The sequence below is a fragment of the Streptomyces sp. NPDC097595 genome, assembly GCF_044761525.1.
Classification (GTDB): domain Bacteria; phylum Actinomycetota; class Actinomycetes; order Streptomycetales; family Streptomycetaceae; genus Streptomyces; species Streptomyces drozdowiczii_A.
Map to the genome: position 1 here is coordinate 1 of NZ_JBIWCN010000017.1, position 55,007 is coordinate 55,007.

At 71.1% G+C, this 55,007-nt stretch carries 53 protein-coding genes and 1 pseudogene; 30 read left to right on the forward strand and 24 right to left on the reverse strand.

The window, feature by feature from the left end:
• Positions 1 to 126: 126 nt before the first annotated feature.
• From ACIQZN_RS24385 to ACIQZN_RS24420, 8 genes are all read left to right on the forward strand, one after another.
• A complete protein-coding gene (locus ACIQZN_RS24385) occupies positions 127 to 771 on the forward strand; it encodes an HAD family hydrolase (RefSeq protein WP_403997625.1) in 645 nt (214 codons plus the stop codon).
• Between the two features lie 42 nt (positions 772 to 813).
• Positions 814 to 2,013 carry an MFS transporter gene (locus ACIQZN_RS24390; protein WP_403997628.1) on the forward strand — a complete coding sequence of 400 codons (1,200 nt, stop codon included), beginning with the start codon at positions 814 to 816 and terminating at the stop codon, positions 2,011 to 2,013.
• Entirely contained in the window at positions 1,982 to 3,154 is a 1,173-nt protein-coding gene (locus ACIQZN_RS24395) for an acetoin utilization protein AcuC (protein ID WP_403997630.1), read from the forward strand. The genes ACIQZN_RS24390 and ACIQZN_RS24395 overlap by 32 nt, the downstream gene beginning before the upstream one ends.
• A gap of 151 nt (positions 3,155 to 3,305) precedes the next feature.
• Complete coding sequence (locus ACIQZN_RS24400) at positions 3,306 to 4,121, forward strand: phosphatase (RefSeq protein WP_403997633.1); 816 nt, start codon at positions 3,306 to 3,308, stop codon at positions 4,119 to 4,121.
• Positions 4,122 to 4,248: 127 nt separating this feature from the next.
• Positions 4,249 to 4,461, forward strand: a complete 213-nt coding sequence (locus tag ACIQZN_RS24405) for a helix-turn-helix domain-containing protein (RefSeq protein WP_018104376.1) — start codon at positions 4,249 to 4,251, stop codon at positions 4,459 to 4,461.
• Between the two features lie 110 nt (positions 4,462 to 4,571).
• The gene (locus ACIQZN_RS24410) at positions 4,572 to 4,670 is read left to right on the forward strand and encodes a 30S ribosomal protein bS22 (protein ID WP_003948845.1); all 99 of its coding nucleotides are present in this window, start codon (positions 4,572 to 4,574) and stop codon (positions 4,668 to 4,670) included.
• 135 nt (positions 4,671 to 4,805) lie between these two features.
• Positions 4,806 to 5,897, forward strand: coding sequence for an NAD-dependent epimerase/dehydratase family protein (locus ACIQZN_RS24415; RefSeq protein ID WP_403997637.1), 1,092 nt, complete (start codon positions 4,806 to 4,808; stop codon positions 5,895 to 5,897).
• A 15-nt stretch (positions 5,898 to 5,912) separates the two neighbouring features.
• Positions 5,913 to 6,941: a lysophospholipid acyltransferase family protein gene (locus ACIQZN_RS24420; RefSeq protein WP_403997640.1), complete on the forward strand. Its 1,029-nt coding sequence runs from the start codon at positions 5,913 to 5,915 to the stop codon at positions 6,939 to 6,941.
• Positions 6,942 to 6,968: 27 nt separating this feature from the next.
• Here ACIQZN_RS24420 and ACIQZN_RS24425 read toward each other — a convergent pair whose 3' ends face one another.
• The 3 genes from ACIQZN_RS24425 to ACIQZN_RS24435 form a co-directional block, all read right to left on the reverse strand.
• Entirely contained in the window at positions 6,969 to 8,177 is a 1,209-nt protein-coding gene (locus tag ACIQZN_RS24425) for a DUF5667 domain-containing protein (protein ID WP_403997643.1), read from the reverse strand.
• Positions 8,178 to 8,402: 225 nt separating this feature from the next.
• A complete protein-coding gene (locus ACIQZN_RS24430) occupies positions 8,403 to 9,182 on the reverse strand; it encodes an ECF subfamily RNA polymerase sigma factor, BldN family (protein WP_403997646.1) in 780 nt (259 codons plus the stop codon).
• 307 nt (positions 9,183 to 9,489) lie between these two features.
• Positions 9,490 to 10,422 carry an HAD family hydrolase gene (locus ACIQZN_RS24435; protein ID WP_403997649.1) on the reverse strand — a complete coding sequence of 311 codons (933 nt, stop codon included), beginning with the start codon at positions 10,420 to 10,422 and terminating at the stop codon, positions 9,490 to 9,492.
• 106 nt (positions 10,423 to 10,528) lie between these two features.
• On the opposite strand from ACIQZN_RS24435, the gene ACIQZN_RS24440 reads away from it, so the two are divergent.
• The 12 genes from ACIQZN_RS24440 to ACIQZN_RS24495 all read left to right on the forward strand — a co-directional run bounded on the left by ACIQZN_RS24440 (position 10,529) and on the right by ACIQZN_RS24495 (position 27,518).
• Entirely contained in the window at positions 10,529 to 10,804 is a 276-nt protein-coding gene (locus tag ACIQZN_RS24440) for a glutaredoxin family protein (protein WP_073968766.1), read from the forward strand.
• Positions 10,805 to 11,076: 272 nt separating this feature from the next.
• A complete protein-coding gene (locus tag ACIQZN_RS24445) occupies positions 11,077 to 11,844 on the forward strand; it encodes a redox-sensing transcriptional repressor Rex (protein WP_391265321.1) in 768 nt (255 codons plus the stop codon).
• A complete protein-coding gene (locus tag ACIQZN_RS24450) occupies positions 11,841 to 13,235 on the forward strand; it encodes a glutamyl-tRNA reductase (protein ID WP_403997653.1) in 1,395 nt (464 codons plus the stop codon). The genes ACIQZN_RS24445 and ACIQZN_RS24450 overlap by 4 nt, the downstream gene beginning before the upstream one ends.
• Complete coding sequence (gene hemC / locus ACIQZN_RS24455) at positions 13,232 to 14,194, forward strand: hydroxymethylbilane synthase (RefSeq protein WP_403997656.1); 963 nt, start codon at positions 13,232 to 13,234, stop codon at positions 14,192 to 14,194. Before ACIQZN_RS24450 ends, hemC begins: the two co-directional genes overlap by 4 nt.
• The gene (locus tag ACIQZN_RS24460; protein WP_403997659.1) at positions 14,191 to 15,858 is read left to right on the forward strand and encodes a uroporphyrinogen-III synthase; all 1,668 of its coding nucleotides are present in this window, start codon (positions 14,191 to 14,193) and stop codon (positions 15,856 to 15,858) included. The genes hemC and ACIQZN_RS24460 overlap by 4 nt, the downstream gene beginning before the upstream one ends.
• Before the next feature lie 112 nt (positions 15,859 to 15,970).
• Positions 15,971 to 16,966 carry a porphobilinogen synthase gene (gene hemB, locus ACIQZN_RS24465; RefSeq protein WP_403997662.1) on the forward strand — a complete coding sequence of 332 codons (996 nt, stop codon included), beginning with the start codon at positions 15,971 to 15,973 and terminating at the stop codon, positions 16,964 to 16,966.
• 351 nt (positions 16,967 to 17,317) lie between these two features.
• Positions 17,318 to 17,989 carry an Abi family protein gene (locus ACIQZN_RS24470; protein ID WP_403997664.1) on the forward strand — a complete coding sequence of 224 codons (672 nt, stop codon included), beginning with the start codon at positions 17,318 to 17,320 and terminating at the stop codon, positions 17,987 to 17,989.
• The gene (locus ACIQZN_RS24475) at positions 17,986 to 20,070 is read left to right on the forward strand and encodes an N-6 DNA methylase (protein WP_403997667.1); all 2,085 of its coding nucleotides are present in this window, start codon (positions 17,986 to 17,988) and stop codon (positions 20,068 to 20,070) included. Before ACIQZN_RS24470 ends, ACIQZN_RS24475 begins: the two co-directional genes overlap by 4 nt.
• Before the next feature lie 38 nt (positions 20,071 to 20,108).
• The gene (locus ACIQZN_RS24480) at positions 20,109 to 21,713 is read left to right on the forward strand and encodes a type I restriction-modification system subunit M (RefSeq protein ID WP_403997670.1); all 1,605 of its coding nucleotides are present in this window, start codon (positions 20,109 to 20,111) and stop codon (positions 21,711 to 21,713) included.
• Positions 21,713 to 22,909, forward strand: a complete 1,197-nt coding sequence (locus ACIQZN_RS24485; RefSeq protein WP_403997673.1) for a restriction endonuclease subunit S — start codon at positions 21,713 to 21,715, stop codon at positions 22,907 to 22,909. Before ACIQZN_RS24480 ends, ACIQZN_RS24485 begins: the two co-directional genes overlap by 1 nt.
• Positions 22,906 to 26,139 carry a type I restriction endonuclease subunit R gene (locus ACIQZN_RS24490; protein ID WP_403997676.1) on the forward strand — a complete coding sequence of 1,078 codons (3,234 nt, stop codon included), beginning with the start codon at positions 22,906 to 22,908 and terminating at the stop codon, positions 26,137 to 26,139. The genes ACIQZN_RS24485 and ACIQZN_RS24490 overlap by 4 nt, the downstream gene beginning before the upstream one ends.
• Positions 26,140 to 26,537: 398 nt before the next feature.
• Positions 26,538 to 27,518 (forward strand): MarR family transcriptional regulator, encoded by a 981-nt coding sequence (locus ACIQZN_RS24495; protein WP_403997679.1) that lies wholly within the window; start codon positions 26,538 to 26,540, stop codon positions 27,516 to 27,518.
• A gap of 29 nt (positions 27,519 to 27,547) precedes the next feature.
• On the opposite strand, the gene ACIQZN_RS24500 is transcribed toward ACIQZN_RS24495, so the two are convergent.
• On the reverse strand, positions 27,548 to 27,922 hold the full coding sequence (locus ACIQZN_RS24500; RefSeq protein ID WP_403997682.1) for a DUF983 domain-containing protein: 375 nt from the start codon (positions 27,920 to 27,922) through the stop codon (positions 27,548 to 27,550).
• Between the two features lie 89 nt (positions 27,923 to 28,011).
• Here ACIQZN_RS24500 and ACIQZN_RS24505 point away from each other — a divergent pair, with 89 nt between their 5' ends.
• Positions 28,012 to 28,425 (forward strand): DUF3224 domain-containing protein, encoded by a 414-nt coding sequence (locus ACIQZN_RS24505; protein WP_403997685.1) that lies wholly within the window; start codon positions 28,012 to 28,014, stop codon positions 28,423 to 28,425.
• Here ACIQZN_RS24505 and ACIQZN_RS24510 read toward each other — a convergent pair.
• Positions 28,419 to 29,141 (reverse strand): DUF4232 domain-containing protein, encoded by a 723-nt coding sequence (locus tag ACIQZN_RS24510; RefSeq protein ID WP_403997688.1) that lies wholly within the window; start codon positions 29,139 to 29,141, stop codon positions 28,419 to 28,421. The two genes, ACIQZN_RS24505 and ACIQZN_RS24510, sit on opposite strands and share 7 nt — an antisense overlap.
• Positions 29,142 to 29,476: 335 nt before the next feature.
• On the opposite strand from ACIQZN_RS24510, the gene ACIQZN_RS24515 reads away from it, so the two are divergent.
• On the forward strand, positions 29,477 to 30,835 hold the full coding sequence (locus tag ACIQZN_RS24515) for a helix-turn-helix domain-containing protein (protein ID WP_403997691.1): 1,359 nt from the start codon (positions 29,477 to 29,479) through the stop codon (positions 30,833 to 30,835).
• 51 nt (positions 30,836 to 30,886) lie between these two features.
• On the opposite strand, the gene ACIQZN_RS24520 is transcribed toward ACIQZN_RS24515, so the two are convergent.
• The 3 genes from ACIQZN_RS24520 to ACIQZN_RS24530 form a co-directional block, all read right to left on the reverse strand.
• On the reverse strand, positions 30,887 to 32,143 hold the full coding sequence (locus tag ACIQZN_RS24520) for a choice-of-anchor A family protein (protein ID WP_403997694.1): 1,257 nt from the start codon (positions 32,141 to 32,143) through the stop codon (positions 30,887 to 30,889).
• Between the two features lie 120 nt (positions 32,144 to 32,263).
• Positions 32,264 to 32,503, reverse strand: coding sequence for a DUF397 domain-containing protein (locus ACIQZN_RS24525; protein ID WP_403997697.1), 240 nt, complete (start codon positions 32,501 to 32,503; stop codon positions 32,264 to 32,266).
• A complete protein-coding gene (locus ACIQZN_RS24530; protein WP_403998110.1) occupies positions 32,500 to 33,285 on the reverse strand; it encodes a Scr1 family TA system antitoxin-like transcriptional regulator in 786 nt (261 codons plus the stop codon). Before ACIQZN_RS24530 ends, ACIQZN_RS24525 begins: the two co-directional genes overlap by 4 nt.
• Before the next feature lie 189 nt (positions 33,286 to 33,474).
• On the opposite strand from ACIQZN_RS24530, the gene ACIQZN_RS24535 reads away from it, so the two are divergent.
• On the forward strand, positions 33,475 to 34,695 hold the full coding sequence (locus ACIQZN_RS24535; protein ID WP_403997700.1) for a phosphatidylserine/phosphatidylglycerophosphate/cardiolipin synthase family protein: 1,221 nt from the start codon (positions 33,475 to 33,477) through the stop codon (positions 34,693 to 34,695).
• 13 nt (positions 34,696 to 34,708) lie between these two features.
• On the opposite strand, the gene ACIQZN_RS24540 is transcribed toward ACIQZN_RS24535, so the two are convergent.
• Entirely contained in the window at positions 34,709 to 35,125 is a 417-nt protein-coding gene (locus ACIQZN_RS24540) for an ATP-binding protein (RefSeq protein WP_403997703.1), read from the reverse strand.
• A 182-nt stretch (positions 35,126 to 35,307) separates the two neighbouring features.
• Between ACIQZN_RS24540 and ACIQZN_RS24545 the strand changes: the two genes are divergently transcribed.
• On the forward strand, positions 35,308 to 35,733 hold the full coding sequence (locus ACIQZN_RS24545; RefSeq protein ID WP_403997706.1) for a hypothetical protein: 426 nt from the start codon (positions 35,308 to 35,310) through the stop codon (positions 35,731 to 35,733).
• A gap of 43 nt (positions 35,734 to 35,776) precedes the next feature.
• On the opposite strand, the gene argS is transcribed toward ACIQZN_RS24545, so the two are convergent.
• Complete coding sequence (argS, locus tag ACIQZN_RS24550) at positions 35,777 to 37,546, reverse strand: arginine--tRNA ligase (RefSeq protein ID WP_403997709.1); 1,770 nt, start codon at positions 37,544 to 37,546, stop codon at positions 35,777 to 35,779.
• A 133-nt stretch (positions 37,547 to 37,679) separates the two neighbouring features.
• On the opposite strand from argS, the gene lysS reads away from it, so the two are divergent.
• The gene (gene lysS / locus ACIQZN_RS24555) at positions 37,680 to 39,440 is read left to right on the forward strand and encodes a lysine--tRNA ligase (RefSeq protein WP_403997712.1); all 1,761 of its coding nucleotides are present in this window, start codon (positions 37,680 to 37,682) and stop codon (positions 39,438 to 39,440) included.
• Between the two features lie 59 nt (positions 39,441 to 39,499).
• Here the strand turns inward: lysS and ACIQZN_RS24560 are convergent, their stop codons facing one another.
• The 3 genes from ACIQZN_RS24560 to ACIQZN_RS24570 all read right to left on the reverse strand — a co-directional run bounded on the left by ACIQZN_RS24560 (position 39,500) and on the right by ACIQZN_RS24570 (position 42,838).
• A complete protein-coding gene (locus ACIQZN_RS24560) occupies positions 39,500 to 40,810 on the reverse strand; it encodes a DUF2637 domain-containing protein (RefSeq protein WP_403997714.1) in 1,311 nt (436 codons plus the stop codon).
• 143 nt (positions 40,811 to 40,953) lie between these two features.
• Positions 40,954 to 41,787 carry a DUF3558 domain-containing protein gene (locus ACIQZN_RS24565; RefSeq protein WP_403997716.1) on the reverse strand — a complete coding sequence of 278 codons (834 nt, stop codon included), beginning with the start codon at positions 41,785 to 41,787 and terminating at the stop codon, positions 40,954 to 40,956.
• A gap of 190 nt (positions 41,788 to 41,977) precedes the next feature.
• Positions 41,978 to 42,838, reverse strand: coding sequence for a DUF3558 domain-containing protein (locus ACIQZN_RS24570; protein ID WP_403997719.1), 861 nt, complete (start codon positions 42,836 to 42,838; stop codon positions 41,978 to 41,980).
• 171 nt (positions 42,839 to 43,009) lie between these two features.
• On the opposite strand from ACIQZN_RS24570, the gene ACIQZN_RS24575 reads away from it, so the two are divergent.
• On the forward strand, positions 43,010 to 44,203 hold the full coding sequence (locus ACIQZN_RS24575) for an RtcB family protein (protein ID WP_403997722.1): 1,194 nt from the start codon (positions 43,010 to 43,012) through the stop codon (positions 44,201 to 44,203).
• A 40-nt stretch (positions 44,204 to 44,243) separates the two neighbouring features.
• On the opposite strand, the gene ACIQZN_RS24580 is transcribed toward ACIQZN_RS24575, so the two are convergent.
• The 3 genes from ACIQZN_RS24580 to ACIQZN_RS24590 all read right to left on the reverse strand — a co-directional run bounded on the left by ACIQZN_RS24580 (position 44,244) and on the right by ACIQZN_RS24590 (position 46,428).
• Positions 44,244 to 45,104 (reverse strand): hypothetical protein, encoded by an 861-nt coding sequence (locus tag ACIQZN_RS24580; RefSeq protein ID WP_403997725.1) that lies wholly within the window; start codon positions 45,102 to 45,104, stop codon positions 44,244 to 44,246.
• A gap of 160 nt (positions 45,105 to 45,264) precedes the next feature.
• The gene (locus tag ACIQZN_RS24585) at positions 45,265 to 46,023 is read right to left on the reverse strand and encodes an SDR family NAD(P)-dependent oxidoreductase (protein WP_403997728.1); all 759 of its coding nucleotides are present in this window, start codon (positions 46,021 to 46,023) and stop codon (positions 45,265 to 45,267) included.
• 69 nt (positions 46,024 to 46,092) lie between these two features.
• Positions 46,093 to 46,428 carry a YnfA family protein gene (locus ACIQZN_RS24590; RefSeq protein WP_403997731.1) on the reverse strand — a complete coding sequence of 112 codons (336 nt, stop codon included), beginning with the start codon at positions 46,426 to 46,428 and terminating at the stop codon, positions 46,093 to 46,095.
• A gap of 90 nt (positions 46,429 to 46,518) precedes the next feature.
• Here ACIQZN_RS24590 and ACIQZN_RS24595 point away from each other — a divergent pair, with 90 nt between their 5' ends.
• On the forward strand, positions 46,519 to 47,028 hold the full coding sequence (locus tag ACIQZN_RS24595; RefSeq protein ID WP_403997734.1) for a hypothetical protein: 510 nt from the start codon (positions 46,519 to 46,521) through the stop codon (positions 47,026 to 47,028).
• A 31-nt stretch (positions 47,029 to 47,059) separates the two neighbouring features.
• On the forward strand, positions 47,060 to 47,542 hold the full coding sequence (locus tag ACIQZN_RS24600; protein WP_403997737.1) for a MarR family winged helix-turn-helix transcriptional regulator: 483 nt from the start codon (positions 47,060 to 47,062) through the stop codon (positions 47,540 to 47,542).
• A gap of 10 nt (positions 47,543 to 47,552) precedes the next feature.
• Here the strand turns inward: ACIQZN_RS24600 and ACIQZN_RS24605 are convergent, their stop codons facing one another.
• The 6 genes from ACIQZN_RS24605 to ACIQZN_RS24630 form a co-directional block, all read right to left on the reverse strand.
• Positions 47,553 to 48,287 carry a Mut7-C RNAse domain-containing protein gene (locus ACIQZN_RS24605; protein WP_403997740.1) on the reverse strand — a complete coding sequence of 245 codons (735 nt, stop codon included), beginning with the start codon at positions 48,285 to 48,287 and terminating at the stop codon, positions 47,553 to 47,555.
• Between the two features lie 83 nt (positions 48,288 to 48,370).
• On the reverse strand, positions 48,371 to 49,210 hold the full coding sequence (locus ACIQZN_RS24610; protein WP_403997743.1) for an NAD(P)H-binding protein: 840 nt from the start codon (positions 49,208 to 49,210) through the stop codon (positions 48,371 to 48,373).
• A 104-nt stretch (positions 49,211 to 49,314) separates the two neighbouring features.
• Complete coding sequence (locus ACIQZN_RS24615; protein WP_403997746.1) at positions 49,315 to 49,854, reverse strand: GNAT family N-acetyltransferase; 540 nt, start codon at positions 49,852 to 49,854, stop codon at positions 49,315 to 49,317.
• 37 nt (positions 49,855 to 49,891) lie between these two features.
• Positions 49,892 to 50,731, reverse strand: coding sequence for a DUF6597 domain-containing transcriptional factor (locus ACIQZN_RS24620; RefSeq protein WP_403997750.1), 840 nt, complete (start codon positions 50,729 to 50,731; stop codon positions 49,892 to 49,894).
• A gap of 11 nt (positions 50,732 to 50,742) precedes the next feature.
• Positions 50,743 to 50,901 carry a hypothetical protein gene (locus tag ACIQZN_RS24625; RefSeq protein WP_403997753.1) on the reverse strand — a complete coding sequence of 53 codons (159 nt, stop codon included), beginning with the start codon at positions 50,899 to 50,901 and terminating at the stop codon, positions 50,743 to 50,745.
• 151 nt (positions 50,902 to 51,052) lie between these two features.
• Positions 51,053 to 51,427, reverse strand: coding sequence for a MerR family transcriptional regulator (locus ACIQZN_RS24630; protein WP_403997755.1), 375 nt, complete (start codon positions 51,425 to 51,427; stop codon positions 51,053 to 51,055).
• Between the two features lie 68 nt (positions 51,428 to 51,495).
• On the opposite strand from ACIQZN_RS24630, the gene ACIQZN_RS24635 reads away from it, so the two are divergent.
• Entirely contained in the window at positions 51,496 to 52,707 is a 1,212-nt protein-coding gene (locus ACIQZN_RS24635) for an MFS transporter (RefSeq protein ID WP_403997759.1), read from the forward strand.
• 54 nt (positions 52,708 to 52,761) lie between these two features.
• Here ACIQZN_RS24635 and ACIQZN_RS24640 read toward each other — a convergent pair whose 3' ends face one another.
• Entirely contained in the window at positions 52,762 to 53,631 is an 870-nt protein-coding gene (locus ACIQZN_RS24640) for a LysR family transcriptional regulator (RefSeq protein WP_403997762.1), read from the reverse strand.
• A gap of 119 nt (positions 53,632 to 53,750) precedes the next feature.
• Between ACIQZN_RS24640 and ACIQZN_RS24645 the strand changes: the two are divergent.
• Positions 53,751 to 54,350, forward strand: a pseudogene (locus tag ACIQZN_RS24645) (short chain dehydrogenase).
• A 25-nt stretch (positions 54,351 to 54,375) separates the two neighbouring features.
• On the opposite strand, the gene ACIQZN_RS24650 reads toward ACIQZN_RS24645, so the two are convergent.
• Entirely contained in the window at positions 54,376 to 54,972 is a 597-nt protein-coding gene (locus ACIQZN_RS24650; RefSeq protein ID WP_403997765.1) for a hypothetical protein, read from the reverse strand.
• Positions 54,973 to 55,007 lie beyond the last annotated feature (35 nt).

A 55,007-nucleotide genomic window follows, 5' to 3' on the forward strand; every position in this document is an offset into this window, starting at 1 on the left:
CAGCGCCGATGGTACTGCAGGGGGGACCCTGTGGGAGAGTAGGACGCCGCCGAACTCCTTTTAGGAAGAGCCCCGTGCCCTTGTGGCACGGGGCTTTTTCGCGTTCCGACCCTTTAAAGTCGTGCCATGCGCTACGAACTTGTCATCTTCGACAACGACGGTGTGCTCGTGGACAGCGAGCCGATCTCCAACACCATCCTGGCCGGCTACCTCACGGAGCTGGGCCACCCGACTTCGTACGAGGAGTCCCTGCGGGACTACATGGGGTCCGCCGTGCACCGCGTCCACGACCTCGTCCAGGAGCGGACCGGGACCAAGCTGCCCGAGGACTTCGACGTCACCCTCCACTCGCGGATCTTCGCCGCGTTCGAAGCGGAGCTGGAGCCCGTCCCCGGCGTCGACGACCTCCTGGGCAAGCTGGTCGCCGACGGCGTCCCGTACTGCGTCGCCTCCTCCAGCAGCCACCAGCGCATCCGGGTCAGCCACCGGAAGACCGGGCTCGACCAGTGGTTCGAGGAGGAGTGGATCTTCAGCGCCGAGGACGTCGGCCGGGGCAAGCCGGCGCCCGACCTCTTCCTCCTCGCCGCCGAGCGCATGGGCGTCGCGCCCGAGCGGTGCGTCGTCATCGAGGACAGCCCGCTCGGGGTCGAGGCGGCCCGGGCGGCGGGCATGGACGTCTACGGGTTCACGTCGATGATGCCGGCGGACCGGCTGGCCGATGCGACCAGGTGTTTCTCCGACATGAGCCAGCTGCCGGAATTGCTTGCCTGACGCGTCTACCCACGGGTAGAAACTGGCTCTACGCTCGCCGCCATGACAGATGCACGGTTGCGGCACGGCAGGGCGTCCCTCGCGTTGAGCTTCTTCGTGCAGGGGGCCACCTTCGCCCTTCTGGTGACGCGGATCCCCGCCATCCAGGACCGGTACGGGATATCCGACGGCCTGCTGCCCGTGTTCCTCGCCGCCGTCCCGATCCTGGCCGGGGTGGGCAGCGTGCTCACCGAGAAGGTGGTCGCCCGGGTACGGCCGCGCGTGGTCCTGCGGTGGACGCAGCCCGTCGTCCTCCTCGCGCTCCTCGGCGTCGGCGCCGGCAGCGAGCTCTGGCAGGCCGCCGTCGCGCTCGGGGCGTTCGGTCTCGCCGTCGGCGCGCTGGACGCGTCCATGAACATGATGGGCGTCAGCCTCCAGCGGGCGTACGGGCGTTCCATCATGCTCGGCTTCCACGCCGCGTACAGCCTGGGCGGGATCGCGGGGGCCTCGATGGCCTGGGCCGGGGCGCACTGGGACCTGTCGTTGCTGGTCTCGTACCTTCCGGCGGTCGTGGTGCTGCTGCCCGCGGCGTTCATCGGGAGCCGGTGGTACGTGGAGGGCGCCGAGGAGACACCGGAGAAGGGGACAGCCGGTGCGGCCGGAGCGGTCTCCTTCCGGCTGCTGCTTCCCCTGTGCCTGGTCATGGCGTTCGCGTACATCGGGGACTCGACGGTCTCCAACTGGAGCGCGAAGTACCTCCAGGACGTGCTGGGCAGTTCGGAGCAGCTGTCCACCGTCCCGTACAACGTCTACATGGTGACGACGCTGCTGGGGCGGGCCGTCGGGGACCTCGGGGTGCGGCGGTTCGGGGCGGTGGCCGTGGTGCGGGGCGGGACCGTGCTCGCGGCCGGCGGGTTCGCCGTGGTGGCCGTGGCCGGCGGGGCGTGGACCGGGATGCTCGGGTTCACGCTGCTGGGGCTCGGGCTGTGCGTGATCGTGCCGCAGACCTTCGCGGCGGCCGGGCGGATGTTCCCCGGGGCGAGCGACACCGCGATCGCCCGGCTGAACATCTTCAACTACGTGGGCTTCCTGGTCGGCTCCCCGCTCGTCGGGGCGCTCGGGGACGCCTGGAGCTACCGGGGCGCCATGCTCGTCCCGATGGTGCTGGTGCTGGCCACGCTCCTGTACGCCAAGTCGTTCGGCGCGGAACCCGCCCGATACGGTGGCGGGCATGAGCGGCCGCGCACAGCTGATGTGGGATGACGCAGTAACGGGCTACGACTTCGGGGAGAGCCACCCGATGGACCCGGTCAGGCTCGCCCTGACGATGGGCCTGGTGCGGGCGTTCGGGCTCGACCGGGCGGTCGACGTGGTCGCGGCCAAGCCCGCCGGGGACTCCACGCTGCGGCTCGTGCACCGCCCGGACTATGTGGCGGCGGTGAAGGCCGCCTCCGCCGACCCCCGCGCGGCCGACCAGAAATACGGCATCGGGACCATCGACGACCCCGCGTTCGCCGGGATGCACGAGGTGTCCGCGCTGATCGCCGGGCAGTCCGTGGCCGCCGCCGAGGCGGTCTGGCGCGGCGAGACCCGGCACGCCGTGAACTTCACCGGCGGGCTGCACCACGCGATGCCCGGCGGCGCGGCCGGCTTCTGCGTCTACAACGACCCGGCGCTCGCCATCGCCCGGCTCCTGGAGCTGGGCGCCGAGCGCGTCGCGTACGTCGATGTCGACGTCCACCACGGCGACGGCGTGCAGGCGGCCTTCTGGGAGGACCCCCGCGTCCTGACGATCTCCCTGCACGAGCACCCGCGCACCCTGTTCCCGCAGACCGGCTGGCCGGAGGAGACCGGGGCGGGGAGCGGCGAGGGCGGCGCGGTGAACGTGGCGCTGCCCGCCGGGACCGGGGACGCGGGGTGGCTGCGGGCCTTCCACGCGGTGGTGCCCGAGCTGCTGGCGGACTTCCGGCCGCAGGTGCTGGTGACCCAGCACGGGGCGGACACGCACTTCGAGGACCCCCTGGCGCACCTGGCGGTCTCGCTGGACGCGCAGCGCTCGGTGATGGCCGCGTGCCACGACCTGGCGCACACGTACGCCGACGACGGGCGCTGGGTGGCGCTCGGCGGCGGGGGTTACGCGGTGGTGGACGTGGTGCCCAGGTCCTGGACGCACCTGGTGGGCATCGCCGCGCACGCCCCGGTGGACCCGGAGGCGGTGATCCCGTCGTCGTGGCGGGACGAGGTGTACGCGCGGACGCGGCAGTTGGGGCCCGCGCGGATGACGGACGGGCGGACGCCCTCGTGGTCGGCCTGGGAGGACGGGTACGACCCGGCGGACCGGCTGGACCAGGCGGTGCTGGCCACGCGGCGGGCGGCCTTTCCGCTGCGGGGGCTGCTGACCTGATCCGGGCACGGGGACCCGCATCCGGGCACGGGACCTGTATCCGGGCACGGAAGGCCCCCGGGGTTACGGGGGTGAGTACGGTTTACGCCGACTGTGGGGCGTAATCGGGCTTTTGGCCCCTGGGCAGGCCGGTTCGGGCAGCATCGGTGGGGTGTTGAGCACCGGAGCGCTGCGTGCGCATCTGCTGGCGGCCCGCCTGGCCGGGCCCGTGGCCACCTCGCGTGAGGTGAGCCTGCGGAGTTATCGGCTGTTCGCGGCCAGGGACCCCCGGGTGACGCTCGGCCTCGACCCCGAACGGGGCTGGGGCGCGGGCGAGTTGCTGGAGCTGATGGCGGACAGGTGCGGGGTCTCGGACGATCCCGCGCATGTGTCCGGGCCCGATGTCATCGATCCGGAGCGGACGGTGGCGGGGCTCGACGCGTTCGCCGTACGGCTGGCGGACGCGGCGGCGCGGCGGGTGCCGGTGCTGTTCGGGACCGGACATCCGCACCGGCTGATCGGTTTCTACGCGGCGCTGGCAGACGCTTTGTCGTCGGCGGGCTGCCCTGTCCTCACCCCGGCGCAGGGGCGATGTATCGACATAACGACTCGGTTTGGCGTACGCACGTACAGCCTCGACTACGTACAGGGTGTCGCGCTGGTGCGTGAACCCGGCGCGGGGGCGGCCGGTGGTGGCACCGGCGCACACTCCCATTCGCCGCTGCCCGTACGGGTCGCGCTGGAGGCCGCCGCGGCCGGCCGCGGGCCCGTTCCGGAGCTGGTCGTCGGGGACCACGGATGGGTCTGCGGGGCAGGTCAGCTGGGCATCGAGGCGATGGGTCTCGCCGATACGGACGATCCCGCGCTGTTCGTCGGGGAGGCCGAGGGGCGGGTGGCGGTGGCCGTGCCGCTGGACGACGCGGTGCGGTCCGCGTACTACCTGCCGCTCACGCGCTATGTACTCAATCGCGCCTGTCTGTCACAGTAGCGGCCGATCGTCTCTCCTCTTCCCCACTTGCATCACCCGCCCCTAACCTGGGGAGTGAGCGCACAACGACGAAGAGTCACCGGAGGGGAAGCCGGTGCGCGTCTCGTGCGGAAGGTACAGGTGAGTCATGGCTGCTGACAGCGAGAGTCCTCTGAGCGAGGTCAAGTTTCTGACCGTGGCGGAAGTCGCCTCGGTCATGAGGGTGTCGAAGATGACCGTGTACCGCCTGGTGCACAGCGGTCATCTGCCGGCGATCCGGGTGGGCAGGTCCTTCCGGGTGCCGGAGCAAGCGGTTCACGAGTATCTGCGCGAGTCCTTCGTGGGGGTGGCATCGGCCTGAGATTCCCCTCGGATTACGTCCCTCACGCGGTGGCGGGTAGGCTAGGCCGACGTAGGTCGTGTGGGCCCAGACGCCCCGCACCAGTGAAGAAGAAGTGAGCGAGGGTAGTCGTGGGCTCTGTTATCAAGAAGCGGCGTAAGCGGATGGCCAAGAAGAAGCACCGCAAGCTGCTCAAGCGCACGCGCGTTCAGCGTCGCAACAAGAAGTAAGCGAACGCAGTTCGTGAATCCGCAGCCCTCCCGCCGTTCCGGCGGGAGGGCTGCGGTGCTGTATGCGGGGGTGTCCAGCGGTTACGGTGACGTCCTGACCGACCGAATACGGGAGACCGACGGAAGGCGCTGATCTTGGGGAAGGTCGTGCTCGTCACGGGAGCGGCCCGGCAGCTGGGCGGCCGTTTCGTCCGGCGCGTCCAGCGTGATCCGGACGTGGAGCGGGTGATCGCCCTCGACGCCGTGGAGCCGGAGCACGAGTTGGGCGACGCCGTCTTCGTACGGGAGGACATCCGCGGGCCCGCCGTCGCCAGAGTGCTCGCCGAGCACGACGTGGACACGGTCGTCCACCTGGACGTCAGCGGTTTCGCGCTCGGGGCCCAGGGGCGTACGGCGGTCAAGGAGACCAACGTCATCGGCACCATGCAGCTGCTCGGCGCCTGCCAGAAGGCCCCGGCGGTGCAGCGGCTCGTGGTGAAGTCCAGCACCGGTGTGTACGGCTCGGCGCCCCGCGATCCGGCGGTGTTCCACGAGAACACACCGCCCAAGTCGCTGCCCGGCGGCGGCTTCGCGAAGGACGCGGCCGAGGTCGAGGGGTACGTACGGGGCTTCGCCCGCCGCCGGCCGGACGTGGCCGTGTGCGTGCTGCGGTTCGCGAACATCCTGGGGCCCGACGCGGATTCGCCGCTGGCCGACTATCTGTCGCTGCCGGTGCTGCCGACCGTCTTCGGGTACGACCCCCGGCTCCAGTTCGTGCACGAGGACGATGTGATGGACGTCCTGTCCATCGCGTCGAGCGAGCCCAGGCGCGGGACGCTGAACAGCGGCACGTTCAACATCGCGGGCGACGGGGTGCTGTTGCTCTCCCAGTGCGCGCGACGGCTGGGGCGGCCGACGGTGCCGATGCTGCTGCCCGCCGTCACCTGGGTCGGGCAGGCGCTGCGGACGGTCGGCATGACGGACTTCTCGCCGGAGCAGATCCGGCTGCTCACCCATGGCAGGGTGGTGTCCACGGTCCAGATGCGCGAGACGCTGGGCTTCGCGCCGAAGTACACGACGGGGGAGACGTTCACGGCCTTCGCGCGCAGCCGGGCGCCGGGCCTGCTGCCGCCCCGTGCGGTGGGCAGAGCCGTGGACCGCGTGGCCGAGGCCGTGCCCCGGATCGCCGGGCCGGGCGGCTCAGGCGGCTCCGGAGGCGACACCCACCCGACCCCGAGCGCCAGGTAGAGGAGCGCAGCGACGATGGCGGATGCCAAGGTCATTCCGTTCGACGACGACCGTTCGCGGTCGGGAGGCGTGCCGCGCGCCGCGCGCCGGCGGCCTCCGGCACGCGGCACGGGGTCGGTGAGCTCCCTGCCGGGGCCCTCCGGCTCCCCGGACGCCTCGCCGCAGGGCCCGGAGGTGCCGCGCGACGGCGACGCGTCCGGCCGGGGCGCCTGGGACCGGCGGATCGCGGGCGGGCTCGCCTTCCTGCGGCGGCGGGTCACCGGTGAGTACGACGTGGACGAGTTCGGCTACGACGAGGAGCTGACCGACCAGGTCCTGATGTCGCTGCTGCGGCCGGTGTACGAGAAGTACTTCCGGGTCGAGGTGAAGGGCGTCGAGAACATCCCGGCCGAGGGCGGGGCGCTCATCGTGTCCAACCACTCCGGGACGCTGCCGCTGGACGGGCTGATGCTCCAGGTCGCGGTGCACGACCACCACCCGGCGGACCGGCATCTGCGGCTGCTCGCGGCGGACCTGGTCTTCATGCTGCCCGTGGTCAACGAGCTGGCCCGGAAGGCGGGGCACACCCTGGCGTGCGCGGAGGACGCGGAGCGGCTGCTGCGTCAGGGCGAGGTCGTCGGTGTGATGCCAGAGGGCTTCAAGGGGATCGGCAAGCCGTTCGGCGAGCGGTACAAGCTCCAGCGCTTCGGGCGGGGCGGCTTCGTGTCGACGGCGCTGCGGGCCGGGGTGCCGATCGTGCCGTGCTCGATCGTGGGCGCGGAGGAGATCTACCCGATGATCGGGAACGCGAAGACGCTGGCGCGGCTGCTCGGGTTCCCGTACTTCCCGATCACGCCGACGTTCCCCTGGCTGGGGCCGCTGGGGGCGGTGCCGCTGCCGACGAAGTGGACGATCCAGTTCGGTGAGCCGATCCCGACGGACGGCTATCCGCTGGAGGCGGCGGAGGACCCGATGCTGATGTTCAACCTGACGGACCAGGTGCGGGAGCAGATCCAGCACACGCTGTACAAGCTGCTGGTGCAGCGGCGGTCGGTCTTCTTCTGACGGCCGCCGCCGCACCGTGGGGCCCGGTCAGCCCTTCTCGTTCTCCGCGTCGATGCCGAGACCGCCGATGAGGCCCGGGAGCAGCGGCGGGATGGTGATGTCCGGCGACGGCGTCGAGCTCGGCGCCTGCTTCGACGGGCTGGTCGCGTCCGGGGACGGCGGGTCGAAGAGACCGTCCGTGCCGCCGCCGATCAGGCCGCCGGCCGGGCTGGAGCCCGCGTCCGAGGGGCGCGGCGAGGTGCTGGAGCCCGTACCGCCGTCCTCGTGGCGGCTGCTGGACGACGAGGGCGACGGGGTGGTGCGCGCGTCGGTGGACGGGTCCGCGCCGGTGCCGGTGCCGGTGGAGTCGGAGCGGCGGGACTCGGGGCCCTTCTCCGGGGCGCGCGGGAACAGCGACTGGAGCGGCGCGACCTCTTCGTCTATGGCGTCGAACACCGAACTGACCTGGTTGCCCACGTCGGTCAGCTGGACGGGAAGGCGGTCGCGGAGGCTGCTCCAGGCGTCGCGGTGGGAGCGGGAGAAGGAGTCCAGGGTCTGGATCGGACCGAGGGCGCCGTCCCGTTCGTACGCGGCGTGGAGGAGGCGGTGGCCCTCGCCGGCGTCGTGCGACATGCCGTTGAGCGTGCGCCTGATCTCGGCGAGCTGCTCGTGGTCGAGGTGGCCCGTGCGGGCGCGCTCCATGAGGCGGCGGGCCTCGCCGAGGCGCGTGGACGCCTGGTCGAGGTAGATCTCGCCGCGGTCGGTGTCGTCGCGGGTGAGGCCGAGGTGGAGGTCCTCCATGCCGCGCTTCAGGCCGTAGAGCGAGTCACCGGGGAGGGCGTCGGAGCTGGCCGCGGCCACTCCTCCGAAGGCGCCGGCGGCCACCCCGACGGTGAGCCCGCCGGCAGCGAGGCCCTTGGTCCAGCGGGATCTCGGGCGGAGTTTGCGGAGCGGGGACGCGCGGTGGCTGCCCCTGCTCCGTTGTGAGGGCACCGTAGGGTCCGCGGACGCGCCCCCCTCGGCGAACATGGCTTCCATGGCGGCGACGAGCTGCGCTCGCTGCACCACTTTGACCTCGGGGTCCAATACCGGCTTCGGCAGCTCACCGAGGCCGTTCGCCAGGGCCAACAGCGGTCCTCGGTCGGCCTGTTCGGCCGGGTCCTCGGGCTGTACGGCCGCCGCACCGCGGAGCGACTGCTCCTCCAGGGCCTGGGCGAAGGCGTTCGCCCGCCGGTGTGCCGAAACGTTTGCGATCACTGGCGGCACCTCCTCTCGTCATGACGGTCGACTCCCCTGGGGATCCGGAAGGTTGCACACCTTGAGCGCTTCCACACGAACGAGTGAGCGTCGGCGGACATGGTGTGACGACAGGGGGCCTGCAACCGGCACAACGAGTGGCTCGGCACTTGGGTTACGCACGAAAGATGATCGGACCAGTGCGTGATGCACGCAACGCCGGGACCGGCCCGGCGGGGGGAGCCGTCAGCGGGCATCGTCCGGGAGGAGCCGGGCGAGGGTGCGGACGGCACGATACTGGAGGGTCTTGATCGCGCCCTCGTTCTTGCCCATGACACGGGCGGTCTCGGCGACCGAGAGCCCTTGCAGGAAGCGCAGGGTCACGCACTCCTGCTGCTGGGGGTTGAGGCGGCGCACCGCCTGGAGGAGCGCCTCGTTGGAGAGGGATTCCAGGACGGAGTCCTCGGGGCTGCGGGCGACCTCGTTGGCGTCGAGCATTTCGCCGGTGGTCACTTCCAGCCGGAATCGACTGGATTTGAAGTGGTCGGCGACCAGGTTGCGCGCGATCGTGACCAGCCAGGCGCCGAAGTCGCGGCCCTGCCAGGTGAACGTCGAGATGCGGCGCAGGGCGCGCAGGAAGGTCTCGCTGGTGAGGTCCTCCGCCGTCGCCTTGCTGCCCACGCGGTAGTAGATGTAGCGGTACACCGTGTCGCTGTACTGGTCGTAGAGGCGTCCGAAGGCGTCGGCCTCGCCGGCCTGGGCGCGCTCGACGAGCTCCATCATGCGCGCGCTGTCGCTGTCGGCGGCGGGCCGCCGGACGGGGGCAGCGGTGGTCGCCGTCCCGCGGTTGCCGCGTCTTCCCACCGCCGCGGCGCGTTCGGCCAGGGCGTAGCAGGGGGCGGCAGGTACAGGGGCGGCGAATGCGGGTACGGCGTACGCGGTGGGGACGAAGCCGCGCATGCGTTCGGCTACTGATGCGCGCAGCGTAGCCAGGCCCGAGGCGTCAACCCCGACGTGTGGGTACACGGGACTCCCAGAGGCAGAGCTTCCATCACGAGCAGTGCGAAACCATCACTCGTCGTAGTGAGTGGCGGGTCCGGAATGCGTCTGAGGAGAATAACGCTTCGTACAGGCCGCACTACGCCCAGTTGCACAAATCATCGATTGCGTCGCTTCGGTGCCCACTTTTCAGCACATCAAGTCGCACGCCGTGATCGCTTGTTGATCGATTCGCTTCGGAATCTGTCTGCGGGGGCGACGGGTTGTGGCCGGTGAAAAGGGTGTGCCGTGTTGACGCGCGTGGGCGCGGAGAGTCAGCGGATCCGGCGGAAGTTCAGCGGCGGCGGCGGTGCAGGGCGACGGCCGCTGCGGTGCCGCCCGCGAGGGCGCCGACACCGGCGGCGGCCGGGATGCCGACCTTGGCCGCCTTGCGGCCGGTGCGGTAGTCGCGCAGCCGCCAGTCGCGGGCGCGGGCGTGCTTGCGGAGCTTGGTGTCCGGGTTGATCGCGTAGGGGTGGCCCACCAGCGACAGCATCGGGATGTCGTTGTGCGAGTCGCTGTACGCGGCGCAGCGCGCCAGGTCCAGGCCCTCCGCCGCCGCCAGGGCGCGGACCGCCTCGGCCTTCGCGGGGCCGTGCAGGGGTTCGCCGACCAGGCGTCCGGTGTAGACCCCGTCGACCGATTCGGCGACCGTGCCGAGCGCCCCGGTCAGGCCGAGCCGGCGGGCGATGATCGTGGCGGTCTCCACCGGGGCGGCGGTGACCAGCCAGACCCGCTGGCCGGCGTCCAGGTGGGCCTGGGCCAGGGCGCGGGTGCCGGGCCAGATGCGGTCGGCCATGTACTCGTCGTAGATCTCCTCGCCGATGGACATCAGCTCGGAGACGCGGTGCCCCTTGACGATGGACAGCGCGCTGTCGCGGGCGTCCTGCATGTGCTCCGGGTCCTCGACGCCGGCCAGCCGGAACCACGCCTGCTGCCAGGCGAACCGGGTGAGCTCGCGGCGCTCGAAGAACTTCCGCTTGTACAGGCCGCGGCCGAAGTGGAAGAGGGCGGCGCCCTGCATCACGGTGTTGTCGAGGTCGAAGAAGGCGGCGGCCCGTTCGTCGCCGACGACGGGGAACTCCGGCTCCTCCGGCTCGGCCTCCGCGACCGCGGATTCGGCTTCCAGCGAGGACTTCCGCGCGGCCTCCGCCGCCGCCTCGCCCGCCAGCACACTGCGAGCGGTGGCGGAACGCCTGCGGGGGGTGAGCCATCCAAGAGCGGCCATGCGGTCGAGCATAGCCAGTCGGCCCGGCCGTTCAGGTTCCGCCGTGGTGCCGTGGTGTGAACTCCTGGTGTCCGCGGGCTCCGGGACGGGGCCGAGAATGAGAGGTATGAGTGCCTTGCTGCGTCGTAGGAAGAAGAATCCCGCCGAGCGCGTGGTGACCCTGGTGGGGAAGCCCGGCTGCCACCTCTGTGACGACGCCCGGGAGGTGGTGCGCGCCGTGTGCGAGGAGACCGGCGCCTCCTGGGAGGAGAAGGACATCACCCGGGACGAGGAGCTGTACCGGGAGTACTGGGAGCAGATCCCGGTGGTGCTCGTGGATAACGAACAGCACACGTTCTGGCGGGTCGACCCGGCGAGACTGCGCAGCGCGCTGCTTTCCTGACGGAAACCCGGTTACCATCGTGGGCGTTTTGAGTGGTCTCGGGGGCGTGGCTGTGAGGAGTGTGTGCTGCTTTGCCCCCTTCGGGCCTGCAACGGGCTGATGCGATCCATGGTTCCTGGATCGCGCGACGGATGTGCGTGACCCCGGTCACTTTGACCGGACAAACCGGACACAATCTTTGTGCACGCGTTCACAAAGGCATAGCCTGCAATCGACGGGGCGGTCTTGGGACATACGGCCGCCTAAAGCCCCGCTCATCCCGCAGGAGCACCGTGGCAACTGGCCGAAATCACCGACCGGCGACCCGTAGCCGAGGAATTCCCGAGGCCACCGTCGCCCGACTTCCGCTGTATCTCCGCGCGCTGACCGCGCTCTCCGAGCGCTCGGTCCCCACGGTCTCCTCCGAGGAGCTCGCCGCGGCGGCGGGGGTCAACTCCGCGAAGCTCCGCAAGGACTTCAGCTATCTCGGCTCGTACGGGACGCGCGGCGTCGGCTACGACGTCGAATACCTCGTCTACCAGATCTCGCGCGAGCTCGGCCTCACCCAGGACTGGCCGGTCGCCATCGTCGGCATCGGAAACCTCGGCGCGGCCCTCGCCAACTACGGCGGCTTCGCATCGCGCGGCTTCCGCGTCGCCGCGCTCATCGACGCCGACCCGGCGATGGCCGGTACGCCCGTCGCGGGCATCCCCGTCCAGCACGCCGACGACCTCGACCGCATCATCAGCGAGAACGGCGTCTCCATCGGCGTGATCACCACCCCGCCCGGCGCCGCCCAGCAGGTGTGCGACCGGCTCGTCGCCGCCGGGGTCACCTCGATCCTGAACTTCGCGCCGACCGTCCTCTCCGTGCCCGAGGGCGTCGACGTGCGCAAGGTGGACCTCTCCATCGAGCTCCAGATCCTCGCCTTCCACGAGCAGCGCAAGGCCGGTGAGGAGGGCGTCGACACCGCGCCCGACCCGGCCGCGCCGCCCGTGCGCGCCACCAGCACCGGCCGGAAGGGACCCGACGGGGACATGCCCGCCGTGATGCCGGCATGAGCCTGCTCCTCGTGGGTCTGAGCCACCGCAGCGCCCCCGTCTCCGTACTGGAACGCGCCTCGCTGGCCGCCGACACCCAGGCCAAGCTGCTCCAGGACACCCTGGCGGCCGAGCCCGCCGCCGAGGCCACCGTCCTCGCCACCTGCAACCGCATCGAGCTGTACGCCGACGTGGACAAGTTCCACGCGGGCGTCGCCGAGCTCTCCACGCTCCTCGCCCAGCACAGCGGCGTCGGTCTGGACGAGCTGACTCCGTATCTCTACGTGCACTACGAGGACCGGGCCGTCCACCACCTGTTCTCGGTGGCCTGCGGGCTCGACTCGATGGTCGTCGGCGAGGGCCAGATCCTCGGCCAGATCAAGGACGCGCTCGCCCTCGGCCAGGAGCTGCACACCGCGGGCCGGCTGCTCAACGACCTCTTCCAGCAGGCCCTGCGCGTCGGCAAGCGCGCCCACAGCGAGACCGGGATCGACCGGGCCGGGCAGTCGCTCGTCACCTTCGGCCTGGAACAGCTCGCCGGCGGCCCCGACACCGCCGCCTGGGCCAGGGGCAAGCGCGCCCTGGTCATCGGCGCCGGCTCCATGTCCTCGCTGGCCGCCGCCACGCTGGCCCGCTCCGGCGTCGCCGAGATCGCCGTCGCCAACCGCACCCGGGCCCGCGCCGACCGCCTGGTCGAGATCCTGAACCAGCCCGGCGGTACGGGGGTGCGCGCCCGGGCCGTGGAGATGGCCGAGGTGACCGGCGAACTGACACGTGCCGACATCGCCGTCTCCTGCACCGGCGCCACCGGACTCGTGCTCACCGCCGAGACCGTCGCCGGGGCGATCGGCCAGGACCACGTGCCCGATCCGGCGAGCGGCCTGATCCCGGCGCAGTCCACCGGACCCGAGCGCCTGGCGCTGCTGGACCTCGCCATGCCGCGCGACATCGACGTGGCGGCCGGCCGCCTCGACGGTGTGCGCCTCGTCGACATCGAGTCGCTCGCGGAGGCGTCGGCCGACGCCCCGATGGCCGCCGATGTGGACCAGGTGCGCACCATCGTCGCCGAAGAGGTCGCCGCCTTCGGGGCCGCCCAGCGCGCCGCCCACATCACCCCGACCGTCGTCGCCCTGCGCACGATGGCCGCCGGCGTGGTGGCGGACGAGATCGCCCGCCTGGACGGACGCCTCCCCGACCTGGACGAGAAACAGCGCGCCGAGATCACGCAGACCGTGCGCCGCGTGGTCGACAAGCTCCTGCACGCGCCCACCGTGCGGGTCAAACAGCTCGCCAGCGAGCCCGGCGGCGCCGGGTACGCGGACGCGCTGCGCGAACTCTTCGACCTCGACCCGCAGACGGTCGCCGCCGTCTCCCGGGCAGACCTGAACGACCCGAATCGAGGGCGGTCATGACCGACAACTCACCCCTGCGACTGGGGACCAGGCGCAGCAAGCTCGCCATGGCCCAGTCCGGGCACGTCGCCGACGCGGTCAGCGAGGTGACCGGGCGCGCCGTCGAACTCGTGGAGATCACCACGTACGGGGACACCTCCCGGGAGCACCTGGCGCAGATCGGCGGGACCGGCGTGTTCGTCGCCGCGCTGCGCGACGCGCTGCTGCGCGGCGAGGTGGACTTCGCCGTCCACTCGCTGAAGGACCTGCCGACCGCGCAGCCCGAGGGCCTGGTCCTCGCCGCGGTGCCGGTGCGCGAGGACCCGCGCGACGTGCTGATCGCCCGGGACGGGCTGACCTTCGCGGAGCTGCCGTCCGGCGCCCGCGTCGGCACCGGCTCGCCGCGCCGCATGGCCCAGCTCAACGCGTACGCCCGAAGCCACGGCCTCGACATCGAGACCGTTCCGATCCGCGGCAACGTCGACACCCGGATCGGGTTCGTACGCGACGGCGAGCTGGACGCGGTGGTTCTCGCCGCGGCCGGGCTCAGCCGCCTGGGCCGCAGCGGTGAGGTGACCGACTACCTGTCGGTCGACACCGTGCTGCCCGCTCCCGGCCAGGGAGCACTGGCGATCGAGTGCGCTGCCGGCAGCGCCGACCTCGCCGCCGCGCTCGCCGAGCTCGACGACCCGTACACCCGGGCCGCCGTGACCGCCGAGCGTGCCCTGCTCGCCGCCCTGGAGGCCGGCTGCTCCGCACCCGTGGGTGCGCTGGCCGACCTCCTGGCCGACGGTCAGGCTGTCAACGAACTGCGCCTGCGCGGTGTCGTCGGTTCCACCGACGGTGCCTCGCTGGTGCAGATGTCCACCACCGGTCCCGTTCCCACGTCGCACGACGACGCGGCGGCGATCGGTCGCGAACTCGCGGCCGACATGCTTGCCAAGGGTGCGGCCGGTCTTATGGGGGAGCGAGCACTTTGAGCCCCACCGGCCCCGCCGCATCCGATTTCCCGGTCCACTCCGCAGGGCACGTCACCTTCCTCGGCGCCGGTCCCGGCGACCCGGGACTGCTGACCCTGCGCGCCGTCGAGGCGCTCGCGAGCGCGGACGTCCTTGTCGCCGAACCGGATGTCCTCGGCGTCGTCCGCTGCCATGCGCGGGCAGGGGTAAGCACCCCTGAGCTGGCGGTTGTTGACGCGCAGTCAACAGCCGCCGGGGTACCCGTTCTCAGGGACGCGGCCAATCTTGTCATGGAGGCCGCGAAGGGCGGCAGGCGGGTCGTCCGTGCCGTGGCCGGAGACCCCGGCCTGGACGGGAACGCCGCCGCCGAGATGCTGGCCTGCGCCTCCGCCGGCATCCCCTTCGAGGTCGTCCCGGGCGTCGCGAACGCCGTCGGGGTGCCCGCGTACGCCGGGGTGCCGCTGCGGGACGCGCAGGGCGCGGACGTACGGTTCGTCGACGCCCGTACGGCCACCGACCGCTGCTGGAGCGAGATCGGCACGAGCGACGCCACGTGCGTCATCTCGACGTCGCTCGACGCGGTGGCCTCCGCCGCCGGTGAGCTGGTCGCGGCGGGCCGCAAGCCCGATACCCCGCTGACCGTGACGGCCGGCGGCACGACGACGCGCCAGCGCACCTGGACGGCGACCCTCGGGACGATCGCCCAGGTCTTCAAGCAGGGCAAGGTGCTCCCCTCGCCGGAGGGGCACCAGCCGGTCATAGCCGTGGTCGGGGAGCGCAGCTCCGCCGCCCAGCGCGACCAGCTCGCGTGGTTCGAGTCCAAGCCGATGTTCGGCTGGAAGGTGCTCGTACCGCGTACGAAGGAGCAGGCGGCCTCGCTCTCCGACCAGCTGCGGTCCTACGGCGCCGTGCCGCACGAGGTGCCGACGATCGCCGTCGAGCCGCCGCGTACGCCCCAGCAGATGGAGCGGGCGGTCAAGGGCCTGGTCACCGGCCGGTACGAGTGGATCGCCTTCACCAGCGTCAACGCCGTGAAGGCCGTCCGGGAGAAGTTCGAGGAGTACGGGCTCGACGCCCGGGCCTTCGCGGGGATCAAGGTCGCCGCGGTCGGCGAGCAGACCGCCGCCGCGCTGATCGACTTCGGTGTGAAGCCGGACCTGGTGCCGTCGGGCGAGCAGTCCGCCGCCGGGCTCCTTGAGGACTGGCCGCCGTACGACCCGGTCTTCGACCCGATCGACCGCGTCTTCCTGCCGCGTGCCGACATCGCCACCGAGACCCTGGTGGCCGGGCTGATCGAGCTCGGCTGGGAGGTCGACGACGTCACCGCGTACCGCACGGTCCGCGCCTCGCCGCCGCCGGCCGAGACCCGCGAGGCGATCAAGGGCGGCGGCTTCGACGCGGTGCTCTTCACCTCGTCCTCGACCGTGCGCAACCTGGTCGGCATCGCGGGCAAGCCGCACAACGTGACGGTCATCGCCTGTATCGGCCCCGCCACGGCGAAGACCGCCGAGGAGCATGGGCTGCGCGTGGACGTCCTGTCGCCGGAGCCCTCGGTGCACAAGCTGGCCGAGGCGCTGGCGGAGTTCGGCGCGCGGCGCCGGGACGCGGCGCGGGAGGCCGGTGACCCGGTGACCCGGCCCAGCGAGCGGCGTCCGGGTGCGCGCAGGCGGCGTACGACGACCTGAGCGGCGCTGTGACGCGGGGCCCGGCCACCTCTCCGGAGGGGGGTCGGGCCCCGGTGCTTTCCCGGCGCGGGTGTCGGTAAGAGCGCGGGGCGCGCGGGTCTACGCTCGAAGGATGACTGTGTACGGAAACTTCCCCGGCTCGCGGCCCCGTCGGCTGCGGACGACCCCCGCGATGCGCCGGATGGTCGCCGAGACACGGCTCGATCCGGCCAACCTGATCCTGCCCGCGTTCGTCCGCGAGGGCATCGACGCACCGGTCCCGGTCTCGGCCATGCCCGGCGTGCAGCAGCACACCCTGGACACCCTGCGGAAGGCGGCCGTCGAGGCGGTCTCGGCCGGGGTCTCGGGGATCATGCTGTTCGGCGTCCCGCTGGACGAGAAGAAGGACGGCCGGGGCACGGCGGGCACCGACCCGGACGGCATCCTCCAGGTCGCCCTGCGCGCGGTGCGCGAGGAGGTCGGCGACGATCTCATCGTCATGTCGGACCTGTGCCTGGACGAGTTCACCGACCACGGCCACTGCGGTGTGCTGACCGGGGACGGCCGCGTCGACAACGACGCCACCCTGGAGCGGTACGCGGAGATGGCCCAGGTCCAGGCCGACGCGGGCGCCCATGTGGTCGGCCCCAGCGGGATGATGGACGGCCAGGTCGGCGTCATCCGCGACGCGCTCGACCAGACGGGCCACGAGGACGTCTCGGTCCTCGCGTACACCGTGAAGTACTCCTCGGCGTTCTACGGCCCGTTCCGCGAGGCCGTCGGCTCCTCGCTCCAGGGCGACCGCAAGACGTACCAGCAGGACCCGGCCAACGTCCGCGAGTCGCTGCGCGAGTTGGCGCTCGACCTCGAAGAGGGCGCGGACATGGTCATGGTCAAGCCGGCCGGTCCCTACCTGGACATCCTGGCGAAGGTCGCGGAGGCGTCGGACGTGCCGGTGGCCGCGTACCAGATCAGCGGCGAGTACTCCATGATCGAGGCCGCCGCCGAGAAGGGCTGGATCGACCGCGACGCGGCGATCCTGGAGAGCCTGACCGGCATCCGCCGCGCGGGCGCGCAGCTGATCCTGACGTACTGGGCGACGGAGGTCGCGCAGCGGCTGGGCCGTTGATGGTCGGAAGCTCACGGAAGCGGGTCGCGACTGGTCGCGGCCCGCTTTTCACGTCGAGCGCTAGATGCGCACTACTGGTGAGAACCCGGGTTCTCACCAGTAGTGCGCATCTAGCGCTTCACTTCTGCGGGAAGAAGCGCTAGGTTTGACTCATCGCAGTGAGGGGGCGTCAGCTCGACTCTCACGGCGGCAAACAGTGACGCCCTGCACTGCCTAATTGAGGTGGGCAGTACAGGGCGTAACACCAGGCTCTGCCCTGGGCTGTGTGCTATGCGGCGAAGCAAGCGGTGACAGGACTCCAAGGCGTACTAGGGAACCGTAACACGGTGGCCCGAACGAAGGAAGTGGGCGATGACGGCGAACGGCGAGAAGGAATTAATCGAGGCCATCTCCCAGGAACGGTTCCAGCCGTTCCTGGAGGAGTGCCATGGCGACGTGGCGGTGGCACTGCGGCTGTACGCCTGGGACGCGGAGGCGGCCCGGGCGCTGCACAGCCCCCTGCGTGACCTGGAGGTGAGCCTGCGCAACAGGATCCACCGACAGCTCTCCGGCAAGTTCGGCCAGGCCGACTGGTGGAACCTGCGGCGGGCGGCGCCGAACGACTGGGCGATGAGGGAGATCCGGAATGCTCGGGCGAAGCTGGCCGAGCATGACAAGGGCACTGCTCCGTGCGACATCGTCGCCGCGCTCTCGTTCGGCTTCTGGGTCGGGCTGGTCAGCAAGGGTGGTTCCGGGAACTACGAGATGAAGTACTGGAACCCGGCGCTGCGGCACTGTTTCAAGGGGGTGAGCCGCACGGATCTCCACAGGCAGCTGGGGATCATGCAGACCCTGCGCAACCGCGTCGCTCACCACGAGCGCGTCTACCACCGCCGGCTGGATGAGGACTTCAGGACGGCCGTCGCGCTGACGGCCCTCGTCGCACCCGCGCTGGCGGCCCGCCACGAGAAGTACAGCCAGGTCCCCGCGGTTCTGGCGCGCAGGGCCCGGGTCCTTTCGGGCGAGGAGGAGATTGTGCTGTGACGGAGCGGCGGCAGTACGAGCCGGTGACGCTCGGCGAGATCAAGGAGCTCGCCGAGGTCGGCCGGCCTACGGTCAGCAATTGGCGGCGCCGGCACGCTTCCTTTCCCGAGGCGGTCGGCGGATCCGAGAGCAAGCCGTTGTTCGACGCGGAGGAGATCGCGGGCTGGCTGGACGAGCGGCCCGTGCCCGATGGCGAACGGCATCAGGACGGCACCCTGCCGACGTACGGCGAGCGCTTCCGCGAGGGACTCCGGCTGCGGCGATTGGTGACGCTCGGGCATGGCACGTTGCGCCCGGAGGAACTGATCGTCAGGGCGCTGGCAGTGGCCGCCATGGAGGGAGAAGGCGGAGGCAGCATGGAGGAGGGCCTGCCGTCGACTCTGCTCCGCGACTTCGACTTGGCCGGTGACGAGATCCGCCATACGTTGCGCGAGCTGGTGGAGGAGCTGGGCAGCGCCGGAGCCGCTGCCGAGGGGGTGCTCCGACTGGCCGGGCGTCTGGAGTCCGATCTCATGATGGACGCGACGCCCGGGCCGGTGACCGAGCTGATGGATGCCCTGGCTCGGCCGGTGCTGTCGATCACGGGGGCCGTGACCGTGGTGAACCTGTGCGCCGGTACGGGGGACGTGCTTCTGAAGCTCGCCGCCGACGACGGGGAGAACCGGGTCGCCGCCGTGGAGCCGGACGCCTTGCGGCGCACCGTGCTGCGGTACCGGCTGCTCGCGCACTGGGCGGCCGGGGAGACCCTGGTGTGCTCGGATCCGGCGGAGCTGAATGAACAGGGATTCCCGCTGGCGGATCTGGTCGTGGCCGACCCGCCCTATGCCGCCGGCGAACGGGAGCGGGACGAGGACGGTCCGCTGCGATGGGCGGTCGAGGTGGTCGAGCGTCTGAAGGAGGGGGGGAAGGGGCTGGTGATCGTTCCGTCCTGGACGCTGTCCCGCCCCCACGGCGGAACCGGCACGGCGAACACCCGGATGCGGGAGGACCTGCTCAAGTCCGGTGCGGTGGAGGCGATCGTCCAGCTGCCCCGCCGTATCCACACCTTCCGTACTGGGGCCGAGCACGCCTTGCTGGTGTTGCGGAGCACGCCGTCGGCGCCGACGGACCCCGGTGTGCTGCTGATCGACGCGGATCGGTTGGCGCGCCGGGTGGGCGACGTGTGGCAGCAGAACGTCGAGGCGTTGCTGCGCAGTACGAGTACGCCCGTGCCCGAGGAGGCCCAGCGTGCGCCCGTGGCCAGCACCGGGCCCGGCAGCTCCTATCTGCTCGACGGCCGCTCTCTGTTGCCCGCACACCGGCTCGCGTCCCCAGAAAAGGGCCTCGACCATTTCGCGGCAACGGTGGAGGCCCGGCAGAACGCGTACGTGGCGTTGCCGCACCTGAAGCGGTGGATCGGTGACCTCGGCGTCGGCAAGAGGGAGCATCGTGCCGAGCACTTCAAGGTCGGCGGGCAGCTGAGGGCAGGACAGCTCAAGCTCCTGCCGGGCCACCGCATCAAGGAGAGCGACATAGGCGACGCGGGCGTGCCCGTGATCGGCAGGGAAGAGATGCTGGGAGCCCTGCCGATCGGGGAGCGGCGCATCATGCTGGAGGACCTCGCCGCCTACCCGCAGAGCCTGATGACGGAGCAAGGCGATGTCTTCATGCTCACCGAGCACGGTGTCCGCACACAGGTGGACGACGCCGGCGGTTGCGTCCTGCTGGCGCCGGTGCAAGGGCTGCGGATCGCCGCGTACCGGAAGTACCTGATGGACTTGGCGGCGGGTGAGCCGGTTCGTCCCGAAAGCCTGTGGATGCGCCCGCACGCGCTGGCCCGCCTGCTGGCCGCACCGCGCAATCAGCAGCGGGGCAGTGGATCGCTCGTGCGACGCGTGAGCGTGAAGGACATGGACCTGCCGCAGCTTCCGCCGGAGGAGGTCGCCGACCTCGAAGCGGTGCTGGCCGAGACGGAACGGCACCGCTTCGAGGTACGCAGACAGCTGTCGGCGCTGGACACCCTGTCCGAGCGGCTGGCGGCGGGCGTCGCGGACGGCGACCTGCGCCTGCGTAAGCGGTCCGAGCCAGGCCCCCGGGCCTGACGGCCCCCTCTGTGAACGACGAGAGAAACGAGTGCTTCGTGCCACCCCGTAGCAAGAAGAAGACCGAACCCGCCGACATGAAGCAGATCCTGTGGCAGGCCGCGGACAAGCTGCGCGGCAGCTTGGACGCCGCCGCGTACAAGCACTACGTGCTGGGCCTCGTCTTCCTCAAATACGTCTCCGCAGCGATGAGCGAGAAGCGGGCGCAGCTGGAGGCCGAGCTGCGGGAGGAAGGAGGCTGGAGCGAGGAGGACATCCTCGTCACGTTGGAGGAGCGGCGCGAGTACACGGGCGCGGGCATCTTCTACGTACCTCCGACGGCCCGTTGGGAAGCCGTTCTCGAACGGGCCGGCGCGACCGTGGAGGGGCAGACGGTCGGCGAGGCGATCGATGCGGCGATGCTGGCGATCGAGGCGCAGAACCCGGCGCTGAAGAAGACCCTGCCGAAGATCTACGCCGCCGGCCGGGTCGACGACGAGCGACTCGTCGGACTGATCAGGCTGCTGGACCGGCTCGCCTTCCAGGAGCAGTTGGGCGACGACGGCCGCCGCAAGGGCGCGCGGGACATCATGGGGGAGGTGTACGAGTACTTCCTGGCCGAGTTCGCGCTGAAGGAGGGCCGCAAGGGCGGGGAGTACTTCACCCCCGAGAGCGTGGTCCAGCTGCTGGTGGAGGTGTTGGAGCCGAAGCCGGGGGAGCGGGTGTACGACCCTGCCTGCGGGTCGGGCGGCATGTTCGTGCAGGCGGAGAAGTTCATTGAGTCGCACGGCGGGAATCCGCTGAACGTCGCGGTCTACGGGCAGGAGCTCAACCAGACCACGTGGCAGCTGGCCCACATGAACCTGGCCATCCACGGTGTGGAGGCGAACCTGGGCGACGAGCCGGCCGACACCTTCCGCAACGACCAGCATCCGGAGCTCAAGGCGGATGTGGTGATGGCCAACCCGCCGTTCAACATCTCCGACTGGGGCGGGGAGCAGCTGGGCATGGACAAGCGCTGGGTGTACGGGGCTCCGCCCGTCGGTAACGCGAACTACGCCTGGCTCCAGCACATGATCAGCAAGCTCGCGCCGAGCGGCCGGGCGGGCGTCGTTCTCGCGAACGGCTCGATGAGCAGTAAGCAGTCCGGCGAGGGCGACATCCGCCGGGGCATGGTCGAGGACGACCTGGTGATGTGCATGATCGCGCTCCCCGGGCAGCTGTTCCGGTCGACGCAGATCCCGGCGTGCCTGTGGTTCCTCGCGGAGGGAAAGGGCCGGCACTCGGGGTGGGCGCGGGGGCGCAAGGGTGAGGTTCTGTTCATCGATGCGCGCGAGTTCGGCGTGATGAAGAACCGGACGCTGCGGGAACTGACGCCGGAGGAGATCGTCGGGCGCATCGGTGACACGGTGCGGGCTTGGCGGGGGGCGGGCGCGTACGAGGACGTGCCCGGCTTCTGCGCGAGTGTGGGCGTGGACGCGATCGCGGAGCACGACTTCGTGCTGACGCCGGGGCGGTACGTGGGCACGGCGGAGGTTGAGGTCGACCCGGACGCGGAGCCGGTGGAGGCGAAGATCGCGCGGCTGACTGCGTTGCTGCGGGAGCAGTTCGCGGAGTCGGAGCGGTTGGCGAAGGTTGTGGATGAGCAGTTGGGGAGGGTGTGATGGGGGAGTGGTTGGAGCTGACCATCAATGATGTCGCTCAGGTATTTGACGGTCCGCACGCTACACCGAAGAAGACGGCGGCAGGTCCCTGGTTTTTGAGTATCTCCAGTCTGGTGGGGGGGCGCCTGGTTCTCGAAGAATCGGCCCACCTTTCCGAGGCTGACTATGGGCGATGGACCAGCAGAGTCACCCCCCAAGCAGGGGACGTGCTGTTCTCATACGAGACTCGGCTAGGGGAGGCGGCTCTCATGCCTCCAGGTGTGAGAGCGTGTCTTGGCAGGCGCATGGGGCTGCTACGGCCGAAGCGGAACTTGGTTAGGCCTGATTTTCTTCTTTATGCCTACATGGGGCCCGAGTTCCAGCGGGTCATTGCTGAGCGTGCTGTTTATGGAGCTACCGTCGACCGGATCCCGCTCGTGGAGCTCCCCAAGTGGCCCATCCGCGTTCCCGCGCTAGGCGAACAACAGGCCATCGCCGAGGTGCTCGGTGCGCTGGACGACAAGATCGCGCTCAACGAGCAGACTCGCAGCACTCTCCTGGACCTTGCCAGTGCCCACTTCGCAGCGGTGATTGGAGGGAGCCATCCAGAGACAATTGGCGACCTCGCGGCTCTCTTCGACGGCCCGCACGCAACGCCCCAGAAGACACCAGAGGGCCCCTGGTTCCTCAGCATCAGCAGTCTCAAGAGCGGCTACCTGGACCTGGCGGAGTCGGCCCACCTGTCCGAGGATGACTTTCCTCGTTGGACGCGTCGTGTGCAGCCGCAAGGAGGAGACGTGCTCTTCTCCTACGAAACACGCCTTGGTGACGCGGCCCTTATGCCGGCCGGAGTCCGGGGAAGCCTCGGGCGCCGCATGGCGCTGCTGCGCAGTAAATCTGCCTCAGTCAGCGGCGCACTGCTCCTTCAGGCCTACCTGGCCCCCGCATTCCAGGAGGAGATCAAGCGCCGTACCATCCACGGCGCAACCGTCGACCGGTTGCCGCTCAAGGAAATGCCTGCCTGGCGCATTCACCTTCCTCCGGTCGGCGAGCGTGGACGGCTGTCCGCGAAACTCGACGCGCTGCACAGCACCGTGATGCAGAGGGCCACCGAAAATCGCACCCTAGCCACCCTCCGCGACACCCTCCTCCCCCAGCTCATCACCGGCAAGATCCGCGTCAAGGACGCCACCCGCGTAGTAGAGGAGGCCGTATGAGAAGCACCCACCCCCTCGGTGAGCCCCCCATCGACCGCCTCACCGAGAAGGAGCTGGAGCTGCACGCCCTCGGCATCCTCGGCGAGATCGGGTGGCAGCACGTCCCCGGGGCCGAGTTGGGGCCCGTGTACGGCGTACGAAAGGGGTGGGGGGACCTCGTCCTGTACCCCCACCTCCGCAAGGCGATCCGGCGGCGCTACCCGCAGCTGCCCGAGAGCGTGGCCGACGACGCCATACCGGCGCTCCTCGCCCAGCTCACGCAGTACGACCTCCGCGAGAACCACCGGTTCTACGAGCGGCTGACCGGCGGGGTCTCAGTCCCGTATGACGACCCTGCCACCGGTGACGCGCGCCACGCGGTCATCCGGCCCGTCGACTTCGGCGATCCCCACGCCAACGACCTGATCGCAGCCAGCCAGGTCCGGATCAAGAGCGTCAAGGACCGGACGTTCATATTCGACATCGTCCTGTACGTGAACGGGCTGCCGCTCGCCGTCATCGAGTTGAAGAAGGCGGACAGCAAGGACAGTGCCCGCACCGCCTACGACCAGCTCCAGGGCTATCGGCGCGAGTTGAAGCAGACAGGTACGTTCGCCACGTTCCTCGTCATGCTCGCCTCCGACGGGATCACCGCCCGCATGGGCACGCCGTTCACGCCCTGGCAGCACATGGCCCCGTGGCACGCCGACGACCAGGACCGCATGCTGCGCAAGCACCAGCGTGAGGACGGGCGGGCGCTGGAGCGCATGCTGTACGGGGCGTTCGAGCCGGCCCGGCTCCTGGACCTGATCGGCAACTTCCTCTCGTACTCCGCTGAGAAGTCCGGCGATGTCAACACGGTCAAGCTCGCCAAGGCACACCAGTACATCGCCGTGAACGCCGCCGTCCGTGCCACCGAGGCGGCCCTCGCGACCGACGGCCGGGCGGGAGTCGTCTGGCACACGCAGGGCGCGGGGAAGAGCGAGGAGATGCTCTTCTACGTGGGGAAGGCCGCCTCGACACCCGAGCTGTCGAGTCCGACCTTCGTCATGCTGACGGACCGCATCGACCTCGATGACCAGCTGTTCCGGACGTTCGCCGCCAGCGAGACCCTGCGCAAGCGGATCAAGGAGGAGCCGCAGACCGCCGACGACGCCGGAGAACTGCGCCGACTGCTGAACAGTCCCGAGAGCAATGGCGGGGTCATCTTCGCGACGCTTCAGAAGTTCCGGCTGACCGAGGCCGAGCGCAAAGCCGGTGTCCGGCATCCGCAGATCTCGCCGCGCCGTGACGTGATCGTCGTCGTCGACGAAGCCCACCGCAGCCACTACGACTTCATCGACGGCTACGCCCGCAACCTGCGCGACGCCCTCCCGAACGCCACGTTCATCGCCTTCACCGGCACCCCGATCAACAACAGCACGGGCAGCACGCAAGGCGTCTTCGGCGGGAACATCCACACGTACGACCTCACGCAGGCCGTCGACGACGGGGCCACCGTGCCCGTCTTCTACGAGCCGCACCTCGTCAAGGTCGACATGATCAAGGGTGCCGACCTCGACGATCTCAATGCCCGCGCCGAGGGGCTGATTGAAGGGCTGAGCGACGACGAGAAGCGTGCCGCGCGTCAGCAGTTCGGGCGGTACGAGGAGCTGATCGGTTCTCCCGCCCGCATCCGGGAACTGGCCGGGGGCCTGCTGGAGCACTGGGATGCGCGCAGCACGGAGATGCAGAAGCTGACGGGCTACAAGGGCAAGGGCATGGTCGTATGCGCCTCCCGGGCCATCGCCGCGCGACTGTTCGAGGAGGTGGTCCGTCGTAGGCCGGACTGGAAGGGGGAACGCGATCCGAAGACGGGGCTGTTGACCGACACCACCGGGCGTATCCGAGTCGTCTTCACCGGGAACGCCGCCACCGACACCGCAGAAGTCGCCGACTACATCCGCACGCCCACCCAGCTGAAGAAGATCCAGGCGCGGGTGACCGACGCCGAGGACGAACTGGAGCTGGTGATCGTCCAGTCCCTGTGGCTGACCGGTTTCGACGCGCCACCCCTGCACACGCTCTACCTGGACAAACGCATGCGCGGCGCCGCGCTCATGCAGGCCATCGCCCGCGTCAATCGTACCTGGCCCGGCAAGCCCTCCGGGCTGGTCGTCGACTTTCAGGGCGTCATACGGGAGATCAAGGAAGCCCTCGCCGAGTATTCCGAGCAGGACCAGGCGGACCCCATGCTGGGCGCTGACCTCGCGGGTGCGGTCCAGATCGTCCGGGAGAGCCACCAGCAGATCGTGGACATTCTGCATGGGTGCCGGTGGAGGAAGACGCTCGCAGTAGGCGGTCCCCGTTCATACCGCGAGGCCTTGGTCGAGGTGCTGGAGTTCCTGATCGCGCCCGAGCCGGGTCTGGGACCCGAACAGTCAACGCGCAAGCAGCGTTTTATGTATCACTCCGGGCTGCTCCGGCAGGCTTTCTCGCTCTGCCCGACCGACCAGCGCGTACAGGACCTGCTGCCTGACATCCGTTTCTTCGAATCCGTGCGGAAGTCGCGGGAGAAGTACACGGCCGATGAGCGACAGGAGCAGGGCGCAGCCACGGCGGCGGACACGGAACTGCTCATCGCGCAGCTTCACGCCTCGGTCATCGCAGCCGACGGCGTCGTGGACATCTACGACGCGGCCGGCCTGACCAAACCGGACCTGTCCCATCTGGACGAGTCCCTCCTGCGCAAGCTCCAAGCGTCGAAGCGCCCCAACCTGGCGATCGAGGCACTCCGGCGGGCCCTGCTCAAGGAGATCCGGGACGCCCACCCCCGCAACCTGACCCGACAGGAGAGCTTCACGAGCCGGGTGCGGGCGGCGATGAACCGGTACACGAACGGCCTTCTGACGGCTGCCGAGTTCATGAAGTTCCTCATCGAACTGGCGCAGGAGGTCTCCGCCGACCGGGGACGGGCCGAGGACCTCGGGCTGACCGAGGACGAGCTGGCCTTCTATGACGCGCTGGCCGCCGATCCTTCGGCGGTCGAGCAGATGGAGGACTCGGTCCTCGCGCGGATCGCGCACGAGCTCTACGAGCAGATCCGCAAGGACGTCACCGTCGACTGGAAGCTCAAGGAGCAGGCCAGGGACCGGATCATGGCCCGCGTGCTCCGGCTCCTGCGGAAGTACGGATATCCGCCGGACAAGCAGCCTGCGGCGATCGAGCGGGTGCTGAAGCAGGCGGAGGACCTGGCCGAGGCGATGGCCTGAGCCGGACGGCTGTCGCTGAAGCGCCTGCCCCGGCGCGGATCGCTTCCCGGAGCTCGGGTCTCGGGGTTCGGGATGCGAGCCCCGGATCGGTCCTGTTCCCTCTTTCGTGTGTACGGGGAGTGCGGTCCGCCCGGGTCTCGGGTCTCGGGATCCGAGACCCGAGACCCGGGCCTCAAGAGTCGAGCGCTGTTGTACAACCGGTAGGTAGAAGATGAGGTTGGGGGAAAACCTCCCCACCCTCCCTACCTGTCACGGCGAGCAAGTGTGACTATTCGTGACCGACTTGCGGCGCAGAGTCGCGGCTGCTTACGGTGCCGCCAGACGAAGCGACCCCGACGCGGTGTGTCAGCACCGGCCGGGGTCTCACCTCAAGATCGACCCCATAGAAAGACGATCTCGTGGCTGCCCAAGACCATAGCCCCGCCCTGCCGTCCCCCGCTCGTTCGGCCCCGTATCCGAAGGCGAGTCCCGGCTACGGCAAGCGCGCCGTCCCAGACCAGCGCCCGCCCCAAGCGCACGATTTCGCGGCGCTGCCCGAACGGGAGCGGTACATCGCCGGATATGTGGACCGCCTCCCCGACGGTGCGGCAATGAGCATCAAGTCGCTCGCCAAGTGTCAGCCTTTGTACGGTCAGATGGCCGTCGGCAGTGCGCTGCGGGCCCTGGCCGTGGCCGGTCATCTGCGCCAGGTCCGATGCGCGGCCGGTGACGGCGAATCCATCCGCTGGGTCACCCGCACCTTCTGGTCGCGAACGGCTCGCGACAACGAGTGGTGGACCGCCTTCCTGGCCGCCGAGGAGAGCCGCTGCGCTCCGCAGCCGGTGGTGGCGCCCGCAGGCCCGCCGCCGCCATGGGTGTCGGCCGAACCCGCCGCCACGGAAGCGACGGAGGCCCCGGTCCTGCCGAAGCAGCGCGCCGAGCAGTCGCAGGGCCCGTCACCCGCGTATCTCGCCCTCGCAGAGCTGGGCCGTACGGATCCGCGTCTGGCGCTCTCCGCCGCCGACTGCACGGTCCTGGAGCAGTTGGCCGCCCAGTGGTTCGCACACGGTGTGGACGCGGACTACCTCACCCGCGCCCTCACCGCCGGGCTACCCGAGGCCGTCGACTCACCCGTGGGCTTCGTCCGGCGCCGCCTGCTCGACAAGCTCCCGCCGTACCTTCCCGCCGCGCAGGGCGCGCCCGCTCGCCGCCTGATGATCGAGTGCGCCGAATGCGGTGCGCTCGGGAAGGCCGAGGTGTTCCGTGACGGACTGTGCGGCCCGTGCCTCCGCAGCGCCCAGGGCACGGTCGCCGACCCGGCGCCCGAGGGGAACTCCGGCGCAGGGTGTGACGTCCGAGGCCACGTGCGAAGGCTCCGCGAGCAGCTGAAGGCGGGCTGAGCCCGGCGTCTAGGCCCAGCCAAGGGCACCTACGGCGTGTCCACCAGGCCCATGAAGAGCATCGCGGTGAACAGGACGCTGATGGGGGCGGCCACGGCGAGGAGGACCGAGGTCGCCGGCCGCTTCCGCATGCATATCCAGCTCGCGAGCAGTACACCGAGGCTCAGGACGAGGCCGCAGCAGGAGACCACGAAGGCCGGACCGAAGCTCGCGTCGAAGCGGTGGGCCTCCTCTTCCGTGCACGAGTCGCAGGCCATCGGCATCAGCATGCTGATGAGCAGCGCGTAGAACGCGGCCGGGAGCGTGATGACCGTCGAGGCCAGCGGAGCGATCCAGGGGTTCCGGGGGAACTCGTCCAAGGCGTCGTCGTCCTGGGCGTCGTCCTGCGCGTCGGTCTGTGACATGGGCACGATTGCATCAGGTGTGCGACGGCCGCACATGAGTTGTTCTACCTAGACCCTCAACTGTCGTACCCCGCACCTACGATCGCGGCATGAGAGCTTCCGGCACCTTCACCGTCAACTCCTTCGTTCCCTCCGAGCTGAAGCCCGAGCCCGAGGTGGCCACCGCGTTGCCCGTCGGGGTGGCGACCCTCGTGAAGACCTTCGAGGGGGAGGTGGCGGGGCGGTCCACGACGTTGTTCACCGCCGCCTTCGACCAGGCGTCGGGGGTCGGTACGTACATCGCCATGGAGTCCTTCGAGGGGGCGCTCGCCGGGCACGAGGGGACGTTCAACTTCGTGCACTCGGCCGCCACCAGCGGCAGCGACCGGGCGAATGAGTTCTTCTCGATCGCGCCGGGGAGCGGGACCGCCGCCCTCGCCGGGATCAGCGGGGGCGGCGGTCTCGCCGTCGATGAGGACGGCACGCATCGGATCTGGTTCGACTTCGAGCTCGGCGGTCAGTAGACGAGCGCCTGGTCCATCTCGCTCTGCCAGTACGTGACGAAGCCGTTGTCGTCCCAGTAGGTGCCGGCGGGCAGCGTCAGCTCGGTCGACGCGGAGTTGATGGGCCCGTCGTTGCGGTCGGCGAAGGTGACGCCGAGGTGCTTGCTCGGGTAGGGCTTGTGGCCGTTCGGCTCGCCCGTCAGGCCGATCGCGGCGTAGGCGGACTGTCCCGGGTCCAGCGTCACCACGGCCTGCGGCTTGCTGTCCTGGAGCACCCGGAACACCGCCTGCGCGCCGTCGAAGCGGAGCATCGGCGCGTGGTACGCGTAGCAGGGGCGGTCGCCCGTGTTGGTGACCGTGAGCAGCAGGTGGTTGATCGGGCGGGTCACCTTGGTGACGGTGACCTTCGTGTTCGCGCCGGTGCAGGTGACCGGGGTCTTGGGCTTCGGCGCGGGCTTCGGCTTGGACGCGGGCTTCCCGGCGGACTCGGCGGGCTTCTCGGCCGGCTGCGTTGCGGGCTTCTCGGCGGGCTTGGTGGTGGCGGAGGCCGGTTCGGTGTCCGTGGGGGACGTCGAGTCCTTGTCCGGCGCGGTCGTCGGCGCGTCGTCGGTGGCCTGGACGGACGCCGCCGGCTTCTTCGCGTCGGTGCCGTCGTTCCCGCCGCACGCCGTGAGCGAGAGCGCGGCGAGGACGGCGGTCGCCGCGAGGACGGTGGTGCGGATGCGGTTGCTGCGCATGGTGGTACTCCCCGTGAGTTCGGTGTGTTCGGTCGTGAAGGGTGTTCGGTCGTGCCGGTGTGGTCAGTTCCGGCAGATCAGGAGCAGGACGATCGCGGTCGTCACGATCAAGACCCCGATCGCCAGCGCATCGGTCAGTTCGATGCGGAAGAGGGTTCGCATTGCTTGGCCCCGTGGTCGCTGTGGTGTGGTCCGAGCTTGTGGCACGGCCGATTCCGGCCGCAACGCCCGACACACCATTGGGGATGCTGGAATGCCTGCGCGTACTGTGACCTGGGCAGATTCCACGTCCCTGGAACGGTGATCCGGGACGGACCAGGAGGGGGAACGCCGCAGTGGCGACGCCGGAGGCCGAGGAACTAGCGGGCCTGCTGAAGAAACTGAAGGACCGTTCGGGGCGCAGTTACGGGGTGCTCGCGGGCCGCTTGCACGTCAGTACGTCGACGCTCCACCGGTACTGCAACGGGGACGCGGTCCCGGGCGAGTTCGCGCCCGTGGAGCGGTTCGCGCGCCTCTGCGGGGCGACCGCCGACGAGTTGGTGGAGGTCCACCGGCGGTGGATCCTCGCGGACGCCGCGCGGGGGCGGGGCAAGGCGGAAGCGGCTGTTCCGGCGGCGGTCGTGGAACCTGAGCCGGTGAAGCCGGAGGCCGTGGCGCCTGTGCCGGTGGCGCCCGAGCCCGTCGAGCCGGAGGCCGTAAAGCCTCCGCCCGTGGACCCCGAGCCGGGTGCCCCCGAGCCCCTACGTGAAGACCCCGCTCCCTCCCGCTGGCGCCGGGCCTCCGCCCGTACGCGCGTCCTCCTCGCCGCCGCGGCCGTCGTCGCGCTCACCGTCCCCACCGCCGTCGTCATCGGCCAGCTCAAGCAGACCGGTGCCGACGCGGCCGCGGGCGCCCCGGGCGGGCACGGCACGACAGCCGGAAAGGGAGACGACTTCGTCTCCGCGTCCCCGTACAGCCCCTCGCCCTCGGTCAGCGCATCGAAGCGGCCCAGCGCCTCCGCGACCGCCGGTTCGGCCAGTCCCTCCGTACGGACGTCGCCGTCCGCCTCGCGCACCACCGGCGCGCCCGGGGGCGGGCCGGGGAAGCCGCCCACGGTGACGATCAGCTCGTACAACTGGGAGGAGCCCTGCGGGCAGTACTACCTGCTGGGCCAGGACCCGGCGACCGTGCCGCCCCCGCCGCCGCCCAACAGCACCCGGGGCTGGGCGCGGGCGCTCGGCGGGGTGGACGGGGGTTCCATGAAGCTGGAGCTGACCGTGCAGGGCACCTCCGCGCAGGCCGTCGTGCTGACCGGGCTCCGGGTGAAGGTGCTGAGCCAGCGGGCGCCCGTGCAGCAGCCGGCGTTCTCGATGGGCGAGGGGTGCGGCAGCGGCATCGAGCCCCAGTCCTTCGACGTGGACCTGGACGACAGCCGCCCGGCGCTCAAACCGGTTGCCGGGCAGCAGGGCGACGAGACCGTGCCCGCCAAGAACTTCCCGTTCCGGGTGTCGTCCAGCGATGTGGAGGTCTTCGACCTCGACGCGCACGTGGAGGGCCACGACGTCAGCTGGTACCTGGAGCTGGACTGGTCCAGCGGCGGCCGTACGGGGACCCTGCGCGTGGACGAGGGCGGCGAGCCGTTCCGTACGAGCAGCATCGCGGGGCGCCCGGAGTACTACTACCGCTACGACACCTCGGTCTGGGAAAAGCGCTGAGCGGCACGCGGCCCCCGGGAAGGGTCGCGTGCCGCTCGAACGGGTCAGGCGTCAGGCGCGCTTGCGGCGGCGGGCCATGACCACGAGGCCCGCACCGGCGGCGACGACCACGGCGCCTCCCACGGTGATCGGGACCATGTTGTCGCTACCGGTCGTCGCCAGGTCGCCCTCGGGCTGCGAGGGGCTGGGCGACGGGACCGCGGCGCCCGGGGTCGTCGTGCCCGACGGGGTGGCGGACGGCGTGGCGGTGCCGGACGGGGTGGCCGAGGGCGAAGGGGTGCCGGTCGCCGGGGGCGTCGAGGAGGGCGTGCCGCTCGGGGTCGTGCTCGGCTGCGGGGTGCCGGGCACCTCGGGCAGGCAGCCGGTGAACGGGAAGTGGTGCGTCTCCGCGCCGCCCGAGCCGTGCAGCGAGGCCACCCACACCGAGCCGTTGACCGGGGCGGCCGTGCCCAGCTCCAGGTGCGCGTACGGGGCGAGCACGCTGCCGGGCCAGGCGGCCTGGCTGTTCTTGACGACCTTCGTGGCGTTCGGGAAGTTCCAGAGCAGCTTGGCGCGGACCGCGCCGTCGTCCGCGCTCTGCGTCTTGTCGTCCAGGACGAAGTCCTGACCGCCCGACAGGAAGAAGCCGGTCGTGCCGGCCGCCTGCATGTCGTACGTCTGACCGGTGACGTTGACGATCGTCGTCGCCCCGGCCGGGACCTTGACGAAGACCTCCTTCGCCTTCTCCAGCTGCGACGCCTCGACCGAGAACACGTTCCGGCCGGTGTCCGTGCCGGTCAGCGTCAGCCGGTTGCCGTCGAGGCTCGCGGTGGCGCCGGAGGTCGCCGACTCCTTGGCCAGCGCGTCCGCGTACGACCGGAGCTTCGCGAACTCGCCGTCGAAGTCGATCAGATCGGCCTTCTTGCCGAAGGTGCCGTTGTGCATCTCGACCGCGCGGTCCTTGACCTCGCCGCCGACGACGGCGTTGCCCTTCATGACGACGGTGGCGGAACCGCCGTTGAGCAGGTCGCCGCGCACGACGAGCGAGGCCCGGCCGGGCAGTGCGTCGACCTGGGCGGCCGTCAGCTCGTTGCCGACGCTGAACCCGCCCTTGAAGTCGGCGTTGCCGCCGACCGCCACGGCGCCTTCGGCGTCGGGGGAGTGGACGTCGTCCCCGAGGACGAACTCGCCGTACTTCCCGGCGATTCCGAAGGCGTCGGTCGTGCAGTCCGCCGAGGCGGGGGCGGCCTGGACGGCCGGAGCGACGGTGAGCCCGAGAACGAGGGCACCGCCGAGCGCCGCGAGGGCGGCGGAGGTCGGTATGCGCATGGTGCGTGGGTCTCCTGCGGAGCAGTTATGAAGGTTCTGTGGCGACTCCGGTCATGATTCTCATACTCGGGGAAATTGGTCAAGACCAATGAGGGCATCGGCCCTCATTGGTTATGGAGTTCAGCGCCCCACGTGTCCCGTGAACGCGGCCCAACTGGTCGGCGCGACGGTGAGCACGGGGCCTTCCAGGTTCTTGGAGTCGCGCACGTGCACGGCGGAGGTGTGCGCGGCGACCTCGACGCACTGGCCGCCTTCGTCGCCGCTGTAGCTCGACTTGAACCAGTCGTAGGCGACTTCGAGGCAGGCGCCTCCTTCGCTGCCGCTGTAGCTGGACTTGAACCACGTACGTGCAGTGCTCATTGCTCTCCCAGCAAGATTCTCAGCAGGCGCAAAGATTCCTCTGGCGTCAGCGCCTGGGTTCGCAGCATCGCATATTTCTGGGAGAGGATGCTGACCTCGTCGGGATCGGATACCAGCAGGCTGCCGCGCTGCGTTTCGGAGTACGCGACGCGCTGGTAGTCGGGCGTTTCCAGCAGGGTGAAGGGCCCGTTCAGCCCGGCGTGGACCCGGCTGTCCAGGGGGAGGATCTGGAGGCAGACGCCCGGGAGTTGGGCGACGCGGACCAGATGCCGCAACTGCTCCCGGTGCTCCTCGTCGCCGAGCAGCTGCATCCTGAGTACCGGCTCCCAGATGACGAAGCTGATCGTCGGCGGCGACTTGCGGTGCAGGATCTCCTGGCGCTCGATCCGGCTGGCCGTCTGCTCCTCGATCTCCTCCTCGCTGAAGGCCGGGATGCGGTTGCGGAAGACCGCGCGGGCGTACGCCTCGGTCTGGAGGAGGCCCGGCAGGACCTGGTTGTCGTACCAGGACAGCGCCAGGGCGTGCTTCTCCAGATCCATGTACGCCTCGGCCCAGACCGGGGTGAGGTCCATCTCGGGCAGGTTGTCCAACGCCGTCAGCAGCGCGCCCTTCGTGTCCATGACCCCGTCCAGCGTCCGGGCCAGCGCCGGCACCAGGCTCCGGCGGCCCTGCTCGATCGACGCGATCGTCTCCGGCTGTACGACGGCCGCGTCCGCCAGTTGATGCTGTGTCAGCCCGGCCATGCGGCGGAAATGGGCGACGAGGGCGCCCATCATCTTCATGATCGACGCGTCCTTGCGCCGACGGCTCTTGCTTTGCATACGGTGCCCACTCCCCACCCGGGCCCCCGCTTCACGCCTGCCCGACCCGTACAAGTTATGTGTACGGGTGCTCACTGTGCGCGATGTCCGCCATATCGCCCCCGTCACGGGGAAGGTGCGAGCCACCTACCCCTTTCAAGGAGCGACGACATGACCAGCGGCACCGACGACAGACCGGAACTGCGGACAGACGACCCCGTTGCCGATACCGCCCTCGTGGAGCGCGCCCACCGCCTCAGGCGCCGGCTCGAACGGCTCATCGGGATCGCCGCGACCGAGGGGAACGAACTGGTCCCGCTACGGAACGGGGACGCGATCTTCGCCGCGATGCTGGACAGCATCCGCCGCGCCGAGCACACCGTGGACATGATGACGTTCGTCTACTGGCGCGGCGACATCGCGCGGGAGTTCGCCGCCACCCTGGCGGACCGCGCCCGCGCCGGGGTCCGCGTACGGCTGCTGCTCGACGGGTTCGGGAGCAGGCTCATAGAGAAGGACCAGCTGGCGGCCATGGAGGACGCGGGCGTCCAGGTCGCGTGGTTCCGCAAGCCGCTCTACCTCTCGCCCCTGAAGCAGAACCACCGCTGCCACCGCAAGGTCCTCGTGGTGGACGAGGAGGCCGCGTTCACCGGCGGCGTCGGGATAGCCGAGGAGTGGTGCGGCGACGCGCGGAACGAGAACGAGTGGCGTGACACGCACGTCCGCGTACGGGGCCCGGCCGTCGACGGACTCGCCGCGGCCTTCGCGCAGAACTGGGCCGAGTGCCACGACGAACTCTTCGACGCGCGCGACCGGTTCCGGAACATCCCGCCGCGGGGCGACGCCGTGGTGCAGGTGGTGCGGGGCTCGGCCAGCGTCGGCTGGCAGGACATGCAGACCCTGCTCCGGGTCGTCCTGGAGACCGCCGAGGAACGCGTCAGGATCGCCACGGCCTACTTCGCCCCGGACGCCTTCTTCGTGGAGCTGATGTGCGCGGCGGCGCGGCGCGGGGTCGAGGTGGAGATCCTGCTGCCGGGCCCGCACACGGACAAGCGGGTCTGCCAGCTCGCCGGGCAGCTGTACTACGAGCGGCTCACGGCGTGCGGCGTGAAGATCCACCACTACCAGCCGACGATGATGCACGCCAAGATCATCACCGTCGACCGGGTCGCCGCGCTGATCGGGTCCACGAACATCAACCGCCGTTCCCTGGACCACGACGAGGAGGTCATGCTCGCGGTCCTGGACCGGGAACTCACCGCCACGCTCGACGCCCACTTCGCGGAGGACCTGAAGGCGAGCGAGCTCATCGAGGGCCGGAGGTGGCGGCGCAGGTCCGTCGCGCAGCGGCTCCGCGAGGCGTCGGTGCGGCCGCTGCGCCGCTTCCTCTGAGCGCCCGTCATTTTCAGCGCGCCATGGAAACGAGAACGACTTTTCCGCGGGGGGCGTGGTCGCGAATGTCGGCCTTATCGGCCAGCTTCAGGATCAGGGGCCAGCCGAAGCCCCCCGTACCGCCGCTGAGGTCGGGCTTTCGCTGTCGCGGGCGGTCCCTACTGGGGTCGGCGACCTGTACGTACAGCATGGCTTCGTCCGCCCAGAAGCTCAGCGCGGTCACCGCGCCCGCGTGCCGGATCGCGTTCGTCACCAGTTCGGACACCAGGAGCAGCAGGTCCTGGATGGTCGTCGCCGCCGGTCGTGGGTCGAGTGTCGCCACGAACGCCTTGGCGGCCGCCCGTGCGTCGGCCGCCCTGGACGGCGGAGGCTCGGTCACTGTCGTCGGGTGCGGCGCGGGAGACACCGCCGCGGAGTCGAGGTCAGTCATTTTCTCCCCCGGAGAAATGATCGTCGAACGGTCTGAATTCTTCTTCTTCCCTCGGGTCCCAGGCGTATCCGGCTTTTTTCCCGTACGTGGGGCAAGCGATTGAGCACGTCGACTCGGGGCATACGGGGCAAGTGAATTCCGGCCCGGCGCCGGAAAGAGGCCATGGCCGAAGGGGACACCAGATGACCGACTCAGCCGACTCCGTCCGCGACGCACTCCTGGTCACCCAGCCGGTGCCCGACCTCCAGCTCCAGCTGCTGATCCAGCTGCTCGACCGGGAGACCCGGTCCGGCCTGCCGCTGACGCTCGCCGTTCCCGCCGGAGTGCTGCACGGCGACGTGATCGGTCATGAAGCGTGGAAGGCGGAGTGGGCCCGCAGCCTGCGCCAGGTCGAGGGCGAAGGAGCGAACCTCCTCGCGGAGTTCCCCGAGACGGTGGACCAGGGCCTCAAGGAGATGGGGGCCGAGGAGGACGCCCCGTTCCTGCCCCGGTGGATCCACCTGCGGGACGCGACCCTCGTCTGCGGCGGGGTGGCCCCGCTGCGGCTGCCGCTGTGGCGGGGCAGGCTGTCCGACGTATCGGGATGGACGCTGGGGCGGCCGGAGTAGCGGAGAGGGGCGGGGCCGCGACGGCCCCGCCCCTCCCGGCGCCTCAGAGCCGCTCGGGCGTCCGGATGCCGAGCAGCGCCATGCCCCGGTGCAGGGTGCGGGCGGTGAGGTCGCAGAGGAACAGCCGGTTCTCGACCACCTCGGCCGTGTTGTCCTCGCTCAGCACGTGGCACTGGTCGTAGAACGTCGTGAAGAGCGACGCGAGCTGGTAGAGGTACGCCGCCAGCTTGTGCGGCTCGTAACCGGCGGCCACCTCGGCCAGCACCTCGCCGAACTGGTCCAGATGCAGGCCCAGCGCCCGCTCCGCCGGGGCCAGCTCCAGCTCCGGGTGCGCGACCGGCTTCGCGTCGCCCGCCTTGCGCAGGATCGACTGGATACGCGCGTACGCGTACTGGAGGTACACCGAGGTGTCGCCGTTCAGCGACACCATCTGGTCCAGGTCGAACTTGTAGTCCCGTACGGCGGAGGTCGACAGGTCCGCGTACTTCACGGCGCCCACGCCGACGTACCGGCCGTTCTCCACGATCTCCTGCTCGGTCAGGCCCACCTTCTCGGCCTTCCCCCGGACCACGTCCGTCGCCCGCTCGACGGCCTCGTCCAGCAGGTCCTCCAGCCGGACCGTGACGCCCTCACGGGTCTTGAACGGCTTGCCGTCCTTGCCGAGCACCGTGCCGAACGCGAGCTGGTGCGCCTTCACGTCCTCGTTCAGCCAGCCCGCACGCCGGGCCGTCTCGAAGACCATCTTGAAGTGCAGCGACTGCCGCGCGTCCACCACGTACAGCAGGGTGTCCGCCTCGAGGTTCTGCACCCGGTCGCGGATCGCGGAGAGGTCGGTCGCCGCGTAGCCGTAACCGCCGTTCGTCTTCTTGACGATCAGCGGGACCTTGTTGCCGTCGGGGCCCAGCACGTCGTCGAAGAAGACGCAGAGCGCACCCTCGGAGCGGACGGCGACGCCCGTCTCCTCCAGGATGCGGCAGGTCTCCTCCAGCATGTCGTTGTAGCCGGACTCGCCGACGATGTCGGGGTCGCTGATCTCCATGTCGAGCTTGTCGAAGACCGAGTAGAAGTAGATCTTCGACTCGTCCACGAACCGCTGCCACATGGCCAGCGTCTCCGAGTCGCCCGCCTGGAGCGCGACCACCCGGTCCCGGGACCGGGCCTTGAACTCCTCGTCCGAGTCGAACAGGACCCGCGACGCCTTGTAGAGCCGGTTCAGCGAGGACATCGCGGCCTCGCCGTCCTCCTGGCCGCCCTCGTGGTCCAGCTCGTGCGGGTGCTCCACGAGGTACTGGATGAGCATGCCGAACTGCGTGCCCCAGTCGCCGATGTGGTGGCGCCGGACCACGGACTCGCCGGTGAACTCCAGGATCCGCACCATCGCGTCACCGATGACGGCGGACCGCAGGTGGCCGACGTGCATCTCCTTGGCCACGTTGGGCTGGGCGTAGTCGATGACCGTGGTGCCCGCCGCCTCGTCCGCCGGGACGCCCAGCCGGTCGCCGTCGGCGGCGCGCGCGGCCAGGGTCTCGGTGATCGCCCGGTCGGTCAGCGTGACGTTCAGGAAGCCGGGGCCGGAGACCTCGATGTCCTTGATCAGGTCCGAGGCCGGGAGCGCGTCGGTGACCTGGGCGGCCAGCTCGCGCGGATTGCCCTTGAGCTTCTTGGCGAGCGCCAGGATGCCGTTGGCCTGGAAATCGGCCCGGTCGCTTCGGCGCAGCAGCGGATCGGCGGTGCCCGCATCCGGCAGTGCTGCCGTCAGGGCGTCCGCCAGCTGCTGCTGGAGCGTGGAAGCGAGGGAATTGACCGAGGCCATGAGTCTGGCTGCCGTTTCCGTAGGGGACTGAGGATCGGTCCAGTATCCCACGGGGCGTAAAGCCGTTTTCGTGCTGCGGCCCGCACCTGGGAGAATGGGCGGTGCCCCTACCAGTCCTGGACGAGAGAAGGACGTGCCGACCGTGGCTCAGAGTCAGAGCAGCACCGAGACCGACTGGGTCTCCCGCTTCGCGGACGAGGTCATCGCCGAATCGGAGCGTCGTGCGCCTGGCAAACCGGTCGTCGTCGCCTCCGGCCTCTCCCCGTCGGGCCCGATCCACCTGGGCAACCTCCGCGAGGTCATGACCCCGCACCTGGTCGCCGACGAGATCCGCCGCCGCGGGTACACCGTGCGCCACCTGATCTCCTGGGACGACTACGACCGCTACCGCAAGGTGCCGAACGGCGTCCCCGGCATCGACGCCTCCTGGGCCGAGCACATCGGCAAGCCGCTGACCTCGGTGCCCGCCCCGGCCGGGTCCGCGTACCCGAACTGGGCCGAGCACTTCAAGGCCGCCATGACCGCGTCCCTGGACGAGCTCGGCGTCGAGTACGACGGCATCAGCCAGACGGAGCAGTACCTCGCGGGCACCTACCGCGAGCAGATCCTGCACGCCATGCGCCACCGCGCGGACATCGACGCCATCCTCGACCGCTACCGCACCAAGAAGGACCCGGCGGCCGGCGGCAAGGGCGGCAAGAAGCCGCAGCAGAAGAAGGTGGACGAGGCCGAGCTGGAGGCCGAGGCCGGTTCCGGCGCGGCCGGCGAGGACGACGGCTCCGGCGGCTCCGCCGGCTACTTCCCGTACAAGCCCTACTGCGGCAACTGCGAGAAGGACCTCACCACCGTCACCTCGTACGACGACGACAGCACCGAGCTGAACTACACCTGCACCGCCTGCGGCTTCGCCGAGACCGTGCGGCTCGGCGAGTTCAACCGGGGCAAGCTGGTCTGGAAGGTCGACTGGCCCATGCGCTGGGCCTACGAGGGCGTGATCTTCGAGCCCAGCGGCGTCGACCACTCCTCGCCCGGCTCCTCCTTCGTCGTCGGCGGCCAGATCGTCCGCGAGGTCTTCGACGGCGTCCAGCCGATCGGGCCGATGTACGCCTTCGTCGGGATCTCCGGCATGGCCAAGATGTCCTCCTCCAAGGGCGGCGTGCCCACCCCGGCCGACGCCCTGAAGATCATGGAGGCCCCGCTGCTGCGCTGGCTCTACGCCCGCCGCAGGCCCAACCAGTCCTTCAAGATCGCCTTCGACCAGGAGATCCAGCGGCTCTACGACGAGTGGGACTCGCTGGCCCGCAAGGTCGCCGACGGCACGGTCCTCCCGGCCGACGCCGCCGCGTACAGCCGCGCGATCGGCACGGCCACCGGTGCGCTCCCGAGCACACCGCGCCCGCTGCCGTACCGCACGCTCGCCTCGGTCGCGGACATCACGGCCGGCGCGGAGGACCAGACGCTGCGCATCCTCAGCGAGCTGGACCCGGCGAACCCGCTGACCTCGCTGGACGAGGCCCGCCCGCGCCTCGACCGCGCCGAGAGCTGGATCACCACCCAGGTCCCGGCCGAGGCCCGCACCATCGTGCGCGACGAGCCGGACAAGGAGCTGCTCGGCTCGCTGGACGACCAGGGCCGCGAGTCGCTGCGGCTGCTCCTGGAGGGCCTGGACACGCACTGGTCCCTGGACGGCCTGACCACGCTCGTCTACGGCGTGCCGAAGGTCCTCGCCGGTCTGGAGCCCGACGCCAAGCCGACGCCCGAGCTGAAGACCGCCCAGCGGTCCTTCTTCGCCCTGCTCTACCGGCTGCTCGTCAGCCGCGACACGGGCCCCCGCCTGCCCACGCTGCTGCTCGCGGTGGGGGCGGACCGGGTGCGGACGCTCTTGGGCGCGTAGTACGGATGCGTCGAGGGGCCGTCTCCCGGGTGGGAGGCGGCCCCTCGTGCGTCGTGCGCTTACGCGATGTGATCGGCTTCCAGCTCCGCGTGGAAGCGCCGCTTGAAGTCCGGCATCAGCTGCCGGATCAGCGCCTCGCCGCGCGGGTGGCGGACGTTGTGCCCGTCCGACAGGTGTATGTCCAGCACCGCGACGCTCGGGTAGTCGTTGTTCTCCGCGATGAACGCCGAGAACACCTCGTACGCGATCTCGGCGAACTCCTCGTCCTGCTGCGTCCACTGCTGCGCGGGCTCCTGGACGGGCTCCGGCAGCGGTTCCGGCAGGGGCTCCGGTACGGGGATCTGCTCGGGCTGCCCGCCGGGGACGGTGCTCCCGACCGTGCCCACGTTGCCCAGCGGGCGGGTGCGGCCCGGGCCCGTGGGGACCTGGTGCGGGACCGGGCCCTCGACCTCGAAGTCCGGGTCGTACGTGCCCTCGTACACCTTGGCGGTCGCCTGCGCCGGGAACCAGGGGTTGTCGTTCTCGTCGGTGGTGGGCTGCGCGGGGCCGTGCTGCGGCGCCTCCGGGGTCGCCGTCTGCGGCAGCTCCGGGTGCTGCTGGGCCGTCTCCACGGCGGGGGCGGCGTGGGGCTGCGGCTCCGGCACGGGCAGCGGCATCGCGGCCGGTTCCGGGGCCGGGGGCAGGAGGGCCGGTTCGATGCCGGCGGCGGCCAGGCCGGCGGGGCCGGTGTCGGCGAGCGGGACACCGTACTTCGCGAGGCGCAGGGGCATCAGGGACTCGACCGGTGCCTTGCGGCGCCAGGCGCGGCCGTAGCGGGCCTGGAGGCGGGCCTGGTAGATCAGGCGGTCCTGCTCCAGCTTGATGACCTGCTCGTAGCTGCGGAGCTCCCAGAGCTTCATCCGGCGCCAGAGCCGGAAGGTGGGGACCGGCGAGAGCAGCCACCGGGTGAGGCGGACGCCCTCCATGTGCTTGTCGGCCGTGATGTCCGCGATCCGGCCCACCGCGTGGCGGGCGGCCTCGACGGAGACGACGAAGAGCACCGGGATCACGGCGTGCATGCCGACGCCGAGCGGGTCGGGCCAGGCGGCGGCGCCGTTGAACGCGATCGTCGCGGCCGTCAGCAGCCAGGCCGTCTGGCGCAGCAGCGGGAACGGGATGCGCAGCCAGGTGAGCAGCAGGTCCAGGGCCAGCAGGACGCAGATGCCCGCGTCGATGCCGATCGGGAAGACCAGCGAGAAGTCGCCGAACCCCTTGCTCAGGGCCAGCTCGCGCACCGCGGCGTACGAACCGGCGAAGCCGATCGCGGCGATCAGCACCGCACCGGCCACGACCAGACCGATCAGTATCCGGTGCGTGCGCGTCAGCTGCATCGCAGCCACCCCCCATCCCCTCCCTGTTCCCTTGTCCTCGCCTGTTCCTGTCGCCGGTGGCGTGTCTCCGGCGGGCACAGCCTGGCACATGTGTGCGAGAGGTGTCGCGGGGGGAGGGGCCGGGGCGGCCGCGGCTGTCGCTGTTAGGACGCGGCCTTGGCCGACGAACTGGGCTTCTTCGACGGCTTCTTGGAGGAGTCGTCGGACGCCGTGTCAGTTGCCTTGTCGCTTGCCTTGTCGCTTGCCTTCGGGGACGCGTCGGTCTTCGCGTTCGCGTCGGCGACGGCCGCGACCGCGTCCTTGGCGGCCATCGTGGCGCCCGTCAGGATCGTCTCGGCGTCCGGCGTCTTCGAACCGGCGTAGCCCGCGCCGTTGTAGTTGACGACCACGACGACGTTCCCCGTACGGGCGACGATCGTCGTGAACCGGAAGTCCTCGTCCGTCTTGGACTGGTCGTACGCGATCTTCGTCGCCTGGTCGCCGATGCCGCTGACGGACCCGGTCGCGACGTTCTTCGCGCCGTCGGTCGCCTCGGACTTCTTGACCTGCTTGTCGAACTCCTCGCCCGCGCGGGCGGCCCCGCTGCCCAGGGTCTGGTCCGAGGCGAAGCGGGTGAAGCCGACGTCCAGCCAGCGGTACTGGGAGCCCTTGACGCCCTTGTCGGCCAGCCCGTTCCAGGAGCAGCCGGTGCGGACGGACGCGTCGCTGGACTTGCTGCGCGTGCCGTTCTTGCTCTTGGCGGAGGGGACCAGGGACGTGACGGTCTTCGCCTCGACGGCCGAGCAGGGGTCGGGCAGCTCGGCGAACTTCGCCGCCTCGACGGCCGGTTCCGACTTCGTGGCGTCCGGCGAGGCGGAGGCGGAGGAGTCCGCCTCCTTCTTGTCGCCGGAGTCCGACGAGCAGCCGGCGACGACGAGCATCACCGGGACGGCGGCGCAGGCGAGTATGCGGGTGAGTCGCGGGGCTGATCGGTGCATGGTTCCTTCACTCGGATGGCGCGGCGGTCGGGGGACGGTGGTGCGGCGGTAGCCGTACGGAGACAGGCGGCGGCGCTCGGCCACCGGTGGCTCCGGAGGGCCACGGTACGACGGACGGCGACCGGATGCCGCCTTCGCCGACGGGTGCGGGGAGCGGTGCGCGGGCGGGCCCGGCGGGGCGCGGGCGGCCTCAGTCGTTGAACGAATCGACCAGCTGACGGGCCAGTGCCTGGGCCTTCTCCTGGAGTTCCTGGCTGTCGGGGACCTCGGTGGGCATGGCCGGCTGGGCGGTGTACTCGACGGTCACGATGACGTTGGATGTGCGGAACACCACGCTGACGGTGCGGTGACGGGCGGGGGCGCCGGCCCGGCTGAGCGCGTCGTCCAGGAACGCGCTGTCGCCCAGCTTGTCGAGCAGCCGGGGCTGGAGGCTGTCGGCGGGGCTGCCGGGGGTGGTGCCGCCGGTGTCGCCGGTCGCGCCCTTGTCGTCCGCGCCGTCCGTGCTGCCCGTGCCGTCCGTGCTCGCCGTACCGTCCGCGCTCTCCGTGCCCTCCGTGCCCGCGTCCGGGTCGCCGGAGCCGGACGGGGAGGCGTCGGGGGTCTCCGGCGGCAGGGCGGTGTCGGGCAGGTCGGCGGCGGTCTCCTTCTTCGCGTACACCTCGCGGGCGCGGTCGTCGTCGCTCACGGCGGTGTCGTAGGAGACGACGCGCTCGAAGTCCAGGTGGATGCTGCGGGTGCCCTCGGGGGCGTCGGACTTCCAGCGGCAGCCGACCCGCCGGTCGGTGTCGTACGTGACCGTGGCGGCGCCCTCGAACACCTTGCCCTGCTGGGCCTCCGGCAGGTCGGCGGTCCCGGGCAGGAGGTCCTTGAGGGTGGCCGGCGGGACGGCCCGGCAGGCGTCGGGGAGCGTGAGGTACTTGCCCGGGGGCGCGGCGGAGGTGGTGGGGGTGTTGCCCGGCTTGCCGTCGGGGGCGGATTCGCCGCTTCCGGTGTCGCTGGTGCAGCCGGCGGCGAGTGCCGCGATGAGCACGGCGCCGGTCGCGTACGCCATTCGTCGCACGGTCCTGGGCTCCCTTCGTGCGAAAAACGGTTGCCGCCCGATGGCGGCCGGTGGACACAATGTGTATCGCACGCGCCGCTGTGAACGCCGGTCGGCCGACTCATTTGCCGATCTTGGCGCCGGTTTTGCGCTTTCAGACTTTTACGGGGGAATCGAGGGGTTATGTCGTATGTAGAGGTACCGGGTGCGCAGGTTCCCATCCGGATGTGGACCGACCCGGCGTCGGTCGAGGACGTGGCGATGCAGCAGCTGCGCAACGTCGCCACCCTGCCCTGGATCAAGGGCCTGGCCGTCATGCCCGACGTCCACTTCGGCAAGGGCGCCACGGTCGGCTCGGTGATCGCGATGCACGGCGCGGTCTGCCCGGCGGCGGTGGGCGTGGACATCGGCTGCGGCATGTCCGCGGTGAAGACGTCGCTGACCGCGAACGACCTCCCCGGCGACCTGTCCGGCCTCCGCTCGAAGATCGAGCAGGCGATCCCGGTCGGCCGGGGCATGCACGACGACCCGGTCGACCCGTCCGACCTGTACGGCCTGGCGGCCGGCGGCTGGGACGACTTCTGGTCGCGGTTCGACGGGGTGGCCGAAGCGGTCAAATTCCGTCAGGAACGGGCCACAAAGCAGATGGGAACGCTCGGCGGGGGCAATCACCACATCGAGGTCTCGCTGGACGAGTCGGGTGCGGTGTGGCTCACGCTGCACTCCGGCTCGCGTGCCATCGGCAAGGAGCTGGCCGACTTCCACATCGGCCGGGCGCAGGGGCTGGCGCACAACCAGGGCCTGGTCGACCGTGACCTGGCCGTCTTCCTCGCGGACACCGACCCGATGCGGGAGTACCGCAACGACCTGTTCTGGGCGCAGGAGTACGCGAAGTACAACCGCGCGGCCATGATGGCGCTCCTGAAGAACGTGATCCGCAAGGAGTTCAAGAAGGCGAAGGTGACCTTCGAGCAGGAGGTCAGCTGCCACCACAACTACGTGGCGGAAGAGCGCTACGAGGGCATGGACCTGCTGGTGACCCGCAAGGGCGCCATCCGGGCCGGTGCGGGGGAGCTGGGCATCATCCCGGGGTCCATGGGCACCGCCACGTACATCGTGAAGGGCCTCGGCAACGAGAAGGCGTTCAACTCGGCCTCGCACGGTGCCGGCCGCCGGATGAGCCGGAACGCGGCGAAGAAGCGGTTCTCCCCGAAGGACCTGGCGGCGCAGACGCAGGGCGTGGAGTGCCGCAAGGACTCCGGTGTCGTGGACGAGATCCCCGCCGCGTACAAGCCGATCGAGCAGGTGATGGAGCAGCAGCGCGACCTGGTCGAGGTCGTCGCCAAGGTGAAGCAGGTCATCTGCGTGAAGGGCTGAAGGCGGGCGGGCCGGAGCCCGCCCGCCTTCGCGTACTGGTTCAGCCTTGGACCTGCCCCGATCTCAGCCGCCACAGCCGGACCGAGCAACTGGCCGTGGTGCGGTCGAGTTCCACCGCTGCGGCCGCCGCGTCTCCCGATCGCAGGAGCAGTTCGTCCTCCCAGGGCTTCCAGCGCCGGTTCTTCGCGCGGGGCTTGAGTCCTGGCGGGCGCTCCCATGCGGAGAGAGACGTGGCGGACGCCTGTTTACGAGGCAGCGCGAGGCATCCCGGATAGTAGAAGTGCTCGGCCAGCGTCACAGCGGCCTCCATCGTGTAGAGGATGTTGTAGACGCCGTCCCGGCTGTTCCGCGCGATCGAGCGCCGGGTGCCGGTGACCTTCTTCGCGTAGAAGCAGAGGTACGCGCCCACGGCCGTACTGGCCGTGGTGAGCGACAGGAACGGGAAGCCCTGGCCGGTGTAGCCCAGCGAACCGTCGGCGTCGATCACGCCCCGCAGGTAGTCGCGTGGGGAGAAGTCGACACGAGGCGGCTGGATGCGCCGCGACTTGGGGCCGTAAGGGAGGCCCAGTTCGTTCATCACGGTCCGGGCTTCGAGTGAGCAGAGGGTCCAGGTCGCCGAGTGGTGACTCTCGGAGAAGTTGGTGGCCCGGACGCGTTCCTTGATGCTGGAGTTGTACGGGGTGAGCCGCTGGAACTCGCGGAGGATGGCGATGTCCCGCACGTTGATCTCGACGCTGAGGCGGCCTTTTCTGCCTGTCCCGGCGGCCAGGTGACCATCGGCCTGGACGAAGCCGAACATGTAGCTGTACTCGGGATCGGTGAGATCCATGAATCCGCTCGTGCCAGGCGCCGGAAGGCCGGTGTCGAAAAGCGCGAGGGCGTTAGGGTCGTGCTCGGCCACGGGAAGCTCCACTTCCTTGGTGGTCAGGCTCTCGGCCGGGCTGCAATCCCGGGCCGAGAGCCGCTCTGTATGAAGTTGTGACCGACCGTACGCCGGTGACCTGCGCTGTTTCCGGCGATCGGGGAGCTTTCCCTCGGACGGGTGACGGGCCTCGGAGAGGTCAGCTGGTGCGATGCACCTTCGAGTTGGAGGCCTGGGCGCGGGGGCGGACCACCAGGAGGTCGATGTTGACGTGGCTGGGGCGGGTGACCGCCCAGTTGATCGTGTCGGCCACGTCGTCGGCGGTGAGGGGGGCGTCCACGCCCGCGTAGACCTTGGCGGCCTTGTCCGTGTCGCCGCGGAAGCGGGTGGTGGCGAACTCCTCGGTCTTGACCATGCCCGGGGCGATCTCGATGACGCGGACCGGGGTGCCGACGATCTCCAGGCGCAGGGTCTCGGCCAGGACGTGTTCGCCGTGCTTGGCGGCCACGTAACCGCCGCCGCCCTCGTAGGTGGAGAGGCCGGCGGTCGAGGAGAGGATGACGATCGTGCCGTCGCCGCTCGCGGTGAGGGCGGGGAGCAGGGCCTGGGTCACGTTGAGCGTGCCGATGACGTTCGTCTCGTACATCTGGCGCCAGTCCTGCGGGTCACCCGTGGCGACCGGGTCGGCCCCGAGCGCCCCGCCCGCGTTGTTCACCAGGACGGCCAGGCTGCGGAAGGCGGTGGCGAACTCGTCCACCGCCGCGCGGTCGGTGACGTCCAGCGCGTAGGCAGTCGCCTGGTGGCCGGCCTCGGTGAGCTCGGCGGCCAGGGCCTCGATGCGGTCCTTGCGGCGGGCGGTGAGCACGACGCGGTAGCCGGAGGCCGCCAGCTGCCGGGCGGTCGCGGCGCCGATGCCGCTGCTCGCTCCGGTGACGACGGCGATGGGGGTTGCGGCCATGGTCGGGCTCTCCTCGGACGGCTGAACGGTACGGTCGAACGGGGCCAGGATAGGCAGGTCGGACCGGGGTCAGTGGTTGCGGGGGGCGTACATGATCACGGCCATCCCGGCCAGGCAGACCAGCGCACCGGTCACGTCCCAGCGGTCCGGCCGGTAGCCGTCGGCGGCCATGCCCCAGGCGATCGAGCCCGCCACGAAGACCCCGCCGTACGCCGCGAGCACCCGCCCGAACTCGCCGTCCGGCTGGAGCGTCGCCACGAAGCCGTACGTGCCCAGCGCGATGATCCCCGCGCCGATCCAGGCCCACCCCCGGTGCTCCCGCACGCCCTGCCAGACGAGCCAGGCGCCGCCGATCTCGAAGAGCGCGGCGAGGACGAACAGGGCGGTGGAGCGGAGCACGGACATGGGAGCAGGGTGCCATGGGCGGCGCGCCGCGAGACGCGCCGAACCGGTCGGTAAATATGTGCAATTCAGGGTGATCGGTATCTTCAGGGCATGTTTCTGACGCGCAGGGCTCTGCTGGGGGTGTCCGCTGCGGCGGCGATGGTGGCGGCCGCGGTGCCGCTCGCGGGCGGTACGGCCTCGGCGCACGGCGCGCCCGTGGTCCGGAGCGTCGAGCCGGAGGCGGACGTGTCGCACCACGGGCACGTCGTGCTGTGGGGCGACACGCTCACGGTCCGGCTGCACAGCCAGAACCGGGGGCCCTCGGACGTGTCCGACGCGACCGTGCGGCTGCGGGTCTCCGTGCCGCTGGCCGACCGGCAGGAGCTGCCCGGCGACTGCCTCCAGGAGGACCCGCAGACCGTCCTGTGCCGGACCGGGCCCCTGCGCGCCGACGGCCGTCAGCAGCACCGGATCGCGCTCGGGCTCCGGCTGGCCGGGCTGACCGACGAGGTCGTCGTCCGGGTCGGCACCGCGTACAACGGCGGGACGACGGACCGGGACGCCGGCAACAACGAGCACGAGGTGCTGGCCCTGGCCACGGGGGACCCGTACGTGTTCTGAGCAGCGACCCCGGCCTTCGTACACTCTCCGCATGCCGCCGAAGCAGTCCCCCCGCCGCAGCACCCTGCTGGCCGAGATGTCCGTCGTGTCGCGGCGCTACATGGCCGCGTACGCGCTGTTCAACCAGGCCGTCGCCGACCGGCTGGGGCTGCACCCGACCGACCTCCAGTGCCTGAACCTGCTCAGCCTGGAGGCGGCGCCCGTCACCACGGGCCGCGTCGCCGAGCTGACCGGGCTCACCACCGGCTCGGCGACCCGGCTGGTGGACCGCCTCGTGCGGGCGGGTTACGTGACCCGGGCGCGGGACACCGCGGACCGGCGGCGGGTGCTCGTGGCGACGGTGCCCGAGCGCATGGCGGAGTTCGGCGCGGTGTGGAAGCGGCTGAACGGCGGCTGGGACGCGCTGTTCGACGCGTACGGCGACGACGAGGTGGCCCTGCTGCTCGGCCACATGCGGCGGACGGTGGAGCTGAGCACGACGCAGATCGCGCGGCTGCGGGACGGCGAGGCCTGAGGCCCGGGCCTCAGCCCGCCACCGGCCCGAAGTCGCGGACCGCTTCCGCGACGATCGCCTCGAGCCGGGCGTGGTGCGCGCCCCGCCAGTAGACCCGCCCGCACTCCGCGCACTGCGCGAACACGTCGTACGTACGGCGCGTCCCGTGCTCAAGGTGCGGGCCCACCGTGTCCTTGTCGGCCGCCGTCAGCGGGCCGTTGCACGCGGTGCACCGGGTCCACGGGGCGAGCGCCGGGGCGAACCGCTCCAGGACGTCCCGCAGCTGCTCGTCGGGCCGGTCGCTGTAGACGTACGCCCCCGCCCAGAGCTCGCGGCGGTGCAGCAGCCCCCGGTCCCGGGAGAGCAGGACGCGCCGCTCCTTCGCGGAGAGCGCGGCCAGGGCCGGGTCGCCGATGTCCTCGCTCTCGTACGCGGCGTCGACGCCGAGCAGCCGCAGCCGCCGGGCGAGGGTCCCGAGGTGGACGTCGAGCAGGAAGCGCAGGGGCGCCCCCGGCACGTGCTGCGGGCGGGGCACGGGCCGGACCTCGACCAGCTCCCCGGCGGCCGGGATGTGCGAGGCGGGGGCGGGGCGGCCGTCCACGAGGAGTTCGCCGGCCTCGGTGAGCGGGATGCCCAGGGACTCGACGACATGGCCGAGCGTGGACGAACCGTCGGTGATCACCGGCGTCCGCCCCTGCCGGCGCCCGTGGGCCACGAAGAGCCTGAGCTCGGGGGCGACTTCGAGGTGGATCTCCGGTCCGTTCACCCGGTCAGGATGCCATCGGGGGCGGGCCCGCCGCCTGCGGATTTCGGGGGCGGAAGGCGGATCTCACGGCCGGAAGGCGGCTTTCAGGGCCGGAAGGCGGCGGCGTGCTCGGCGGCCCAGGTGGCGAAGGGGCGGGCCGGGTGGCCGGTCAGCTTCTCCACCCCGTCTGCCACCTCGGCGGGGATGCCGTCGGTGGCCGCCCAGTACGCGAGCAGCCCGTCGGCGACCTCGGCCGGCATGAAGGACGCCATGGACTCCTTCCAGGCGGCCGGGGTCACCTCGTGGACGGCGGCCGGGGTGCCGGAGGCGTCGGCCAGGATGCGGACCTGCTCGGCGGCGCTGAGGGATTCGGGGCCGGTGAGGTGGTAGGGGGCGCCCTGGAGGGCGGGGTCGGTGAGCGCGGCGAGGGCGGCCTCGGCGATGTCGGTCTCGTGGACGGGGCTGCCCTCGCTGCGGGGGTGGGGCAGGTCGACGGGGCGCCCGGAGCGGAAGGCCCCGGACCACCCGTAGGCGTTGGTGGCGAAGGCGCCGGGGCGCAGCAGGGTCGCGGTGAGCGGGGATGCGAGCAGCGCCTGCTCCACCGCGTGGTGCGAGGCGGCGATCGGGTTGGCCGCCGGGTCGGGGACCAGGACCGAGCTGGAGGACAGCAGCACGATGTGGCGTACTCCGGCGGCCCGGGCGGCGGTGAGGAAGGCGTCGATGTGCGCGGGCTCCGCGTACAGGAAGACGGAGTCGACGCCCTCCAGGGCCCCGGGGAACGTGCCGGGGTCGCCGAGGTCGCAGGTCACGGCGGGGACGCCGGGCGGCGGGGTCAGCTCGGCGGCGTTGCGCGAGGCGGCGCGGACGGGGTGGCCGCCCTGGTGCAGGAGGGCGGTGAGCGCGGCGCCGACGCGGCCGCGGCATCCGGTGACGAGCGTGAGCATGGGTCTCCTCGGCATGGTTGAATGCGTCGCGCATAGGTTGTGCGACGCAGGTAAATATTCAGGAGGCGGCAGCACCCGTCAAACGCATAAGTCCGCCTCCGGCGTCAGGCGTCCGGGTGCAGGTCCAGCCGCCAGTCGTGGGTGAGGAGCGGGTGGCCCGGCGGGTACTCGATCTCGCACTCGCCGAGCAGCGTGAAGCCGGCCTTGCGGCAGACGCCGTTCGACGGGCCGTTCTCCACGGACGGATAGGCGTGCAGATAGCGGTGCTTGCGCTCGGCACGCGCCGCCTCGGCCACGGCGCGCGTGGCCGCCGAGGCGATGCCCCGGCCCTGGAACTCCGGCAGGACCGTCCAGCCGGTCTCGTACACCTCCTGGTCCCGCCAGGGCCGCTCCCAGAAGCCGATGGTGCCCACGGCCTCCGCCCCGTCGGCCAGGGCGACGCGGAACATCCGGCCCCGGCCCGTCCGGTCGGCGCTGAGCGCGACGTAACGGGCATGGCGCGCTATGAGCTGCGCCTCCGTCTCGAGCCCGCCCAGATGGGCCATCAGCTCCGGCGCGTTGGTGCGGCGGAGGAGGTCCAGGTCGTCGTCCGACCAGGGCTCGATCCGTACGGATGAGGGTGTGGTGCGCTTCACATCGGCCATGACCGCACTGTAGGACGCGGCACTGACAGTGGGCGCCTCAGCGGGCGCCCAGCGCCGTGGGCGGTACGCCGAGCGTCGCCGTGAAGTCCCGGACCAGGTGCGCCTGGTCGCTGTAGCCGAGGTCGGCGGCGAGGGCCGCCCAGTCCACGTCCGGGCCCGCCCCGGCGCGTTCCAGCGCCTCGTGGATGCGGTAGCGCAGGATGACCCACTTGGGGCCGACCCCCACGTACGCGGCGAACAGCCGTTGCAGCGAGCGTGCCGACACCCCCTCGGCGCGGGCGAGTCCGTCCACGCGCAGGATCGTCCGGTCGGTGCGGACCAGGTCCACCAGGGCCATCGCCCGGTCGGCGCGCGGGTCGGGCTCGGGGCCGAGCGCCAGCAGGTACGCGTCGAGCGCGGCGACCCGGTCGTCCTCGTCCGCCGGGTCCAGCACGGCGGCGGGCGGGGTGAGCGGCGCGGGAGGTGCTGGTTGCGTGAACACGTCGGCCGCCGGGAGCCGCCGGCCGGTCCACCGCGAGACGGGCGCCCCGGGCGCGAACGGCCGGAAGCCGCCCGGCCGGAACTGCACCCCGCAGACCCGCCCGCGCCCCTCCAGCTTCTGCGTGAACAGCTCCAGGCCGATGCCCGAGACCTCGGCGTACCCCGCGTCCTCGTCGCCGCAGCCCGCGTACCGCTCGAAGACGAGGTTGACGCTCGGGTGCGGGACGAGATGCGAGGCGTACGGCTGGGAGAGGTCCCAGTCGATCAGCCAGTAGTGCTCCAGATACCGCCGCAGCCCGGGCGCGGGCTCGCGGCGCCGGAACTGTACGTGCGCGAACAGCTCGGGCGCGTCGACGATGCCCCGGGTGTCGCGCCGAGGACCTTCGTGACCGGCCACGACGCGAGATCCTAGGTGCGCTCCCGGCTCTCGGCCAGCCGGGCGGCCTGCTGGGTGTACGGGGACGGCGGCGCGGGATGCCGGCGCCGCCACCAGGTACTGGCGGCCGTGTAGAGGCCGCTGGCGAGGAGCAGCGCGGGGATGGACAGGGTCAGGAGTGTGTCGCCCATGGCAGCCTCCTTCGGGAGGGCGGTGCCTCCTGCATCGGCAGGGCGGGCGGGCGGACTGAAGATCACTCTTCGGCCATTGAATGGCCGGATGCGGCTGGCCTACATCTGTCCTTCGAGCACATGACCGCAGGTGGGCGCGTTGTTGACGGCTTCAGCGCGCCGGCGCGCGGCACTGGGCGACCTCCGCCAGGTACTCGCTCATCGCGTCGCGGTTGCGGACGAGGACGTCGATCCGTTCGCTCAGCCGGTCCCGTTCGGTGGTCAGCAGGGCCAGCATCTCCGGTGTGGCGTCCGGGAAGTGGATCGAGCGGGGCTTGTCCAGGCACGGGAGGATCTGCTTGATGATGCGCGTGGGGAGCCCCGCGTCCAGCAGGCCGCGGATCTGGTTGACCCGGTCCACGTAACGCTCGTCGTACTCGCGGTAGCCGTTCGGACCCCGGTCGGGGACGATCAGCCGCTGCTCCTCGTAGTAGCGCAGCAGACGGCGGGACGCGCCCGTGCGGCGGGACAGTTCACCGATCCTCATCCCGCCGAAGCTACCCGGCACCTGACGGCTTGACCATCACACCGATGTGAACGTTTCAGGATGCCGCCATGACCACCACGCCCTCCGAGGCGGAGCCTCGTACGCGGCCGGGCGGCCTGCCCTGGCCGGCGCTCCTCGCCCTGTCGACCGCCGTCTTCATCACCAGCCTGACCGAGACCCTGCCCGCCGGTGTGCTGCCCGGGATGGCGGAATCCCTGGACGTCGGCCCGGGCGCCGCCGGCCAGTCCGTCACCGTCTACGCGGCCGGCACGGCCCTGACCGCGATCCCGCTCGCCCGGGCGACGGCGTCCGTCCCGCGCAAGCCCCTGCTGCTCGGCGCCATGGCCGTCTTCCTGGTGGCCAACACGCTGACCGCCGCCGCGCCGGCGTACGCCGTGCTGCTCGCGGCCCGGTTCCTCGCGGGGGTGGCCGCCGGCCTGGCGTGGGCGATCCTCGCCGGGTACGCCCGCCGTATCGCGCCCGCCGGATCGGAGGGGCGGGCCATCGCCGTCGCGATGACCGGCATCCCCGTGGCGCTGTCCTTGGGCGTCCCCGCCGGCACCCTGATCGGCGAACAGGTGGGCTGGCGGGCCGCGTTCGGCGCCGTCTCGCTGGCCACCCTCGCCGTCCTCGGCTGGATCGGCGCGTCCGTCCCGGCGGTGGGGCGGCCCGCCGCCGAGGGGGCGGGCGGGGTCCGGCCCGGCCTGCGCCGGACCCTGGCCGTGCCCGGGGTCGCGGCGGTCCTGGTGACGGTGGCGCTCTTCGTCCTCGGGCACACGGTCGTCTACGCGTACGTCGCCCCCTACCTCCGGCACGCGGGGCTCGGGCCGAGGACCGACGCGGTGCTGCTGGCCTTCGGCGCCGCGTCGCTGCTGAGCATCTGGGGCGTCGGGCGCCATGTCGACCGCCGGCCGCGCGCCCTGATGCTCACGGGCGCGGCGCTGTTCACGCTCGCCACCGCGGCCCTCGCCGTCACCGGGGCGCACCCGGTCGTCTGGGCCGCCGCCGTCCTGTGGGGCCTGGGCTGGGGCGGCGCGCCGACCCTGCTGCAGACCGCGGCCGGGCGGGCCGCCGGCCGGCGCGGCGCGGCCGCCGCCGACACCGCGCAGGCCGCTCTGGTCACCCTGTGGAACGCGGCGATGGCCCTCGGCGGTGTCGCCGGCGGTCTCCTGCTCGACCGCTCGGGCACGGGCGCGGTCGCCGCGTCCGCCGCCGCACTCGGGGCGGCCGCGCTGCTCGTGGTCGCCGGGGGGCGGCGGGACGCGTTCCCGGGTGTGTGAAAGGGCGGGTCGGCGGCCGGGCTCAGCCGCCTGAGGGCCTACCGGCCGTCCGGCTCAGCCGCCGCTCACCACGTCCCGGACCGCCGTCAGGAAGTCCTCCGTACGCGGATGCGTGGGATGAACGGGGCGCGCGAGGTAGACGGTGGCGGCGGGCGCGTCGGTCACCGGGACGAACCGGACGCCAGGGTGGCCGTGGCTCTCGGCCGTCCCCGCCGCGCCCAGGCCGAACGCGCCCCCGGCGGCGATCAGGTTCAGCCACTCGTCCACATTGCCGACCTCGACCGTGCGGGCCGGGCGGCGCTCCGGCGGCCACAGGTCGGGCGAGGCGGTGCCGGTGTCCGGCCACAGGGCGAGGGGGAGTTCGGGGCGGGCGGTCAGCTCGTCCATCAGGACCCGGTCCCGGGCGGCGAGCGGATGGTCGTCGGGCAGGGCGGCGACCCGGTCCTCCGTGTACAGCGCCTCGGTCCGGATGCGGGGGTCGGCGGGGACGGTGCGGAGCACGGCGACATCGGTGTCCCCGGTGGCCAGCCCCGCCGTGCTGTTGTCCTGGCGGACCACGTCGAGCGGGATGTGCGGGTGCGCCCGGCGCCAGGAGCGCAGCAGCGGTACGGTCTGCCGGCCGAGGACCGCGCAGGTGTAGCCGATGCGCAGGGGGCGGGAGACGGTACGGGTGTCGGCGAGGGCCGCGTCGAGGTGGGCCAGGATCGCCCGCCCGTGCCCGAGCAGCGTCTGCCCGGCCGAGGTGAGCGTCAGATGCCGGGGCGAACGGTCGACCAGCCGGACGCCCACCCGGGACTCCAGCTGGGCCAGCGTGCGCGAGAGGGCGGGCTGCGTCATGTGCAGCCGGACCGCCGCCGCGGTGATGGTGCCCGCCTCGGCCACCGCGTCCAGCGCCCTGAGGTGGCGCAGCTCCACATCATCCATGCCTGCGGAGCATAGTCCCTGCGCAGAAGGCATTTCCGCCGTGCTCGCGGGGTCCGTAGCGTCGAAGGCGCCGGGGTCCTCCCGGCCTCCTTGAACACCCGATGGACGGACGGTGCGACATGCGGATTCTCCTGGTCGGCGCGGCGGGCACGCTGGGCGGTGCGGTACGGAAGGCGCTGACGGATCGCGGTCACACGGTGATCGGGGTCGGCCGCTCGGGCGGCGACCTGGTGGCCGATGTGACCCGGCCCGACGAGGTCGCCCGCCTCTATGCGGAGGCCGGCCCGCTGGACGCGGTCGCGGTCACCGCGGGCGACGCGGTGTTCCGCCCGCTCGCCGAACTGACCGCCGACGACTTCGCGGCCACGTTCCGCGGCAAGGCCCTGAGCCAGCTCGACCTGGTCCGCCAGGGCGCGGCCCACCTGCCCCCGCACGGATCGTTCACCCTGGTCAGCGGCATCCTGGCCGAGGAGCCCATCGCGGCCGGCGCAGCCGCCTCCGCGGCGAACGGGGCGGTGGAGGCGTTCGTCCGCGCCGCCGCGATCGAACTCCCGCCGCAACGCGTCAACGCGGTCAGCCCCACGGTGGTGTAGGAGTCCCTCCCCGCCTACGGCCCCTTCTTCCCGGGCATCGAACCGGCCCCGGCGGCCCGCGTGGCCACGGCCTACGTCCGCTCGATCGAGGGCGCGCAGACGGGGCGGGTCTACCGGGTGTGGTAGCCGGGTGCGGCCCTACCGCCCTCCGTCACGGCCACACCAGGCAATACGCCTGATGCCCCGCGTCGTGCAGCCGGTGTGAGAAGTCCTGCCACTCGTGGAGGAGCTGGTAGACGTTGAACGCGTCGCGGGGGCCGCCGCGGTCCGGGACCGTGGACCAGATGAAGGCGGCGGCGCCCACCGACTCCTCGCCGACGCCGCGCAGGGGGTCGACGACCGTCATCGGGAGCTTGACCACCGCGTAGTCGGGGTGCAGGACGACCAGTTCCAGCGGGGGGACCTTGTGCAGAGGTATGCCCTGTATGCCGGTGAGGACCATCGCGGCCACCGTCTCCGGCTTGATCTTGGTGAACATGCCGCCCATGCCGAGCTCGTCGCCGCCGAGCTCCTCGGGGCGCATCGAGATGGGCACGCGTGCCGCGGTGGCTCCGTCGGGAGCACCGAAATATTTGTAGGTCACCCCCACCCGGCCACCACTCCCGCTCCCGGCTCCGCCGCCTGTCCGCGCCTCACCGGCCTGTATGCCCTGCGTGTGCTCGACCTCGCGCCGCCGGTGCCGGCCACGCCGGGCAGGCTCGGGCCCCGGGCCGTCCATCCCTTCGCCCACTCCGCCACCGCGATGCATATCTCATCCACCCGACTACTCACTAGGAGGCACAG

Excerpts from the sequence above, each read along its gene's own strand:
- ACIQZN_RS24540 (WP_403997703.1), bottom strand. The coding sequence starts at position 35,125 with ATGACTGACCTCGACTCCGCGGCGGTGTCTCCCGCGCCGCACCCGACG.
- ACIQZN_RS24440 (WP_073968766.1), top strand. The coding sequence starts at position 10,529 with ATGAGTGCCTTGCTGCGTCGTAGGAAGAAGAATCCCGCCGAGCGCGTG.
- hemB (WP_403997662.1), top strand. The coding sequence starts at position 15,971 with ATGACTGTGTACGGAAACTTCCCCGGCTCGCGGCCCCGTCGGCTGCGG.
- ACIQZN_RS24395 (WP_403997630.1), top strand. The coding sequence starts at position 1,982 with ATGAGCGGCCGCGCACAGCTGATGTGGGATGACGCAGTAACGGGCTAC.
- ACIQZN_RS24405 (WP_018104376.1), top strand. The coding sequence starts at position 4,249 with ATGGCTGCTGACAGCGAGAGTCCTCTGAGCGAGGTCAAGTTTCTGACC.
- ACIQZN_RS24615 (WP_403997746.1), bottom strand. The coding sequence starts at position 49,854 with ATGGCCGATGTGAAGCGCACCACACCCTCATCCGTACGGATCGAGCCC.
- ACIQZN_RS24635 (WP_403997759.1), top strand. The coding sequence starts at position 51,496 with ATGACCACCACGCCCTCCGAGGCGGAGCCTCGTACGCGGCCGGGCGGC.
- ACIQZN_RS24510 (WP_403997688.1), bottom strand. The coding sequence starts at position 29,141 with ATGCGCAGCAACCGCATCCGCACCACCGTCCTCGCGGCGACCGCCGTC.
- ACIQZN_RS24535 (WP_403997700.1), top strand. The coding sequence starts at position 33,475 with ATGACCAGCGGCACCGACGACAGACCGGAACTGCGGACAGACGACCCC.
- ACIQZN_RS24650 (WP_403997765.1), bottom strand. The coding sequence starts at position 54,972 with ATGCATCGCGGTGGCGGAGTGGGCGAAGGGATGGACGGCCCGGGGCCC.
- ACIQZN_RS24610 (WP_403997743.1), bottom strand. The coding sequence starts at position 49,210 with ATGCTCACGCTCGTCACCGGATGCCGCGGCCGCGTCGGCGCCGCGCTC.
- ACIQZN_RS24575 (WP_403997722.1), top strand. The coding sequence starts at position 43,010 with ATGTCGTATGTAGAGGTACCGGGTGCGCAGGTTCCCATCCGGATGTGG.
- ACIQZN_RS24435 (WP_403997649.1), bottom strand. The coding sequence starts at position 10,422 with ATGGCCGCTCTTGGATGGCTCACCCCCCGCAGGCGTTCCGCCACCGCT.
- ACIQZN_RS24530 (WP_403998110.1), bottom strand. The coding sequence starts at position 33,285 with ATGAAGATGATGGGCGCCCTCGTCGCCCATTTCCGCCGCATGGCCGGG.
- hemC (WP_403997656.1), top strand. The coding sequence starts at position 13,232 with ATGACCGACAACTCACCCCTGCGACTGGGGACCAGGCGCAGCAAGCTC.
- ACIQZN_RS24560 (WP_403997714.1), bottom strand. The coding sequence starts at position 40,810 with ATGCAGCTGACGCGCACGCACCGGATACTGATCGGTCTGGTCGTGGCC.
- ACIQZN_RS24570 (WP_403997719.1), bottom strand. The coding sequence starts at position 42,838 with ATGGCGTACGCGACCGGCGCCGTGCTCATCGCGGCACTCGCCGCCGGC.
- ACIQZN_RS24505 (WP_403997685.1), top strand. The coding sequence starts at position 28,012 with ATGAGAGCTTCCGGCACCTTCACCGTCAACTCCTTCGTTCCCTCCGAG.
- ACIQZN_RS24625 (WP_403997753.1), bottom strand. The coding sequence starts at position 50,901 with ATGGGCGACACACTCCTGACCCTGTCCATCCCCGCGCTGCTCCTCGCC.
- ACIQZN_RS24545 (WP_403997706.1), top strand. The coding sequence starts at position 35,308 with ATGACCGACTCAGCCGACTCCGTCCGCGACGCACTCCTGGTCACCCAG.
- ACIQZN_RS24525 (WP_403997697.1), bottom strand. The coding sequence starts at position 32,503 with ATGAGCACTGCACGTACGTGGTTCAAGTCCAGCTACAGCGGCAGCGAA.
- ACIQZN_RS24470 (WP_403997664.1), top strand. The coding sequence starts at position 17,318 with ATGACGGCGAACGGCGAGAAGGAATTAATCGAGGCCATCTCCCAGGAA.
- ACIQZN_RS24450 (WP_403997653.1), top strand. The coding sequence starts at position 11,841 with ATGAGCCTGCTCCTCGTGGGTCTGAGCCACCGCAGCGCCCCCGTCTCC.
- ACIQZN_RS24420 (WP_403997640.1), top strand. The coding sequence starts at position 5,913 with ATGGCGGATGCCAAGGTCATTCCGTTCGACGACGACCGTTCGCGGTCG.
- ACIQZN_RS24485 (WP_403997673.1), top strand. The coding sequence starts at position 21,713 with ATGGGGGAGTGGTTGGAGCTGACCATCAATGATGTCGCTCAGGTATTT.
- ACIQZN_RS24600 (WP_403997737.1), top strand. The coding sequence starts at position 47,060 with ATGCCGCCGAAGCAGTCCCCCCGCCGCAGCACCCTGCTGGCCGAGATG.
- ACIQZN_RS24390 (WP_403997628.1), top strand. The coding sequence starts at position 814 with ATGACAGATGCACGGTTGCGGCACGGCAGGGCGTCCCTCGCGTTGAGC.
- ACIQZN_RS24595 (WP_403997734.1), top strand. The coding sequence starts at position 46,519 with ATGTTTCTGACGCGCAGGGCTCTGCTGGGGGTGTCCGCTGCGGCGGCG.
- ACIQZN_RS24640 (WP_403997762.1), bottom strand. The coding sequence starts at position 53,631 with ATGGATGATGTGGAGCTGCGCCACCTCAGGGCGCTGGACGCGGTGGCC.
- ACIQZN_RS24565 (WP_403997716.1), bottom strand. The coding sequence starts at position 41,787 with ATGCACCGATCAGCCCCGCGACTCACCCGCATACTCGCCTGCGCCGCC.
- ACIQZN_RS24490 (WP_403997676.1), top strand. The coding sequence starts at position 22,906 with ATGAGAAGCACCCACCCCCTCGGTGAGCCCCCCATCGACCGCCTCACC.
- ACIQZN_RS24500 (WP_403997682.1), bottom strand. The coding sequence starts at position 27,922 with ATGTCACAGACCGACGCGCAGGACGACGCCCAGGACGACGACGCCTTG.
- ACIQZN_RS24520 (WP_403997694.1), bottom strand. The coding sequence starts at position 32,143 with ATGCGCATACCGACCTCCGCCGCCCTCGCGGCGCTCGGCGGTGCCCTC.
- argS (WP_403997709.1), bottom strand. The coding sequence starts at position 37,546 with ATGGCCTCGGTCAATTCCCTCGCTTCCACGCTCCAGCAGCAGCTGGCG.
- ACIQZN_RS24590 (WP_403997731.1), bottom strand. The coding sequence starts at position 46,428 with ATGTCCGTGCTCCGCTCCACCGCCCTGTTCGTCCTCGCCGCGCTCTTC.
- ACIQZN_RS24630 (WP_403997755.1), bottom strand. The coding sequence starts at position 51,427 with ATGAGGATCGGTGAACTGTCCCGCCGCACGGGCGCGTCCCGCCGTCTG.
- ACIQZN_RS24585 (WP_403997728.1), bottom strand. The coding sequence starts at position 46,023 with ATGGCCGCAACCCCCATCGCCGTCGTCACCGGAGCGAGCAGCGGCATC.
- ACIQZN_RS24385 (WP_403997625.1), top strand. The coding sequence starts at position 127 with ATGCGCTACGAACTTGTCATCTTCGACAACGACGGTGTGCTCGTGGAC.